Origin of the sequence: Pseudomonas sp. B34(2017), from assembly GCF_002112915.1 — a bacterium.
Lineage (GTDB): Bacteria > Pseudomonadota > Gammaproteobacteria > Pseudomonadales > Pseudomonadaceae > Aquipseudomonas > Aquipseudomonas pharyngis.
The window spans coordinates 172256-229926 of sequence record NZ_NEJA01000002.1 but is presented as its reverse complement, the minus strand read 5'-3'; the positions used below and the strand labels follow the sequence as shown (position 1 = coordinate 229926).

The 57671-nt window shown below is 58.8% G+C and carries 53 protein-coding genes and 3 pseudogenes (2 of these 56 running past the window's edge); 28 read left to right on the top strand and 28 right to left on the bottom strand.

The genetic code is table 11. The annotated features are described in order from the left end of the window. From CAF80_RS06620 to CAF80_RS06600, 5 genes are all read right to left on the bottom strand, one after another. A protein-coding gene (locus tag CAF80_RS06620) for a manganese catalase family protein (RefSeq protein WP_064596678.1) crosses the window boundary here: on the bottom strand, positions 1–94 show its 5' end (the start). It extends 791 nt beyond the left edge of the window; only the first 94 of its 885 coding nucleotides appear in the window; it begins with the start codon at positions 92–94; its stop codon lies off the left edge, out of view. Between the two features lie 154 nt (positions 95–248). Further along, a complete protein-coding gene (locus CAF80_RS06615) occupies positions 249–695 on the bottom strand; it encodes a DUF421 domain-containing protein (protein WP_039768514.1) in 447 nt (148 codons plus the stop codon). A gap of 7 nt (positions 696–702) precedes the next feature. Then, on the bottom strand, positions 703–1221 hold the full coding sequence (locus CAF80_RS06610) for a hypothetical protein (RefSeq protein WP_039768515.1): 519 nt from the start codon (positions 1219–1221) through the stop codon (positions 703–705). Continuing rightward, positions 1211–1726: a CinA family protein gene (locus CAF80_RS06605; protein ID WP_074690563.1), complete on the bottom strand. Its 516-nt coding sequence runs from the start codon at positions 1724–1726 to the stop codon at positions 1211–1213. The genes CAF80_RS06610 and CAF80_RS06605 overlap by 11 nt, the downstream gene beginning before the upstream one ends. Before the next feature lie 13 nt (positions 1727–1739). Beyond that, on the bottom strand, positions 1740–1988 hold the full coding sequence (locus CAF80_RS06600; protein ID WP_170844925.1) for a hypothetical protein: 249 nt from the start codon (positions 1986–1988) through the stop codon (positions 1740–1742). A 150-nt stretch (positions 1989–2138) separates the two neighbouring features. On the opposite strand from CAF80_RS06600, the gene CAF80_RS06595 reads away from it, so the two are divergent. Continuing rightward, positions 2139–2636: a short chain dehydrogenase gene (locus CAF80_RS06595; RefSeq protein ID WP_074690561.1), complete on the top strand. Its 498-nt coding sequence runs from the start codon at positions 2139–2141 to the stop codon at positions 2634–2636. Positions 2637–2688: 52 nt separating this feature from the next. Continuing rightward, positions 2689–3009: a hypothetical protein gene (locus CAF80_RS29040; RefSeq protein ID WP_074690560.1), complete on the top strand. Its 321-nt coding sequence runs from the start codon at positions 2689–2691 to the stop codon at positions 3007–3009. A gap of 152 nt (positions 3010–3161) precedes the next feature. Here CAF80_RS29040 and CAF80_RS06585 read toward each other — a convergent pair whose 3' ends face one another. The 3 genes from CAF80_RS06585 to CAF80_RS06575 all read right to left on the bottom strand — a co-directional run bounded on the left by CAF80_RS06585 (position 3162) and on the right by CAF80_RS06575 (position 5516). After that, the gene (locus tag CAF80_RS06585; protein WP_371855417.1) at positions 3162–4478 is read right to left on the bottom strand and encodes an APC family permease; all 1317 of its coding nucleotides are present in this window, start codon (positions 4476–4478) and stop codon (positions 3162–3164) included. Between the two features lie 232 nt (positions 4479–4710). Continuing rightward, positions 4711–5076, bottom strand: coding sequence for a histone-like nucleoid-structuring protein, MvaT/MvaU family (locus CAF80_RS06580; RefSeq protein ID WP_039768520.1), 366 nt, complete (start codon positions 5074–5076; stop codon positions 4711–4713). Positions 5077–5216: 140 nt separating this feature from the next. Further along, the gene (locus tag CAF80_RS06575) at positions 5217–5516 is read right to left on the bottom strand and encodes a hypothetical protein (RefSeq protein WP_074690559.1); all 300 of its coding nucleotides are present in this window, start codon (positions 5514–5516) and stop codon (positions 5217–5219) included. 348 nt (positions 5517–5864) lie between these two features. Here CAF80_RS06575 and CAF80_RS29035 point away from each other — a divergent pair. The 4 genes and pseudogenes from CAF80_RS29035 to CAF80_RS06560 all read left to right on the top strand — a co-directional run. Beyond that, positions 5865–6146: pseudogene (locus CAF80_RS29035) on the top strand (TolC family protein); the annotation flags it as partial. A 148-nt stretch (positions 6147–6294) separates the two neighbouring features. Continuing rightward, entirely contained in the window at positions 6295–6720 is a 426-nt protein-coding gene (locus tag CAF80_RS06570; RefSeq protein ID WP_254778423.1) for a redoxin domain-containing protein, read from the top strand. An 11-nt stretch (positions 6721–6731) separates the two neighbouring features. Beyond that, positions 6732–7259 (top strand): DsbA family protein, encoded by a 528-nt coding sequence (locus CAF80_RS06565; protein WP_074690557.1) that lies wholly within the window; start codon positions 6732–6734, stop codon positions 7257–7259. 158 nt (positions 7260–7417) lie between these two features. Further along, positions 7418–8518, top strand: coding sequence for a low temperature requirement protein A (locus CAF80_RS06560; protein WP_074690556.1), 1101 nt, complete (start codon positions 7418–7420; stop codon positions 8516–8518). 102 nt (positions 8519–8620) lie between these two features. Here CAF80_RS06560 and CAF80_RS28505 read toward each other — a convergent pair. Beyond that, a pseudogene (locus CAF80_RS28505) lies at positions 8621–8698 on the bottom strand (transcriptional regulator); the annotation flags it as partial. Positions 8699–8946: 248 nt separating this feature from the next. Here CAF80_RS28505 and CAF80_RS06555 point away from each other — a divergent pair. Further along, the gene (locus CAF80_RS06555; protein ID WP_074690555.1) at positions 8947–10410 is read left to right on the top strand and encodes an aldehyde dehydrogenase family protein; all 1464 of its coding nucleotides are present in this window, start codon (positions 8947–8949) and stop codon (positions 10408–10410) included. Positions 10411–10471: 61 nt separating this feature from the next. On the opposite strand, the gene CAF80_RS06550 is transcribed toward CAF80_RS06555, so the two are convergent. From CAF80_RS06550 to gabT, 3 genes are all read right to left on the bottom strand, one after another. Continuing rightward, positions 10472–10960, bottom strand: a complete 489-nt coding sequence (locus tag CAF80_RS06550; RefSeq protein ID WP_039768527.1) for an Lrp/AsnC family transcriptional regulator — start codon at positions 10958–10960, stop codon at positions 10472–10474. Positions 10961–11005: 45 nt separating this feature from the next. Beyond that, positions 11006–11662: a 2-haloalkanoic acid dehalogenase gene (locus CAF80_RS06545; protein WP_085667021.1), complete on the bottom strand. Its 657-nt coding sequence runs from the start codon at positions 11660–11662 to the stop codon at positions 11006–11008. Positions 11663–11758: 96 nt separating this feature from the next. Next, positions 11759–13051, bottom strand: a complete 1293-nt coding sequence (gabT, locus tag CAF80_RS06540; protein WP_074690554.1) for a 4-aminobutyrate--2-oxoglutarate transaminase — start codon at positions 13049–13051, stop codon at positions 11759–11761. A gap of 286 nt (positions 13052–13337) precedes the next feature. Between gabT and CAF80_RS06535 the strand changes: the two genes are divergently transcribed. Then, entirely contained in the window at positions 13338–14264 is a 927-nt protein-coding gene (locus CAF80_RS06535; protein ID WP_074690553.1) for a glyoxylate/hydroxypyruvate reductase A, read from the top strand. 54 nt (positions 14265–14318) lie between these two features. Here CAF80_RS06535 and CAF80_RS06530 read toward each other — a convergent pair whose 3' ends face one another. The 12 genes from CAF80_RS06530 to CAF80_RS06475 all read right to left on the bottom strand — a co-directional run bounded on the left by CAF80_RS06530 (position 14319) and on the right by CAF80_RS06475 (position 28402). Then, the gene (locus tag CAF80_RS06530) at positions 14319–15398 is read right to left on the bottom strand and encodes a tartrate dehydrogenase (RefSeq protein WP_074690552.1); all 1080 of its coding nucleotides are present in this window, start codon (positions 15396–15398) and stop codon (positions 14319–14321) included. 27 nt (positions 15399–15425) lie between these two features. Beyond that, complete coding sequence (locus CAF80_RS06525) at positions 15426–16883, bottom strand: NAD-dependent succinate-semialdehyde dehydrogenase (protein WP_039768536.1); 1458 nt, start codon at positions 16881–16883, stop codon at positions 15426–15428. A gap of 124 nt (positions 16884–17007) precedes the next feature. Then, complete coding sequence (argE, locus tag CAF80_RS06520) at positions 17008–18165, bottom strand: acetylornithine deacetylase (protein WP_074690551.1); 1158 nt, start codon at positions 18163–18165, stop codon at positions 17008–17010. Beyond that, complete coding sequence (locus tag CAF80_RS06515) at positions 18162–19316, bottom strand: FAD-binding oxidoreductase (protein WP_039768540.1); 1155 nt, start codon at positions 19314–19316, stop codon at positions 18162–18164. Before CAF80_RS06515 ends, argE begins: the two co-directional genes overlap by 4 nt. Continuing rightward, complete coding sequence (locus CAF80_RS06510; protein ID WP_074690550.1) at positions 19313–20689, bottom strand: NAD(P)/FAD-dependent oxidoreductase; 1377 nt, start codon at positions 20687–20689, stop codon at positions 19313–19315. Before CAF80_RS06510 ends, CAF80_RS06515 begins: the two co-directional genes overlap by 4 nt. Continuing rightward, complete coding sequence (locus tag CAF80_RS06505) at positions 20671–20979, bottom strand: (2Fe-2S)-binding protein (protein WP_039768543.1); 309 nt, start codon at positions 20977–20979, stop codon at positions 20671–20673. The genes CAF80_RS06510 and CAF80_RS06505 overlap by 19 nt, the downstream gene beginning before the upstream one ends. Then, positions 20976–22817, bottom strand: a complete 1842-nt coding sequence (locus CAF80_RS06500) for an ABC transporter ATP-binding protein (protein ID WP_074690549.1) — start codon at positions 22815–22817, stop codon at positions 20976–20978. The genes CAF80_RS06505 and CAF80_RS06500 overlap by 4 nt, the downstream gene beginning before the upstream one ends. 1 nt (position 22818) lies before the next feature. Next, the gene (locus CAF80_RS06495; RefSeq protein WP_039768547.1) at positions 22819–23694 is read right to left on the bottom strand and encodes an ABC transporter permease; all 876 of its coding nucleotides are present in this window, start codon (positions 23692–23694) and stop codon (positions 22819–22821) included. Further along, complete coding sequence (locus tag CAF80_RS06490; RefSeq protein WP_039768548.1) at positions 23691–24647, bottom strand: ABC transporter permease; 957 nt, start codon at positions 24645–24647, stop codon at positions 23691–23693. Before CAF80_RS06490 ends, CAF80_RS06495 begins: the two co-directional genes overlap by 4 nt. A gap of 47 nt (positions 24648–24694) precedes the next feature. Further along, positions 24695–26332 (bottom strand): ABC transporter substrate-binding protein, encoded by a 1638-nt coding sequence (locus CAF80_RS06485; RefSeq protein WP_039768550.1) that lies wholly within the window; start codon positions 26330–26332, stop codon positions 24695–24697. A gap of 94 nt (positions 26333–26426) precedes the next feature. Beyond that, the gene (locus CAF80_RS06480) at positions 26427–27701 is read right to left on the bottom strand and encodes an FAD-binding oxidoreductase (protein WP_074690548.1); all 1275 of its coding nucleotides are present in this window, start codon (positions 27699–27701) and stop codon (positions 26427–26429) included. Between the two features lie 32 nt (positions 27702–27733). Then, complete coding sequence (locus tag CAF80_RS06475; RefSeq protein WP_039768553.1) at positions 27734–28402, bottom strand: haloacid dehalogenase type II; 669 nt, start codon at positions 28400–28402, stop codon at positions 27734–27736. A gap of 592 nt (positions 28403–28994) precedes the next feature. Here CAF80_RS06475 and CAF80_RS06470 point away from each other — a divergent pair. Both CAF80_RS06470 and CAF80_RS06465 read left to right on the top strand, forming a co-directional pair. Then, on the top strand, positions 28995–29849 hold the full coding sequence (locus CAF80_RS06470; protein ID WP_074690547.1) for a GNAT family N-acetyltransferase: 855 nt from the start codon (positions 28995–28997) through the stop codon (positions 29847–29849). A gap of 61 nt (positions 29850–29910) precedes the next feature. Then, on the top strand, positions 29911–30618 hold the full coding sequence (locus CAF80_RS06465; protein ID WP_074690546.1) for a cupin domain-containing protein: 708 nt from the start codon (positions 29911–29913) through the stop codon (positions 30616–30618). Between the two features lie 2 nt (positions 30619–30620). Here CAF80_RS06465 and CAF80_RS06460 read toward each other — a convergent pair whose 3' ends face one another. From CAF80_RS06460 to CAF80_RS06450, 3 genes are read right to left on the bottom strand one after another with little or no spacing between them, the layout of a single operon-like run. Then, the gene (locus CAF80_RS06460; RefSeq protein WP_085667020.1) at positions 30621–32009 is read right to left on the bottom strand and encodes an LLM class flavin-dependent oxidoreductase; all 1389 of its coding nucleotides are present in this window, start codon (positions 32007–32009) and stop codon (positions 30621–30623) included. A 35-nt stretch (positions 32010–32044) separates the two neighbouring features. After that, a complete protein-coding gene (locus CAF80_RS06455; protein WP_074690544.1) occupies positions 32045–32890 on the bottom strand; it encodes an amino acid ABC transporter permease in 846 nt (281 codons plus the stop codon). Continuing rightward, positions 32887–33708, bottom strand: a complete 822-nt coding sequence (locus CAF80_RS06450) for an ABC transporter substrate-binding protein (RefSeq protein WP_039768560.1) — start codon at positions 33706–33708, stop codon at positions 32887–32889. The genes CAF80_RS06455 and CAF80_RS06450 overlap by 4 nt, the downstream gene beginning before the upstream one ends. A gap of 521 nt (positions 33709–34229) precedes the next feature. Here CAF80_RS06450 and CAF80_RS06445 point away from each other — a divergent pair. From CAF80_RS06445 to CAF80_RS06415, 7 genes and pseudogenes are all read left to right on the top strand, one after another. After that, entirely contained in the window at positions 34230–35675 is a 1446-nt protein-coding gene (locus CAF80_RS06445) for an ATPase domain-containing protein (RefSeq protein WP_166742306.1), read from the top strand. Positions 35676–35699: 24 nt separating this feature from the next. Continuing rightward, positions 35700–36062 (top strand): response regulator, encoded by a 363-nt coding sequence (locus tag CAF80_RS06440; RefSeq protein ID WP_074690543.1) that lies wholly within the window; start codon positions 35700–35702, stop codon positions 36060–36062. A 508-nt stretch (positions 36063–36570) separates the two neighbouring features. Next, positions 36571–37555 (top strand): annotated as a pseudogene (locus tag CAF80_RS06435) (LLM class oxidoreductase). 459 nt (positions 37556–38014) lie between these two features. Next, positions 38015–38557 (top strand): DUF3833 domain-containing protein, encoded by a 543-nt coding sequence (locus CAF80_RS06430; RefSeq protein ID WP_074690542.1) that lies wholly within the window; start codon positions 38015–38017, stop codon positions 38555–38557. 8 nt (positions 38558–38565) lie between these two features. Continuing rightward, entirely contained in the window at positions 38566–40104 is a 1539-nt protein-coding gene (locus CAF80_RS06425; protein ID WP_074690686.1) for a cryptochrome/photolyase family protein, read from the top strand. A 158-nt stretch (positions 40105–40262) separates the two neighbouring features. Then, on the top strand, positions 40263–43208 hold the full coding sequence (locus tag CAF80_RS06420; protein WP_085667019.1) for a PAS domain S-box protein: 2946 nt from the start codon (positions 40263–40265) through the stop codon (positions 43206–43208). 58 nt (positions 43209–43266) lie between these two features. Next, positions 43267–43722 carry a TspO/MBR family protein gene (locus tag CAF80_RS06415; RefSeq protein WP_085667252.1) on the top strand — a complete coding sequence of 152 codons (456 nt, stop codon included), beginning with the start codon at positions 43267–43269 and terminating at the stop codon, positions 43720–43722. Between the two features lie 27 nt (positions 43723–43749). On the opposite strand, the gene CAF80_RS06410 is transcribed toward CAF80_RS06415, so the two are convergent. Next, positions 43750–44727 carry an NAD-dependent epimerase gene (locus CAF80_RS06410; protein WP_085667018.1) on the bottom strand — a complete coding sequence of 326 codons (978 nt, stop codon included), beginning with the start codon at positions 44725–44727 and terminating at the stop codon, positions 43750–43752. 603 nt (positions 44728–45330) lie between these two features. On the opposite strand from CAF80_RS06410, the gene rfaH reads away from it, so the two are divergent. From rfaH to CAF80_RS06355, 11 genes are all read left to right on the top strand, one after another. Beyond that, entirely contained in the window at positions 45331–45867 is a 537-nt protein-coding gene (gene rfaH, locus CAF80_RS06405; RefSeq protein WP_039768569.1) for a transcription/translation regulatory transformer protein RfaH, read from the top strand. A gap of 37 nt (positions 45868–45904) precedes the next feature. Next, positions 45905–47065 carry an outer membrane beta-barrel protein gene (locus CAF80_RS06400; RefSeq protein ID WP_039768571.1) on the top strand — a complete coding sequence of 387 codons (1161 nt, stop codon included), beginning with the start codon at positions 45905–45907 and terminating at the stop codon, positions 47063–47065. 12 nt (positions 47066–47077) lie between these two features. Continuing rightward, entirely contained in the window at positions 47078–47611 is a 534-nt protein-coding gene (locus CAF80_RS06395) for a polysaccharide biosynthesis/export family protein (RefSeq protein WP_039768572.1), read from the top strand. 2 nt (positions 47612–47613) lie between these two features. Next, a complete protein-coding gene (locus tag CAF80_RS06390; RefSeq protein WP_085667017.1) occupies positions 47614–49926 on the top strand; it encodes a GNVR domain-containing protein in 2313 nt (770 codons plus the stop codon). 148 nt (positions 49927–50074) lie between these two features. Further along, positions 50075–51466 carry an undecaprenyl-phosphate glucose phosphotransferase gene (locus tag CAF80_RS06385; protein ID WP_074690539.1) on the top strand — a complete coding sequence of 464 codons (1392 nt, stop codon included), beginning with the start codon at positions 50075–50077 and terminating at the stop codon, positions 51464–51466. A 67-nt stretch (positions 51467–51533) separates the two neighbouring features. Next, the gene (locus tag CAF80_RS06380) at positions 51534–52874 is read left to right on the top strand and encodes a UDP-glucose/GDP-mannose dehydrogenase family protein (protein ID WP_085667016.1); all 1341 of its coding nucleotides are present in this window, start codon (positions 51534–51536) and stop codon (positions 52872–52874) included. A 13-nt stretch (positions 52875–52887) separates the two neighbouring features. Beyond that, on the top strand, positions 52888–53592 hold the full coding sequence (locus CAF80_RS06375; protein ID WP_039768580.1) for a WecB/TagA/CpsF family glycosyltransferase: 705 nt from the start codon (positions 52888–52890) through the stop codon (positions 53590–53592). 2 nt (positions 53593–53594) lie between these two features. Then, on the top strand, positions 53595–54674 hold the full coding sequence (locus CAF80_RS06370; RefSeq protein WP_085667251.1) for a glycosyltransferase: 1080 nt from the start codon (positions 53595–53597) through the stop codon (positions 54672–54674). Next, entirely contained in the window at positions 54671–55783 is a 1113-nt protein-coding gene (locus CAF80_RS06365) for a glycosyltransferase (RefSeq protein WP_085667015.1), read from the top strand. The genes CAF80_RS06370 and CAF80_RS06365 overlap by 4 nt, the downstream gene beginning before the upstream one ends. Continuing rightward, positions 55780–57093: an O-antigen ligase gene (locus CAF80_RS06360; RefSeq protein WP_074690535.1), complete on the top strand. Its 1314-nt coding sequence runs from the start codon at positions 55780–55782 to the stop codon at positions 57091–57093. The genes CAF80_RS06365 and CAF80_RS06360 overlap by 4 nt, the downstream gene beginning before the upstream one ends. A gap of 16 nt (positions 57094–57109) precedes the next feature. Continuing rightward, on the top strand, positions 57110–57671 hold the 5' portion of the coding sequence (locus CAF80_RS06355; protein ID WP_085667014.1) for a glycosyltransferase family A protein. It continues 392 nt past the right edge of the window; the window shows 562 of its 954 coding nt (coding positions 1–562); the start codon lies at positions 57110–57112; its stop codon lies off the right edge, out of view.

Genomic DNA, 57671 nt, shown 5'->3' with positions numbered 1-57671 from the left:
CTCCCCCGAATTGTTCCAGTAGTAGATTGGCCAACCCCGGATTGGGCTGGGCAACGCGCACGGTGTATTGAAGTCGTTTGTTATGTAGGAACATGACATTCTCCTCAGGTGAATCAGGGCTGCCGTTCACTCGGCAATAGACCGAATGCCAACCCACATTCATCTGAAGCAAATGCGCCGGAGTTAATTTCAAAAACCTTCTGCCCTGTCGACCAACGGGTGCTGCTTGGCTGTTCGAAACCCGCGACTCAGTCTTCCTGGGCAATAACGGAGATCTTGCCGTTGCGCTCAAGGATGGCGAACTTGATCTCTTCAAGCTTCTCAATGCCCTGGCTGGAACGTGCTGCCTCCATTACGTCCGCTTCCAGTAATCGCGCTCGACGGAGGCGTTCGTGGAGAAGTTTTCCGTTCTCGACGATGATGGTCGGCTCACCATCGATCAGTCGCGAGATCCACCCCGAGCGCTGCTTGAGCAGGGACAAGCCAACATCAATGGCGACGAGGGTAACGATGACAATCATCGAGTTGGTCAGTGAAAAATCATCGCCCAGCAGCGCTTGCTGAGTCGCCTCACCAATCATCAACAACAGAACGAAATCGAATGTGGTCAGCTCCGCCAAGGAGCGCCGCCCAGCGATTTTGAAAAGCACCATAAGCGCCAGATACATCGCACCCGCACGTAGTACCGAATCCATAAATCACCTAGGGAAAAACGAACTGTTCCAGCCTTACGCCGCTGGTGCCTGGAGAAGCGATTTGACTTCGGAAAAGGCCGAGGCCATCTCCACGCAGGGTGATGTACAGCGTCGCCAGACCGTTGAGATCGGTGTGCAGCCAGAACCTGATGCCCTGTGAAGAGCTTCTTGAGCGCAAAGGTTCAGGTTGCAGCGTTTCGATACTGAACCCTTCAAGCAACTGACCTGCCAACTCCAGTTCCACCGCCGAGTCGGGCTTCGCGGTTACAGTGATTTTCATGGGGTTGGTGGATCCATTGCGATGGAACATTTCATATTCCACCCTGATCTTGCCGTCGTCGCTGCGCACATCTCGGGAGCTGACCAAACCTCTGGAAAACACCCCGACCAGCCCCAGTACCACCACTAACACCAACACGTACCAGCCAACACGCTCGAAACGCCAGACTTTCAGCTGATAGGCCATGTCCTCGCGTATTGGATAATTCCGGCTGCGCAAGTGGGGATGGTCTCGCTCATCGCTCATCGGGCTCACCATTCTCACCTTGCAGAACTCGCTGATGGAAACGCGTTAAATACTGCAACGCATACTCGGTGGCGTATTTCTGCACTTCACAGCGTCCGCCGCAGAAGCGATGCTGGTGACTGAACACGTGACACTCATCAGCTATCTGATATGCCCAAGCAAAGCAGATCGTGCCAGCCGGGATACCGTCTACATCGTCCGGGCCGAGAATGCCCGTTGTAGCAACGGCAACGTTGGCGGTACTGTCGCGCAATGCGCCCATTGCCATTTCACGCGCGACTTCCACGCTGGTGAGGTTGAACGTTTCGATGGTCTGCGGTTTGACATGCAGGAGGCGTTGTTTCGCCTGAGGCGAATACACCACGTACCCGCACTCGATAAACTCGCCACTACCCTCGACCTCGGATAACAGCGTCACAATTTTACCGGCGGTACACGACTCCGCTGTGGTGAGCACCAAACCATTGGCGCGCAGGTAGTGAACAGTGTCGTCGGCAATAGACATGAGCTGAATGCCCTCAGTGATAATCCTCGCCGGCGACGGCACGCAGATAGGCTGCATCTGCCCCCCTTCGCAGGTCACGCCATTCGGTATCGGTCAACATACCCAACCGATGCATCTCATCAGACTGGCGCAATAGCTCCTCGTGATAGGCATCGGGACACTCCATGCGTAGCGCTCGATTCTCCAGCGCACGATGCCAGGCATCCAGGGCTTTCAATTTGGATTCCTGCTCAAGCGTCAGTTGATTCTTGAAAGCATTCATTTCACCCACCCCAAACATTTCCCGGTTGAGCAACAGTTTTCGAATTAGGTTCAAAAGGTCTGACGAAGAACAGCCTTTCGGTAATCTCGATGGAACGTTGCGCCAGGCCCCGTCCTCTATCGCAACACCAGCGAATCTGAGGATTTCATCATGATCGACCCAGCAACCGGTATGAAGGCAGGCGAGCGCTACACCATAGACAGTCTCGAACGCACGCGACATTTCCCGGGTTTCTTCCTCGACGGAAAATATTACCTTGGCCCGGAATTGATGACGGCCATAGGTTGGCTGGAAGGAAAGCAGTTTTATTACGATGAGCTTGATCCCACGGGTGAGCCGGTGTTTCCCGATCGACTCGCCGGCACTGTCGAAGACCTCACCCTGACTCTCGCGGACGGTGCGCGTTTGCCCTTGAACGAAATGCCGTACAGGGCAGATGCCGACCCCACTGCCAGTCCAAGCCTTCTTACTCCATCGTCATCACGACATCGACCTGCTCCGGCAAGCGATCAACTCGGAGTCGAGGGCGTCCGGATATCAGGTAAACATCCGTATCCAATACTCCTGGCGGCAGGCGCCGCGCTAGTACTGGGAATACTGCTTGGAGTCAAACAAGCCAATCGCCTTCCTGCCCGAAAACCGAGATAGCCGTCCTTGCTGATTTTTTGGAGAAGTGCTCTTTGAACGGTCGGAGACGGGAATGCATCCAGTGACACCAGACGGTCGCTACTTTGTTGTCAAAGGCCAGCTATGGCGATGTTCCAACCCATCATTGGATGAAGAGGTGCGCCAGTGTCTTGTCGATACGCTTATGGCCGCTCGACGAGAGGTCAAGAACGCAAAGGGTTCGCAAAACGCGTCGCAACTGAAGCGCGCTCGGGAAAAGGTACAAATGGCCAAAGTGGCCCTCGGGGAACGGGGGCCTGTCTGGTGGACTGATGGAAGCCCGGACTTCAACCGGCGGCTGGTCAGCAATTCCCCTTATGCCGAATGGTTCAGCTCGCTCCAAGAGCCTGATTAACTCTCGGCGTAAGGCCGGATTCTGATGATGTTCCAGTGTTGCTCACAACCGCCGATCCAAGGCATTGAATGCACCCATACAACCGCTCGCCTTGGCACTTGTATGACGTAGCCAAGTTAACGCTGCGGTAGACAGGGAAAGCGCTTACAAGCCTAGCCAGGCTTCACTGGCGCCGGCAGTGCCACTCTTGCACAGGCGAAAAGCAGCATGCCTGTCAGGATCAGCGCGCCTCCACGCATCCAGGTTTCCAGACTTTGCTGACTAAGCAGTACCAGGCACGAGACGATAGCCAGTAACGGAACCCACGTAGGTACTCGAAAGTGATCTTCCGCAACCTCGTCACGGCGCAGGATCAACACGGACAAATTGGTACTGAGAAATACGAACAGCAGGAGCAGGACGACCGTTTCAGCGAGTGTGGCTAGCGTCCCCGTCAGCGTGAGCCCGATTGCCACGAGGGTGGTAGCGATCACTGCTATCCACGGGGTGCGTCGTTGAGGCAGCACCTTGCTCAAGGCATTCGGCAAAAGTCCAAGGCAGGCCATGCCATAAGTAAGGCGGCTGGCCATTATCATGGTTAGAAGTGCACCGTTGGCTACCGCGACCAATGCAATAAAGGCAAAGACGCGAGGCGGGATGTTCAAACCTGACGCCCGAACCACCTCAAGAAGAGGAGCAGAGGTTGCAACCAGTTTTTCCATGGGCAGTACGGAAGATGCAGCTACACCGACCGCCATGTAGAGGACTCCGGCGGTCAGCAATGCGCCAAATAATGCGCGGGGGTAAACCTTTCGAACGTCTCGAATTTCTTCTGCAAGATTGGCGGATGTTTCGAATCCTACAAAAGAATAGAAGGCGATCAGTGCCGCACCCAAAACGGCTAACACCGGGCTGACTCCCGGCTTGAACTCCAGGCTGCGACCCAAATCTGCATCACCTGTACGCAAATACCAAGCGGCGGCAACAACGACCAAAAGAAGGCCTGACAGCTCAATGACTGTCATCACCAGGTTGGCTCCCAAGGATTCTTTGATTCCCCTGGCATTTAGTAGTGCGATCACGAGAAGGAACAGTAAGGCTGAAATGTGGGGTGGTACATGGATGAACGCCGCCAGGTAATCACCCGCAAACGCCAGCGATAAACCCGCAGCGCTCGTGACAGCTGCAGATAGCATGCAAAAACCCACGAGAAAAGAAATGAGCGGTGACCCGAACGCTTTCTCGGCGAAAACCGAAGCGGCGCCCGCGTGGGGATATTTTGTCACCAACTCGGCATAGGAACCTGCAGTAAGCATCGCGAAAAAAAGAGCGATCAGCAGCGGCATCCATATTGCGCCACCCACCTCCCCCGCAATTGTCCCGGCAAGAGCATAAACGCCCGCTCCGAGCACATCGCCGAGAATAAATAGAAAAAGCATCGGGCCGGTAACGGCCCGGCGCAGGGAGGTCTTGGAGGGCAAGGTCTTCACGATCTACTTCCTGACTTGAGGTTCGGAGGGCCGATTACCGGGCTGGAAGTCAGGCGGCTCCACTCTCAAGCAATGGAAATTCGCGTATCACTAAAGTTCACATATCTTGCCAGGGTGCAAGTAAAAGGCGCCTCACTTACACCCTGATTAGAGTTATGGAATTCCTCTCAAGTAGCTAAAAATCGAAAACAAAAAAGGGCCGTAATCAGGCCCTTTTGTGTTCAAACCAAAATCATTTGGTCAGCCAGGACTCCACAGTGTCGGAGCCGTGCTCTGCTTTCCAATCCTTCAGCGTTTTATGATTGCCGCCTTTGGTTTCAACAACTTCCCCAGTGTGCGGATTTTTATAGACCTTCAACTGGCGAGGCTTGCGACTGCCGGCTTTGGACCCGGCGGCTGGAGCGCGACGACCTGCTTGCGGATCAAGCAGGTTGATCACGTCCTTAAGGCTGTAGCCGTATTTTGCGAGCAAGTCGCGCAGCTTCGTTTCGAACTCGATTTCTTTCTTGAGGCCAGCATCACCCTTGAGGGTTTCGAGGGCCTGGAGCTGTTCGGCGAGGTGTTTTTCGAGCTGGCGGAATTCGGCAAGTTTAGACATGAAAAAATCTCGATGTGGGTAATAGCTGAAGGTTACACCATAAATCACGGCCCGCACTTACAAGGACTGGCGCTGGGTCTTTACCTGGACAGCCTCAACAGGCCTTGAATTGATTCCCTGTGAATGGCCAAAGCTCTTTCTTATCGATGAGTATCCGCATCCTCGGCCGGATAAAACTCACCTTCCTTCCCTATCCTTTTGAGCTGTTCGCGCACCATCAACTCAACGCTGGCAACTGCGGCTTGATCGTCAGGGTCGACCAGCTGCAGGCACAGGCGCTGGATATTCTGATCGTGGGTGCCCTCACTCATCATCTCGTGCGTAAAGACTTGTTCACCTCGCCATAGGCAAAGTTGAGTATGAGTTTCGCCGAGCCATATTTCGTTGATTGGTCTGAGGTCGGTGGTAGCCAGTTGATCGACAGTGATTGTCTTATCCATTGCGCTGTACCTTACCAATGAGTAGATACAGATAGACTTACGGGCCCAGGGGTCGTTCCAAGTGAAGGCAGTTCACTGGGATTTCCGATGATGACGAAACCATCCCGTTCGTCCGCTTCCAGCCCTTCCTGCACCTCAGCCAAACCAGCAAAGAACATCGACTTCATGATCAGAAATACCGGCAGTGGTAAATCACCCACTCATCAGCAATTGAGGCTATAGAATCACCAGAGTGATCGAGCAACGCTTTGATCTGCGAATTCGCCAGGGCGAATCGATCAGTAATGAGATGACCAGGCGTTTACGGCGAAGGTGTATGGCAACAGAGCGAGCGCGCGAGGGCTTGCCAAGGAAACCGAAAACGCGTTTAGCGACTACGACAAGCGACAACAGCGACTATAGTCATTGGTGAGCCAGAGCGAATCCTGTCGCTGCTCTCCCCACCTGGCCCTCAATTCAATACCGCGAAAGCACGGCGGGCGTCGTCGTGCTTCTGGACGCGGAGTATGAACGTCTTGCTGCCGAAAACACTCAGGCTCAGGCTGAGATCGTGGCAGCGTTGCCTCTTGTAAATCCCTTAATGGTGGATGGAGTTATCCCCGCCGGGCAAGTCGCATCCCCCCTGAGTAGACCCCAAACTCCTATCTATCAGGGCTCAAGCAATGAACACTTCAGAATTTGGTGATGCAGAGGAAACGAAAGACGACCTGGTTCAGGAGCCGCTGCCAGCCGGCACCGTAGCCCCGACTTCTTACTGTATGCGACTCCCGATCAGCAATTGTCGCTACGCGAGCTGAAGGGAAATCCCGTGATACTGACGTTTTATCCCGCCGATTGGAGTTCGGTTTGTGGCGATCAACTGACCTTGTACAACCAGTTGCTTCCCACATTCAGAGAATACGGTGCGACGCTCCTGGGGATCTCAGTCGACAGCGCCTGGTGTCATCAGGCCTTTGCCAAAGATCGGAATTTCCACTTCAGCCTGCTGGCCGATTTTGAGCCCAAAGGAGCTGTGGCGCGACGGTATGGAGCGTACGACTCCCATTTGGGAGTTTGTAAACGGGCACTGTTCGTGATTGACAAGGAGGGAGTGATCACCTGGAGCTACATCTCACCAATGGCAATCAACCCAGGGGCGGACGGCATTCTGGATGCGCTGGATGCGCTGGCGAATGCACCAGAAAGCACGCCAACCAAAAATTAACAGGTGATCACATGGCCTCTCTCAAAGTGCCGGTAAGTGCCAACGACCATCGCCAGGGAAGCGCGCATGCCAAAGTCACCTTGGTGGAATTTGGCGATTATGAATGTCCCTATTGCGGTTTAGCGTATTGGGTCGTCAAAAATCTCCAACAGCGTTTTCGCAACGATTTGCTCTTCGTGTTCCGTAACTTTCCCCTGACCACCGCCCACCCGCACGCCATGGGTGCAGCCGTCACCGCTGAATATGCAGGGAGTCGAGGACTCTTCTGGGAGGCTCACGACGAACTGTATGAAAATCAGGATCGATTGGGCATGCCACTGTTTCGGGCCATCGCTCTAAAACACGGTCTCTCCAGTGAAGAACTTTATGTTGCGCTGCAGGAAGGCACTTACCTGGCCAAAATAAAATCCGACTTTAATGGCGGCGTACGGAGCGGCGTTAACGGCACCCCCGCGTTTTACATTGACGGGCTTCGCTATGACGGGGTTCCAGAGTTCGCCGAAATGAGTCAGATGATTGAGCTTTCGTTGGTGAGTTGACGAAATGGCCGGATAGTCAATTCGCCTGATAGTTCCCCACCGTAATCGAGGCGGCATGTACGGCTGTTGAACGGCAGCATCTGCCCGATCCAATTGGCTCGCTGCCACGCACTCGCCATTTGGCCATATACAGACCGCCGATACGGAGCCAGCAGCGAATGAAATCCTTGAAGTATTATGAAAAGAATCGACACGCCACATGGTTAGAGTTGTTTTTTGACCTGATTTTTGTTGTTGCAATTGGCAAGGTAACGCACACTCTCGGACATCTTCATCACGGCCATTTTGAACAGGAGCAATTATGGACATTTTTACTGCTTTTTGTTCCATTATGGTGGATCTGGTCCAGCCACACGATTTACTCAAATAGGTTTGATACAGATAGCAATCTTCACCGCTTGGCAACATTATTTATAATGTTGTTGCTCATTGTGCTGTCTGCACGGATTGGGGAAGAATTGGAAGTCAACTATGCGCTTGTTATTGCCTGCTATTTTGGCATACGTGCCATTATCAGTATCATGTACATTTCGTCCATAAATAAATTCGATCATCATAGCGAATTCTCCTCCAGGCTTGGCGTTGCCCTGTTAGTTAGTGCAGCTGTTAGTCTTTCATCCATTCTTTTTGAACCACCCATGCGTTACCTTGTCGCTTACATTGGGATTTTTCTTGATATTCTGCTCCCTTTATTTTCTTGGGGTAAGCTAAAGCCATTGCCCGCACATACAGAACACTTGGTTGAACGAATAGGTTTACTCACCCTCATCTTATTGGGCGAGTCAGTAATTAGCCTTTCTGGAGGGTTATCTGACATTCAATGGGATCGTTATAATGTGATGGCGGCAGTCACCGGATTCATCATGATCTGCAGTATATGGTGGATATATTTCGATAGCTTTTACTTGTTGAGCAAAAATGAAAGCAGCATGAGTGGACACTCCTTAATCTACTCGCACCTTTTTCTATTTGTGGGGCTGGCACTTCTCGCAAACTTGATCAGGCATGCGATCTTGAATGACATTGCGATGCGCGATTTCCAGATTGCGTCAATCATCGGCATGGCCTTGTTTTTCTTAGGCAAGCAATATGGCTACTTCATAGCGGTACCTAAAATAAGGAAATACATAATACAAAATACCTTGATCGTGTTTTCTCTAGGTGGGTTGGTCATATTCCTACCGCGTATTGAGTACATATTGGTCGGCCTGACAGCCACCATGATCTGTTATGTTTTGTTGAATTTCAGATATCGTTAAATGTTTATTATTCGAGCATGGAGCTCGCAGGTGCATCAGTTCTGCTGACAGACATCGTCGGCATCACGTCGAGGCTGTCGGGATCGTCAATGACAGCCAGACGCCCTTGAGGGCTTCGAGGGCCTGGAGCTGTTCGGCGAGGTGTTTTTCGAGCTGGCGGAATTCGGCAAGTTTAGACATGAAAAAATATCGATGTGAGTAATACCTGACTATCAGCTTTGATGCTCGATCGCACAGAAGCAACGTCAGCCCCTGAGATACAGCAGATTATCCCTTGCCGACTTCAAGAACGGCATATTTCGACTGAGCCCTTTTGCTAGCTTATTCAAACCACAGGGCACCCGATATACCGGTGCCCCGGCGTTGCTCTGACCTCCCTCCGTCCCTGCGGTTAACAGCCCCCATCAGTCCTCTAAGGAGCTAGTTGGATGACAACACAATCTTCGAATATCCACGCCGTGGATTCGCATACGTCTGAACAGTTTTATATCAATGGTGGCTGGTGTTCGCCGGCAACGCCTGCCAGTTCGCCCGTGGTCAATCCAGCGACTGAAAGCGTAGTTGCAGAGGTTGCCAACGGGTCGGCCGCAGACGTTAATCGGGCCGTCGCTGCAGCGCGTGCTGCGTTTCCTCACTGGTCTGCGACTTCCGCCGAAACGCGCGCGGGTTTTCTTGGGAAGATTTACGACCTGATCCTTGAACGAAAAGAGTCGCTTGCGCAGGCCCTTTCTCTGGAAATGGGCGCTGCCATCGGTTTTGCCCGAGCGATGCAAGTGCCTTTGGCGGCCGAACACGTTCGGATTGCCCGTGATCTGCTGTCCACCTATCGCTTCCAGACGGTTGAAAGCGGCACCGCGATTGAACGCGAACCCATCGGTGTCTGCGGTCTCATCACCCCTTGGAACTGGCCGCTTTATCAAATCACCGCCAAGGTGGCTCCAGCGATTGCGGCCGGATGCACAGTGGTGCTGAAACCCAGCGAGCTGTCACCATTGAGCGCCCTTCTTTTCGCCCAGCTGGTGCATGACGCCGGCCTGCCACCGGGTGTCTTCAATCTGGTCAATGGCACGGGCCCCGAGGTCGGCGGCGCCATGGCTGCACACCCGGATATCGATATGATTTCGATCACCGGTTCAAACCGCGCAGGTGCGCTGGTCGCCCAGGCGGCCGCCCCTACAGTGAAACGCGTCACCCAGGAACTGGGCGGCAAGTCACCCAACGTGCTGTTGCCCGATGCCGACTTCGCCAACGTCGTGCCACTGGGCGTGATGACGGCGTTTCGCAACGTCGGGCAATCCTGCAGCGCCCCGACCAGAATGATCGTACCCAGAGACCGGCTGGCGGAAGTCGAGGCACTGGCCGCTGCAACCGCGAACGCGATCATTGTGGGGGATCCACAATCGGAAGAAACGGTACTCGGTCCGATAGCCAATGAGGCCCAGTTCAAGCGCGTGCAAGCCATGATCGAATCGGGCCTGAATGAAGGGGCCAAACTCGTCTGCGGCGGACCAGGCCGCGTGCCTGGTCATGAAACAGGCTTCTATGCCCGACCGACTGTCTTTTCCGAGGTCGACTCGAGCATGCGCATTGCCCAGGAGGAAATCTTCGGGCCAGTGCTGTGCATCATTGCCTATGAAACGCTCGATGAGGCTGTCGCGATCGCCAACGACACGGTGTACGGACTGAGCGCCCACGTTCAATCCCGCGACCTTGATCAGGCACGCGCCGTTGCCTCACGCATCCGCGCAGGACAAGTACTGCTCAACCACCCGGCCTGGAATCCCATGGCCCCGTTCGGTGGCTACAAACGATCCGGCAATGGTCGTGAATTTGGTGTCTACGGCTTTGAGGAATATCTGGAAACCAAAGCCATCGTGGGCTTTGGTGGCTGACACACAATGGGGGACAGTCAGCTGTCCCCCATTGGTTCGCACCTAATGGATGTAGGGAACTTCAGTGCCGCAACAACTTGCGCAACGGCACACCGTCCTTGAGCACCGGGGACTTGATAACGATGTAGCTGAAGTACTTGGAAATGCCGATGTTTTTATCCAGCAGGCTTTCAATCACTTCCTGATAGTGCTGAATACTGCGCGTCATGAAACGCACCAGATAATCGTAGCCACCACTGATCAAATGGCACTCGAGCACCTCATCCACCAGCCGAATGTTCGACTCGAACTTGGCGAAGTCTTCACGCTTGTGGTCACTCAGGGTGATTTCGGTGAAGACCGTTACCGATTCGGTGATCTTCGCCAGGTTCAGGTGGGCCTTGTAGCTGGAAATGTACCCGGCCGATTCCAGCCGTTTGACCCGTTGTAGACAGGGGCTGGCCGACAATCCCACGGCATCGGCCAGGCTGACATTGGTCATGCGCCCGTCCCTCTGCAACTCAACCAGGATACTGATGTCGATGCGGTCCAGTTTGACTAAACCTTCCATTGCGAACCTCTTGACTGCCATTTGTAGGACAATCTACTAGCAAAATCAGCGCCGTAAACACTGCTGATGCTGTGCGACCAGATCAGCCATGCTGTTGATGCAATAATCCGCAGCACATGGGGTCGGCTGTTTGCCCCGTTCGCGACCGATCAGACACACATCGGTAAGTGCCGGGCCGCGGGCAGCGGGTCGGGTCACCCGCAGAATGTGCTCCGGCTTCAGCTCGTTGGCATTCAACCAGTCCTCGTCCCGCAGCGGATCGCTGGCCAGCGAAATAAAGTCATCGGCCACAATCCCCAGATGCTCGCACAACACGGCGCGATCCTCGGCATCCCGGTCGCCCACCACCAACAGGCGATAAAACTTGCGCAAGTACAGCATCGCTCCCGGTGCGTCTTCGAACAATGACCAGTTGGCAGCAGAGCGCGCGAAACTCATGCCCTCCTCCCAACTGGCGTTCAAGCTCCAGCGCTCGGCCAATTGGCGATGGGAAAAACACAGCAATCCACTGAAGCCCAGTTCGGCAAAGCGCGGATAGAGCCCCTGCACCACTTCGCGAAATTCGCCCAGCACCTGTTCCTTGTCCGGGCGCCCGCCCCGGCTGTCGAGCAACGGCTGCAACGCTGTCCAGACACCCGAATCACGGTCAACTAGGACTTCGTCGCAATCGATGAGCAGTGCTCGATAATCAGTCAGCCCCATGGTGTACACAGCCTCCGATGATGCGTTTCATCAATCCGTGCGCCAAAAAGGTTCAGCGACGCTGGCCAGCGACCGCGCCGCTGAACCCGGCGGACATCAGTTCAATACCCGTGCCAATGCAGCCTGCAGAATCTGCAACGCTTCATCGATCTGCGCTTCGGTCGTCACCAGTGGCGCGAGGAAGCGCAGGACGTTGCGATAGACGCCACACTTGATCACCAGCAAGCCACCTTTGCGCGCTTCATCGATCACACGCTGGTTCAGATCGGCGTCCGGGGAGTGTGCTTCATCGTTCTTGACCAGCTCGATGGCCAGCATGAAACCGGTGCCGCGTACGTCACCGATCTGCGGGTGACGGCGCTGCAACTGCAGCAAACCTTCACGCAGGCGCTTGCCCAATGCATCGCCACGTTCGAGCAGTTTCTCCTCTTCATAAGCGTCGATCACTGCCAGGGCCGCCGCGCAGGACAGTGCATTGCCGCCGTAGGTGCCGCCGAGGCCTCCGGGCAGTGGCGAATCCATGATGTCAGCTTTGCCGACCACGCCCGACAACGGCAGCCCGCCGGCCAGACTCTTGGCGACGGTGACCAGGTCAGGCTGGATGCCGGCGTGCTGGAAACCGAACCACTTGCCGGTGCGGCCGAATCCGGTCTGGATTTCATCGAGGATCAGCACGATGCCATGCTTGTGGGTCAACTCGCGCAATGCCTGGAGGAATGGTGCCGGCGCCGCAAGGAAACCACCGTCGCCCTGCACGGGTTCAATGATGATCGCCGCAACCCGCTCCGGCGCAATCTGAGTGGCGAGCAACTCGTCCAGCGCCTTGAGCGCCATCTCACTGGTGACGCCGCGATAGGCATTGGGATATGGGGTGTGAAACACCTCCGGTGCGAATGGCCCGAAGTTCTGTTTGTAGGGCTGGCTCATGCCGGTCAGCGTGGTGCCGAGCAAGGTGCGTCCATGGAAACCGCCGCGGAAGGAGATCACCGCAGAGCGGTTGGTGTGAGCGCGGGCGATTTTCACCGCGTTCTCCACGGCTTCGGCACCGGAGGTGAAGAACGCCGTTTTGTAGTGTTCCTCGCCACCTATCATCTCGCACAAACGCTGGGCCAGATCAAGATACGGCTTGTAGGCCACCACCTGGAAGCAGGCGTGCGAGACCTTATGCAATTGGGCCTGCACCGCTGCAACCACTTTGGGATGGTTATGGCCGATGTTCAGCACCCCGATGCCGCCGACGAAGTCCAGATAACGCTGGCCGTCCACGTCCCACAATTCAGCCCCTTGGGCGCGATCAATCACCAGTGGATGAGCGGTGACCAGTCCGCGTGGCACGAACTGATCACGCTGACGGAGTAAATGAGGCGTTTGGTCGACTTGGCTGTTCATGGCATTTCCCTTCGTGAGTCCGGCAGCCCGGAGTGAATGCAGGAGGTGGTTACACAGGGTCTTAAGATTAAGACTTGTGCGGAACGAACTACGCCGAACTTGGCCCCTGAGAAATCCGGATCGACTGTTTTCACCCTGCCAAACGGCAGATTCCTTCAGGCCGCCGAATCTGCCGGCCGCGTGCGGATATGAGGTGGCGCGCAGTGTTCGCAACGCTGCTTTCGACAGATCCTGCTCTGGCGTTGGGCGATGATGGGAGCACCTTCAACCTCCTCAGGAATTGACCATGGCCCTGCTTTACAAAGCTGACCCCGTGCGCGGCGAACGGTGGAAAGCACTGTTCGCCGAACATGCCCCGGACATCGAATGGCGCGCCTGGCCGGACATCGGCGATCCCACAGACATCAAGTACCTGGCGGCGTGGCAGGCGCCGGAAGATCTGCAGACGGTGCTGCCGAATCTGCAGGTGTTGTTTGCGTTGTCGGCCGGCGTCGATCAACTGGATTTGAGCCGTATCCCGCCGAGTCTTCCGGTGGTGCGCCTGCTCGATCCCGGCATCACCCAAGGCATGTGCGAGTACGCCAGTTTTGCCGTGCTCGCTTTGCACCGGGACATGTTGCGCTATCGCCAGCAGCAGATCGCGCGGTGTTGGCAGGCGCACCTGCTGCAGCCGGCGCATCAGCGACGGGTGGGGGTGATGGGCCTCGGTACTCAGGCGCAGCAGATTCTCGCCACCTTGCAGCCCCTGGGCTTTGCCCTCAAGGGCTGGGCGCGCAGTGCGCATCGGATTGCCGGCGTCGAGTGCTTTGCCGGTCGCGAGCAACTGCCGGCGTTTCTGAGCCAGTGCGATATTGTGATGTGCGTATTGCCGCTGACCAAGCAGACCCGTGGCATTCTCAATCGTGAGTTTTTTCGCCAATTGCCGCGTGGCGCGGCACTGATCAACATGGGGCGCGGTGGGCATCTGGTGGAAGAAGACTTGCTCCAAGCGCTGGACAGCGGGCAACTCAGCGGCGCGGTGCTGGATGTGGTGCAGAACGAACCGGCGCCGGCGGATCATCCCTTCTGGGGCCATCCGCAGATTCTGCTGACGCCGCATATCGCGGCGATGACCCAGCCGGAAAGTGCATTTGCTGTCCTGCTGGAGAACATCCGCCGCTTCGAACGCGGCGAGTCCATGAGCGGTCAGATCGACCGCAACAAAGGTTACTGATTCATACCCTCTGCACGAGTGAGCAGGCTCACTCATGCAGAGGATGACGATGTTTCAGAGGAACTCGGCGATGGCCCTGCCGACATCCTGGGTCGAGCCCTTCCCGCCCAGATCCGGGGTGATCGGGCCCTCGGCGATCACCCGCTCGATCGCCTGCAGGATCCCGTCGTGTGCTGCACGATAACGCTCGTCACCGTTGCCCAGGAAATCGAGCATCAGCGCCCCGGACCAGATCATCGCAATCGGGTTGGCGATGTTCTGCCCATAGATGTCCGGCGCCGAACCATGCACCGGCTCGAACAGCGACGGAAAGCGTCGCTGCGGATCAAGGTTGGCCGACGGCGCAATGCCGATGGTTCCGGCACACGCCGGCCCCAGGTCGGAGAGGATGTCGCCGAACAGGTTGGACGCCACCACCACATCGAACCGATCCGGTTGCAGAACGAAGCGCGCGCACAAGATATCGATGTGCTGCTTGTCCCACGTCACTTCCGGGTACTGCGCAGCCATCAGCGCAGTGCGCTCGTCCCAATAAGGCATGCTGATCGAAATGCCGTTGGACTTGGTCGCTGCGGTCAGGCGCTTGCGTGGCCGGGTCTGGGCCAGGTCGAAGGCAAACTTGAGAATCCGGTCGACACCCCGGCGGGTGAAGACCGATTCCTGCAGCACGAACTCATGCTCCGTGCCTTCGAACATCTTGCCGCCGACCGATGAGTACTCGCCTTCGGTGTTCTCGCGAATCACCACGAAATCGATATCCCCCGGTTCGCGTCCGGCCAACGGGCATGGCACCCCGGGGAACAAGCGCACCGGGCGGATATTCACGTACTGGTCGAAGTCGCGACGGAATTTCAGCAGCGACCCCCACAGGGAAATATGGTCTGGCACTTTCTCCGGCCAGCCCACGGCGCCGAAGTAAATCGCGTCGAAGCCCTTGAGCTGTTCAAACCAGTCCTCGGGCATCATCTGCCCGTGTTCCAGGTAATAATCGCAATGCGCCCAGTCGAGCACTTCAATGCTCAAGTCCAGCTGCCATTTCTTCGCGGCCTGCTCCAGAACCCGCAGCCCCTCGGGCAGCACTTCCTTGCCAATCCCGTCGCCGGCAATCGCGGCGATCTTGAAGACCTTGCTCATCAGTTGTGGCTCCCCGTTGTTGTGAAGTTACAAGCCGCCGATGTGGAAGGCTTTGACTTCAAGGTATTCGTCAAGACCGTATTTGCTGCCTTCACGGCCCAGCCCCGATTGCTTGATGCCGCCGAACGGCGCGACTTCCATCGAGATGATTCCGGTGTTGAGGCCAACCATGCCGAATTCCAGCGCTTCGCCGAAACGCCATGAGCGACGCAAGTCTTGAGTGAAGTAATAGGCGCCGAGGCCAAACGGTGTGGCGTTGGCCAGGGCCAAGGCTTCGGCTTCGTCGGTGAACCGCATCAGCGGCGCGACGGGGCCGAAGGTTTCTTCATTGGCCAGGAGCATGCCGGCGTGGGCATCGCCAAGCACCGTCGGTTGCACAAATTGACTGTCGCCCTGCGGAACGCCACCGCAGAGCAACTGCGCGCCCTGACTCAAGGCATCATCGATGTGGCGGGCGACCTTGCTCACGGCGGCCTTGTTGATCAGCGGGCCGATGGTCACGTTGTCTTGCAGGCCATTGCCGACCTTGAGTTTGCCGACCTCCTCGACCAGACGCTGGGCAAAACGCGGGTAAATGCCGTCCTGCACTAGAATCCGGTTGGCGCAGACGCAGGTCTGCCCGGCGTTGCGAAACTTGCTCAGCATGATCCCGGTAATCGCCTGCTCAAGATCAGCGTCGTCAAACACAATGAACGGTGCGTTGCCGCCGAGTTCCAGGCTCAATCGCTTGATGTGTTCGGCACTCTGGCGCATCAGCAAACGGCCCACCGCAGTGGAACCGGTGAAGGAAATCTTGCGTACCGTCGGGTTGCCGGTCAGCTCTTCGCCAATCCCGGCGGGCATGCCGGTCAGCACATTGAACACCCCGGCCGGAATGCCGACGCGCTCAGCCAGCACCGCCAACGCGAGCGCCGACAGCGGCGTCAGATCCGACGGCTTGACGATGATCGGGCACCCTGCCGCCAGGGCCGGTGCACACTTGCGGGTAATCATCGCGTTGGGGAAATTCCAGGGCGTGATCGCCGCACAGACACCCACCGGTTGCTTGAGGGTCAACAGTCGGCGGTCACCGCTGGGGGCCGGCATGGTTTCGCCGTAAATCCGCCGCGCCTCTTCGGCAAACCATTTGACGAAACCCGCGCCGTAGCGGATTTCACCTTTGGCTTCATTCAGCGGCTTGCCTTGTTCGCAAGTCATGATCAGCGCCAGATCGTCGAGGTTGTCGATCATCGCCTGATACCAACGCTCCAACAGCGCCGCACGTTCGGCGGCCGGTCGTGCCCGCCAGGCGGGCCAGGCCTGTTCGGCGGCGGCAATGGCGCGCCGGGTTTCCACGCCTTGCATGGCGGGCACGCGGCCGATCAATTCGCCGCTGGCCGGGTCGACGACATCCAGGGTCGCGCGGTCATCGGCGCCGATCCACTGGCCGTTCACGTAAGCGAGTTCTGCGAGAAGACCGGGGTCTTTCAAACGATTCTTGAGCATGGTCGAGTCCTGATCCGAGACAGATTCCAGTCTAGGGAGACTCGACGGATAAGGATGCTGAAAGCGCGTAGCGGACAGTGTCGGCTGCTGAAATTGGCGGTGGAACAGCAGAACTGCTGTTTTTCTATCTTTTCAGCGAACCGAGCAGGCCATCCAGAAAGCGCTCCCCCGCCTCCATCTGGCTGATCTCGATAAACTCGTCCGGCTTGTGTGCCTGCTCGATCGATCCGGGCCCACAGACAACCACCGGCACATCCAGACGCTGCTTGAACAACCCGCCTTCCGTACCGAACGAAACCTTGGACGTCGCGGTATCCGGCGCCGCGAAATTTTTCAGGAACCGTACCGCTTCGACGCTCGGGTGGGTGTCCAGTCCGGGATAGACGTTGACCGTTTCAATCTCGATGGCTGCCACGCTCGAGAGCTTCTGCGCCTCGCGCACGATCACCTCGGCACGCTCCTGCATCTGCGCGAGAATCTGTTGCAGATCATCGGCCGGCAAATTGCGCACTTCAAAATCCACCGTGCACAGATTCGGCACGATATTCAGCGCCCGGCCACCGCCGATCTGGCCGACGTGCACGGTGGTGTAAGGCACGTCGTAATCGGCATCCCGGGCGCCCTGCTCCTGCAGTTGGCGCTGGGATTCACGCAACGCAGCAATGAAATCGCAGGCCACGTGGATCGCGTTGACCGAGCGCGGCGCCAGCGAAGAATGCGCCTCCAGCCCCCGACAATAGGTGCGGTACGAGCCCTTGCCCTTGTGCCCCAGCACAAACTGCATGTTGGTCGGTTCGCCGATCAGGCACAGGAACGGCCGCACCGGCGCCAGGTGCAGCACATCGAGCAAACGCCGCACGCCAACGCAGCCGATTTCCTCGTCGTGTGACAGCGCCAGCTGCAGCGGACGGCTGAGGGAATGTTCAGCAGCATCAAGCATCGCGTCGATGGCCAGCGCGATAAAGCCTTTCATGTCGCAACTGCCGCGCCCGTAAACCCGCCCGTTCTGCTGCGTCAGCTGGAACGGTGGAACCGTCCACGCCTGCCCCGCTGCTGGCACCACGTCGGTGTGTCCGGACAGCAGAATACCCGGTTGGTCTTTCGGACCGGTACTGGCAAACAGATTGGCCTTCTTGCCGCTTTCGTCCTTGACGATCAGCGACTCGATGCCCTTGCTCAGCAGCAACTCGCGAACGTACTCGATCAACGCCATGTTCGATTCCGACGACACGGTCTCGAACGCAATCAATCGTTTGAGAATCTCCAGTACACGGGGTTTCATGAGGCTTTGCTCCGTTGTTCGGCCAAGGGGGCGAACCGGCGTATGGAAAAGGGTTCGATCAACGTGGAAGTGCTGCCGGTGCTGATCAGCTCAGCCATGACGTCACCGACGCCCGGCCCCAACTGGAAGCCATGGCCACAGAAGCCGAACGCGTAATACAGGCCATCGACCGTACCGCTTGGCCCCATGATCGGCAGCGAGTCCGGCAGATAGCTTTCGATGCCGCTCCAGACCCGAATGATGTTCAGATTGCCGACACCCGGCAGCAGTCGGCGCATTTGCCGGATCTGGTTGAGGATGCTGCGCGGCTCGACATAAGCGCGACGATTGAGCATGTCCGGTTTGCTGCGATAGCCGCCGCCAATGATGATGTTGCCGCGCGGAATCTGCCGGAAATAAATGACTTCCTCAGGGATTTTGGTGAACACCCCAATCACCGTCGGCAAGGCGTACGGCACCGGTTCCGTCACCGCCATCTGCGGGCCATGGGTGTCCAGCGGAACCGGTTCGCCGAACTGCGCGGACAGTTTCTCGCCCCAGGCGCCGGCAGTGATCAGCAGTTGTGCGGCGCGATATTGCCGGCCATCGGTGGTGGTGACGCTGAACTCGCCTGCGGTTTTCTGCACCTGGGCCACTTCGGTCTGTTCTTCGATACGCGCACCGATCCGCCGCGCCGCCCGGGCAAATGCCGGCGCCGCCAGACGCGGGTTGGCGTGACCGTCGTGCGGTGCGTAGGAGCCCCCCTTCACGTCCGGTCCCAGAAACGGAAAGCGCCGATGCAGTTCAGCGCCGCGATAGACCTGCAGATCCAGTTGGGCCGCCTCCGGTGCAGCGGCATACGCCTCGAGCTCGGCAATTTCGTCTTCGCGGTAACACACACGCATGTGGCCGCTGGCGATGAATTCCAGATCGTCGTCAATCAGCTCCGGCAAGCGCTTCCACAGCGCAAAGGAACGGTTGGCCAACTCCAGTTGCCCCAGATAACGACCCTGACGCCGCACGTTGCCGAAGTTGACGCCGCTGGCGTATTGGCCAATCAGGTCGCGCTCGAGCAGGGTCACGGAGTGCCCGCGCTGACGCAGGAAAAACGCTGACGCCGCACCCATGATGCCGCCGCCGATAATCAATACATCACTTTTCTGCGGGTTCATGACGGCTCCTCGATGATGACCATCGGCAACGGTTTGACGGGGGCCTGACCGCGTTGGCGGCCGACCTGTTGCACACTTACACCGGCCGCGGCGGCAATTACTTCGGCGCCGGCCTGCGAGCAGTAGCGGCCCTGGCAGCGGCCCATGCCGACCCGGCTGAAGGCCTTGGCCCGATTGACTTCACACGCGCCCTTTTCACTGACCGTACGGCGCAGTTCGCCCGCGCTGATCATCTCGCAGCGACAGACGATCGCCGAGTCCGGCAACGCCCCGGCCTGTTCGGCGGGCCAGGGAAATGCCTGCGCCAGACCGAGGCGGAACTGATCCATCACCGCCAGTGCACGCCGTTGCTCTGCGCGCAAACCGGCATCCACCGGTTGTTGCTGATCCTCCAGCAGCGCCATCGCCACCAGACGTCCGGCATGTTCAGCCGCATCGGCGCCGCGAATCTTTGCGCCGTCGCCGGCGGCATACACACCGCTGGCCGAAGTGCGGCCCTCTTCATCAAGCGCCAGCCACCATTGGCCGGACGCTTCATCAAAACGCATGCGACACCCGGCCAGATCGGCCAACTGGGTTTCCGGACGCAAGTGATACCCCAGGGCCACGGCATCGCAATCGATGTCCAGGGTTTCGCCCTTGGCTGAGCGCACGCGCACGCCACTGACGCCGTGGGTGGCATCTCCCGAAATCTGCTCCGGCTTGATTCCCAGGTGCACCGGAATTTTTGCCTGATACAACTGCGCCAACAGTTTCATCCCGGTGAGCAACACCCCGGGCCGCGCGAGCATCTTCGGCAGCGCCACAATACGTTTGCTCATCGGCGATGTATCAAGCACCGCGGCGACGTTGGCGCCGGCCTTCACGTACTGGCTGGCCACCAGATACAACAGCGGGCCGCTGCCCATGAACACCACGCGATGGCCGATGGAAACCGCCTGCGACTTGAGCGCGATCTGCGCCCCGCCGAGGCTGTAGGTGCCCGCCAGCTGCCAGCCTTCAATGGGCATCAAACGGTCCGTGGCGCCGGTGCACAGGATCAACGCGTCGAAGTCCACCGTCGTATGGTGACCCTGACTGACGCAGCTCAACTGCCTGGGCACCAGATTCCACACCAGCGTGTCAGGGCGGTAATCGATGTGTGGGCGCAAGCGCTCGAAACTCTCGTGCAGGTCGCGCGCCTTGGCCGCTTCAGTGCCGTACAGCGCGCGGTAGTCGCGGGTGAAACCTTCGGGTTGGCGCCGATAGATCTGGCCGCCGTCGCGGCGATTTTCATCGATCAGGACCGGTTTGATGCCGGCCTTCACCAACGTCTCGGCGCAGCGAATCCCCGCAGGGCCGGCGCCGACGATAACTACCCGTGCAGTGGCCATGTCGCCTCCGGTTGTGTGGTGACGAGATCCAGCCCTTCACGGACTTCACTGGAGCACGCACGCAGACGTTCGCCGCTGCGCGTCCACACCCAGCAATCCTGGCAGGCGCCCATCAGGCAGAACCCGGCACGTCGACCGGCATCGAACTCCGACTGACGCAACGCATTGCCCTGAGTGAGCAATGCGACCATCAATGTATCGCCCTGCAACGCCTTGATGGGCACGCCATCCACGGTCAACCCGACGGTCACCCGGCCCTGCTCGGCCAGTCTCACAAAACGAGCGCTCATGCATAGGCTCCCTGATTGAAGGTGGTCACGTCGCGCTGGGTTTTCAGCAGTTCGACGCTGTCGTGGTGGCAAAGAATTTCACTGCCACCGTCGATGATTCGGCGGTTGGGTGCCGTACGGTTGCACAGGCCATCGACACGCACCGGGCAGCGATTGAGGAAGGTGCACAGCTCGGCCACATTGGCTTTGGGCCCGATGGGCGGCAGTTCGCCGCAAGTCGTCCCGCAGGTTTCCAGCCAGCCCTGGCGCAGCTCCGGCACCGAGTGAATCAACAGATCGGTGTAGGGATGGAACGGTGCCTGCGCAAACGACTGGCGGCTGCCGGCCTGAACCTTGTGGCCGCTGTACATCACCACCACGTCATCGCACAGCGCGCGCACGGTGGAGATGTCATGACTGATGAACAGGTAGGACACGCCGAGCTGCTCACGCAAGTCGCGGAGCAACTCAAGAATCGCTGCACCGACCACGGTGTCCAGCGCCGAGGTCACTTCATCGCAGAGGATCAGATCGGGTTTGGCCGCCAGTGCCCGCGCCAGGTTCACCCGCTGTTTCTGCCCGCCGGACAATTCACTCGGACGACGCTCGGCCAGAGCTCGCGGCAGGCGCACCAGATCCAGCAATTCGCCGATACGCTCGCGCAACGCCGCGCCTTTGAGGTTGAAATACATCTTCAGCGGCCGACTCAGAATCGTGCTGATGCTGTGCATCGGATTGAGCGCCGTGTCGGCGTTCTGGAACACCATCTGGATCCGCCGGAATTGCTCGTCGCTGCGTTCGGCCAGACAACCGCCCAGCGGTTGCCCGTCAAAGGTCAGCCCGCCCAATGCCGGCGTCAGCAAGCCGGCCACCACGCGGGCCAGCGTTGACTTGCCCGAACCCGACTCGCCGATCACGCCAATCGCCTGGCCCCGGCGCACGGTCAGATCAATGTCTTCCAGTACACGAATGGCCGGCATGCCCTGGGTGTTCTTGTTGCCGTAACCGGCGGTCAGTCCGCGAATGGTCAGCAGCGGAGTTTCTTCGGCAATACCGCCAGGTGGGCGGATCGTCGTGTCCGGTCGCGCGGCGGCCAGCAAACTGCGGGTGTATTCATGACGCGGGCCTTTGAGCAGCGCCGCCGTGGCGCTTTGTTCGAAGATCTGACCGCCATTGAGCACGACAATCTGATCGGCCATTTGCGCCACCACGGCCAGGTCATGGGACACATACACCGCTGTTGCGCCACGATCACGCACCACGCGTTTGAACGCTCGCAACACGTCGATCTGGGTCGTCACATCGAGCGCCGTGGTCGGTTCGTCGAGGATGACCAGCAACGGATCACTGATCAGCGCCATTGCCGCCATCACCCGCTGCAGTTGCCCGCCGGACACCTGATGCGGGTAACGCTGGCCGATGTGATCCGGGTCCGGCAGGGCCAGGTCGCGGAACAGTTCAATGGCCTTGGCCTCAAGGGCGGCGCGGGTGCCGAGGCCGTGAATCAAGGCGCCCTCCACCACTTGGTCGATCAGCTTCTTCGCCGGGTTGAAAGCCGCCGCAGCGCTCTGCGCGATATACGACACCCGATTACCGCGCAGGCCCTGCAATTGCTGCTCGCTGAGCGCGAGCATGTTGTGCTCGCCGACCTGCACCACGCCGCCGGACAACCGACAGCCCCGTCGGGCATACCCCAACAGAGCGAGGGCAATGGTGGTCTTGCCCGAGCCCGACTCGCCGATCAACGCCAGCACTTCACCTTGTTCCAGGGCAAAGCTCACGCCTTTTACGATTTCGGTTTCACCGTGCTCGCCGCAAGCGACCACGCGCAGGTCTTCAACTCGAATCAATTGGGTCATTTCAATGGCCTCCCGTGCGGCGACTGCGTCGCGACGACACTCTGTCGATAAACAGATTCACGCCGATGGTCAGGGTGCCGATGGCAAGCGCCGGGATGACGATGGCCGGCGCACCCTGATTGAGGCCGCCGATATTTTCCCGCACCAGCGAACCGAGGTCGGCATCCGGCGGTTGCACGCCCAGCCCGAGAAAACTCATGCCGCTGAGCAGCAGCACGATGAAACCAAACCGCAAGCCCAGGTCAGTCAGCACCGGGTTGAGCATGTTCGGCAGGATCTCCACGCACGCGATGTACAAGCGCCGCTCGCCACGGGTTCGGGCGACCTGCACATACTCCAGCGCTTCGATGTTCACCGCCATGCTGCGGGCGATACGGAACGCGCCCGGGGCGAAGCTCAACACTGCCGTGCTGATCAACAGCGTCACTGAAGAGCCGAACGCCGAGACCATGATCAACGCGAGCATCTTGCTCGGAATCGAGATAAAGGCGTCCATCAAGCGGCTGATCACTTCGTCCAGCCACTTCGGCGAGACCACCGACAGCAGCGCGCAACCGGTGCCCAGCGCACTGGCCAGCACCGCCGCAATCAACGCCAGGCCCACGGTGAAACGTGCGCCGACGAGCACCCGGCTGAGCATATCGCGGCCCAGATAATCAGTGCCGAACGGGTACACCGCGCTGATGTTGTCGAACACATTGCCTGAAACCACTTCGCCGACCGGATGCGGCGCCAGCCACGGGCCGAACAACGCGACCAGCAGCCAGATAACGCAGATGGCGGCGCCGATGAGCCCCAGCCACGCGGGCCCGTGAGACACCTTGCCGGCTGACAGATCGGGGGCCGCGGGCGTCGATTTCACAATGAGATTGTTCATTGGTTTCTCAGCCTCGGATTGGACAGAATCGCGCACAGGTCGGCAATCAGCACCAGACCCAGATAAGCCGTACAGAACAACATGGTGCAAGCCTGCACCAGTGCCATGTCACGGTTGGTCACGGCATCGACCATCAGGCTGGCGATGCCGGGATAGTTGAAGATGGTTTCGACAATCACCACCCCGCCGAGCAGATACGACAGGCTCAGCGCAATCGCATTGGCGATCGGCCCGATGGCATTGGGCAAGGCGTGGCGCAGTACGATGCGCATCGGACTGACGCCTTTGAGCCGGGCCATTTCCACGTAGGGACTGTCGAGCTGATCGATCACTGCTGCGCGTGTCATCCGCGCCATTTGCGCAACGATTACGCAGCACAGCGTCATCACCGGCAAGGCGTAGGTGCGCATGAATTGCCACGGTGAAGTGATGTCGCTGGCATAGGACAGCGCCGACAACCAGCCCAGGTTTACCGCAAAGATCAGCACCGCGAGGGTCGCCACCAGAAACTCTGGCACCGCGACCATGGCCAGGGTGGTGAAACTCAAGACACTGTCGATCCGCCCGCCACGACCCATCGCCGAGCCGATGCCGAGAACCAGCGCCACCGGCACCGACACCAGCGCCGTGGCGGCCGCCAGCATCAAGGTGTTGGGCACGCGCCCGGCCATCAGCTCGACGACCGGCATCGCGTTGGATACCGACACGCCCATATCGCCACTGAGCAGGCTCATCAACCAGTGCAGGTAACGCACCACACCGGGTTGATCGAGCCCCAGTTTCAGACGCAGCGCCGCCACCTGTTCCGGGGTGGCAAACTGGCCAAGGGATTGTTGCGCCGCGTCTCCAGGCAGTACCGCCGTGATCGCGAACACGACCATCGATACGATCAACAAAGTCACGATCGCGGCGCCCAGCCGTCGACCGATCAACCACAGTGTGCTGCTATTCATCGCCTACCCTCCTGCACCTGGCTTGCCGTTCATTTCGACGGCTCTGTTCAAGCGTCCAGCCAGACCTGCTCGGCGAACATGTAACCCATGAAGCCGCCGAGCGGGTTGCTGCCGTAGCCCTTGATCCGTTGATCGACGCCGTCGATGTTGCTGATGAACACCGGAATGCCGATGCCACAGTGGTCGTGCACCAGGGTCTGCATGTCCGCGTACATCTTGCCGCGCTTGGCATCGTCGGTTTCGCCGCGGGCGAGCATCAGCAACTGATCGAACTGTTCGTTCTTCCAGCCGGACTCGTTCCACGGCGCCTTCGACTGGAAGAACTGCGAGAACATCACGTCGGCGTTCGGACGTGGGTTGATGTTGCCGAAGCTGATCGGGTGCTTCATCCAGTGGTTGGACCAGTAGCCGTCGCTCGGCAGGCGCTTGACGTCGAGTTTGAGCCCCGCCTGCTTGGCCGACTGCTGCAACAGCACTGCGATATCGACGGAACCCGTTGCGGCAGGCGACGCAAACAGCTCCATGCTGATGTTTTCCATGCCCGCTTTTTTCAGCAGGAATTTGGCTTTTTCCGGGTCGTAGACTGTTTGCGGCAGGTCACTGTTGTAGTAGCGCGAGCCGGGCGCGATCGGATGATCGTTGCCGACCACGGCAAAGCCGCGAAACACCGCCGACTTGATCTGTTCGCGATCGAGCAGGTACTTCATCGCCTGGGTGAAATCAGCGTTCTGACCCGGCAGCTGATCCTGACGGATGATCAAATCAGTGTAGTTGCCCGACGGCGCATCAACGACCCGGTGTCTGGCGCTGGCCTTGATCCGGTCGGTGGATCGCGGGTTGACCTCGTTGATCATGTGCACATCGCCGGACAGCAGCGCGTTGACCCGCGACGGCTCGTCGCCGATGGCAATGAATTCGATTTCGTCGAGGTACGGCAGGCCTGGCTTCCAGTAGCCGGTGTTGCGTGCGGCAACCGAACGTACGCCCGGTTTGAACTCCTTGACCTTGAACGGTCCGGTGCCAATGCCCTGGTTGAAGTCAGTGGTGCCTTCGGGAACGATCAGCAGATGCGAGACGGCCAGAATCGACGGCAATTCGGCGTTCGGGGCCGTCAGGCGAATCTGTACTTCGTTGGCCCCTGTGGCCTTGATTTCGGCGAACTGCTCCATCAGCGGCATGACTTTGGAACCCGTCAGCGGATCCTTGTGTCGTGACAGCGAGAACACCACGTCGGCCGCGCTGAGGGTTTTGCCGTTGTGGAAAGTCACGTCCTTGCGCAGGGTGATTGTCCACAGGGTCGCGTCGGTGTTATCGATGCGCTCGGCCAGTTCCAGTTGCGGCACCAGGTGCGCGTCGAAACGGGTCAGGCCGTTGTAGAACATGTAGTGCCGCACATAGTCGGTGGACAGCGCGCCTTTGGCCGGGTCGAGGGTGTCGGCGGTGGAGCTGGACATGCCGGCGACACGTATGCGCCCACCCTGTTTGCCTTTGCCCGGCGTCGCCGTGTCGTCGGCCAACAGCTTGCCCGCGGCACCGAACAGGCTGCCGGCGCCGGCAGCCGCTACACCGGCGACGCCGAGCATTTGCAACGCGTGACGGCGTGACATGCCGCGATTGAGGCCTTCGAACACTCGCAGGCTTTCTTCGCCCGAGATCAGAGGTGAGTCGTTCTTGTGATCAGTCATTTCAGTGCTACCTGTCGAAATTAAGAAGGCTCAAGTGTTCCGGTTGGCCGGAACGTCCTGGAAACGCAAACGACGGTAAAGCCACAGCATCAGCTCAATGCAAATAGTCCTGAAAGCGGTAATAGGCGCCCACGAAAGGCAGGAACCACGGCTTGCCGAAATGCCCGGGGATCGCCGGCCAGTCGAGTTCACGCCACGGGTTGGCCTCGGCATTGCCCGCCATCACATCAGCCATCACCTGCCCCATGTGCACCGACATCTGCACGCCGTGGCCGCTGTAGCCCATCGAATGGAACACGCCGCCGTGCTGGCCGGCTCGCGGCAAACGGTCGGAGGTCATGTCTACCAGGCCGCCCCAGCAGTAATCGATCCTGACGCCGGCCAGTTGCGGAAACATCTGGATCATTGCCGCCTGCAGCACCTTGCCGCTCTTGGCATCGTTGACACTGTCGGACATGGCAAACCGCGCACGCCCGCCAAACAGCAGGCGGTTGTCCGGGGTCAGGCGGAAGTAGTTACCGATCATTCGACTGGTGACATAAGCGCGGCGCCCCGGCAGCAACTGGTCGATCAGCGCCCGCGGCAGAACCTCGGTGGCAATGACGAAGCTGCCCACCGGTACGATTCGCCGCCGATACCAGCCCAGACCACCGTGCTGACAGGCACCGGTCGCCAGCAGAACCTGCCCGGCGTGCAGCGATCCCTTGCTGGTGTTGACCTGATAACCACCAGCCCGGGCTTTCCAGTCGAGCACCGGGGTGCCCTCATGGACCAGCGCGCCGTGACGCACCGCCGCTTCTGCCAGACCGATGCCGAAACGCCCGACGTGCATCTGCACGCCATTGCGCTGCAACAGGCCGCCATGGAACTGCGCAGAGTTGACTTCGGTACGGGTCTGTTCGGCAGACAGCAATTCAACATCGGCATCGACTTCGTTGCGAATCAGCTCGCAGGTGCGGGCCAGCCCTTCGTAGTGCAGCGGTTTTGCCGCCAGTTTCAGCTTGCCGTTGCGCAGCAGGTCACAGGCGATCTGCTCCTGCTCGACCAGCGACACAACGCTTTGCACGGCACTTTCGTAAGCCTGGTAATAGGCTTTGGCCCGGTCGGCACCGAGGCTGGCGCTGAGGCTGGCGTAATCCTGCGCCACCCCCGTGTTGCACTGCCCGCCATTGCGTCCCGAGGCCTCGCCGATCACGCGCCCGGCTTCCAGCACCACCACACTGGCACCCTTGAGCGCCAGGGCCCGGGCCGCCGCCAGCCCGGTGAAACCGCCACCGACGATGGCCACATCGACTTGCCCGGGCAAACCGCCGAGCTGTGCGCCGGTGAAGGCCGGTGCGCTGTCGAGCCAGTAGGATTCACTGCCCATGTTCAATCCCGCCTTTGCCAATGAGGATGTCGTTACAGGCCGACCAGTGCGGCCAGACCGCCAATGTCCGGGATCTGGTGGTAGCTGTAGAACGCATTGCCCGGTACTTCGTGGCCACGGGCGACGAAGGCCTTGTTCTTGATCTTCATGTCGTGGGCCGGCATCAGGTCGTAACGGAAGCTGGAGGACACATGCAAGATGTCTTCCGGGCCGCAGTTGAGGTTGTCGAGCATGTACTCGAACGCCGCCAGACGTGGTTTGTAGGCTTGTGCCTGTTCGGCCGTGAAGACTTTGTGAAAAGGTGCGCCGAGTTTTTCGACGTTGGACATGATCTGGCTGTTGCTGGCGTTGGAGAAAATCACCAGGGGAATCTTGTCGGCGATTTTCGACAGGCCGGCCGGTACGTCCGGGTGCGGGCCCCAGGTCGGAACGGCGTCGTAATACAGCTGGCCTTCTTCGCGGTATTCGATTCCCCAACGCTTGCAGGTACGCGCCAGAGCGGTCTTGAGAATCTCGTCATACGGCATCCAGTCGCCCATGACCTGATCGAGGCGATAGGCCGAGAAATCCTTGACGAACTGATCCATCTGCTCAGCGGGAACGCGATCGGCGAAGAGTTCGCGGGTCATCGTGCCCATGTGGAAATTGGTCAGCGTTCCGTAGCAGTCGAAGGTAATGAATTTGGGGCGAAGAAAGCTCATTGAGTGCGTTCCTGAAGTTCGTTGAGGTCAATGGCGCTACAAGCATTTGCCTGGTTTGCGCAGTAGCGATGCAACGCTGCAGCACACCGTCATTACAACACCGTGAAATCAGCAGATGGCGTTAAAAGCGACCTCCGTTCGATACAAATCACCGTTTTGGTCACGCCGCTCAGCAGACTTTGCGGTGCGCTCCAGCCTTGGGCAAAGCCCCGGTTCATGCGCACTTATGGACCTTTATCTGGCGTTTTTGATTTCCGACAGCGACTTTGCCCGCAGAAACTGCGCCCCATCGCAGGCTTGGCATCAGTTGCTGCGGCGCAGGTCTGTCCGGTACTGATTGAAGCAATTGAAAGCGCATCCAGCGCCGTGAGCGACGAGGCTGCGCGCAAGCCTTTTATAGGGTAAATAAGCCCAAGCATTTGCTGCCGGCAGAAGGCCCCGATTAAGTAGTAAGTGTGGTCTTCGGGACCTCACTTTGCGGAATCTGCCGAATATTCCCTGCCCCCTTGTCAGGCTTTCATCCAGATGGGATACAGGCGTCACCTCGCCGCAAAACCCGGCGCCAGCGCACACTCTTGATCGGAGAATCGCCATGTCCACCCCACTCCCTTCCTACGTCTATCGGCCGATGACTGCCGACGACCTGCCCAAGGCCCATGCCCTGTCCGTGCAATTGAAGTGGCCCCATCGACTTGACGACTGGGCCATGCTGCAACGGGTCAGCAAGGGCTTTGTCGTACTCGATGGCGAGCGTTTGATCGGCACCGCGTTCGCCTGCCCGCAAGGTGATTTCACGACCATTGGCCTGGTCATTGTCAGTGACGATTACCAGGGCCAGGGCATCGGGCGAAAGCTCATGGAACACGCACTGCAGGCTTGCCAGTCAAGCACGGCGATATTGAATGCAACCGTGGCCGGCGCACCGCTGTATGCCAGCCAGGGTTTTGTCGAGTTTGGCCGGATTCAGCAGCATCAGGGCCAGGCGCAAGCCCCTCTGCCCGGCCCATTGGCAGACGGTGAAGAATGCCGCCCACTGCGAGAAGCGGATCATGCGCGGGTGCTGGAACTGGCCAATGCCGGCAGCGGGCTGGATCGGCAAGCGGTGCTCAACGATTTGTTCTCTGTCGTAGAACATTCGGTGGGCATTGTGCGCGACGGTCAGTTGCGCGCCTTCGCCCTGCTGCGCCCGTTCGGTCGCGGTCGTTGCATCGGCCCGCTGATCGCCGAAAACCTTGGACAGGCCCAACATCTGATCGCGACATTGCTGGCCGGGATACCGGACGCCTTTGTGCGCATTGATATTCCAGCGGATTGTGGCCTTTCCGACTGGCTGGAAGCAGCCGGCCTGAAGAAGGTCGACACCGTGGCACAAATGTCCCGCGGTGCAGCACCGCAAGCAAACAATGGCGTTCGGCAGTTTGCCCTGGTCACTCAAGCCATCGGCTGACTATCGCGCTGGCGCTTGCCGCCCCTCAATAAATCCTCTCAATATCTGGAGCGTCACCCGTATGTCCGAACCTTGCATCATGCTGTTGGCTCGTGCCGATGGCAGTCGCGTCGACACCGCTTTCAAACAGCAACCCTTGAACGCTGCAGACCCTTTCTCGACCGGACGTCAGGTCGCCTGGTCAGGGAGCGACGGTATATCTGCAGGCATCGTCGAAGCAGGCGCAAGCCTTGATATCGAGGACTTCCCGCACACCGAAGTGATCGTGGTTCACGCGGGGCATGTGACGTTGAAAACCCGCGAGCGGACGCTGGAACTGGCCGTCGGCGCCAGCGCAGTCATCGGCCGTGGCACAGCCCTGCAGATCGAGGCGCAGACCGGCACCCGGTGGGCGTTTTGCGCCATGGCCAGCGCAGCCGCGACACCCGGCCTGACCTTGCTCGACCCGCTCGCGCACCTGTCCCCCTCCGCCGCGCCGGAGCAGCAGATCCTGATCGGTCCGACACCGCAATGCCGGTCACATAATGCCTTCGAAGATGCCATAACCGATCTGCGTGTCGGCGTGTGGGACTCGACGCCCTACGAACGTCACGGTCGCCCGCACAAGCTCAATGAGCTGATGTATCTGATCGAAGGCAGCGTAACGTTGCAGACACCTGAGGGGTCGAGCATGACCGTCAATACCGGCGACAGCGTATTTGTTGCGCGCGGGGCACCGTGCGCCTGGAAAAGCACGCGCTATGTACGCAAGGTGTATGCGGTTAAATAGCGTCAGCCATGAAGCGCCTTGTCGAAGCGGAACGAAGCCCCATAGGCCGAGTCAGGCAGGTGATTGGAGTGATCTGCCCGTAACCGCGAGCGGAAAGTGCCGCTTTGCGGTTGAGTACGGTACAGCCCACGCTTTTGCAGTTCGGGAATCACCAGTTCGACAAAGTCCTCAAGGCTGCCTGGGCTGAGCAATGGGTTGAGCATATAGCCGCTGGTGCCGGAAATTCGCGCGTGTTCTTCGATGCGCTCGGCGACTTGCTGCGGTGTACCGACGAGAATCAGGTCGCTGCCACGGGTAACACTGGCGAAGCGCTTTTTCACATCACCCGCCGTCAGCGGCTTGCCACTGCCATCGGGGCGCATGACGTATGAGGTCAGGCCTTCGGTGTGCGTCGAGAGTGCATCGCTGTCGGCGTAGCGGCTGATGTCGATGCCGGTGTCGCCGGCGTAACTGACCAGTTGTGCCTGCAAGTGATAGTTGCTTTGCAGCTCGTCGTATTTGCGCTGGGCTTCGATTTCGGTTTTGGCCGTGACGATGCGCAACACCGTCAACGATTTCACGTCTTCACGTTGACGCCCACGCGCCTGAGCCTGGGCCCAGATGTCTTCCAGGCCCTGCCGGATTTCCTGCGGGTTGGATTTGGCGATGAAGATCAGTTCCGCATGCTTGGCGGCGAACTCTCGACCGCGTCCCGACCAGCCCGCCTGAATCAGCAACGGGGTGCGCTGCGGGGACGGAGCGGTCAGGTGCGGCCCGGCCACGCGATAGTGCGCACCCTCGTGATTGATCGGTCGCACCCGCTCGCCTCTGGCATACAGCTGGCGGGCCTTGTCGGCAACCACGGCATCGTCTGCCCAACTGCCTTCCCAGAGTTTGTACACCACATCGAGAAACTCCTCGGCGCGTTCATAGCGATCGTCATGCTTGATCATTTGCTCCAGCCCGAAATTGCGGGCGGCGCTGGACAGGTAAGAGGTGACGATGTTCCAGCCCACTCGCCCATTGGTGAGGTGATCAAGCGTGCTGAAGCGCCGGGCGTGGGTAAACGGGTGTTCATAACTGGTGGTCACCGTGACACCAAACGCCAGGTTTTCCGTCACGGCCGCCAACGCTGGAATGATCATCAACGGATCGTTGGCCGGTGCTTCCACCGCCCACTTCATGGCTGCATCGGCATTGCCGCCGAACACATCGTAGAAACCCAGCACATCACCAAAGAACAACATATCGAGGTGCGCCTGATCGGCAATCCGCGCCAGGTTTGACCAGTAGCCCAGCGAGTTGATCGCCAGGCGTTCGTCAGCCGGGTGCGTCCAGAGGCTCGGCGCACCGCCGCAGCCGACGCTGGCTTGTTCATAGAGTGCAAAAAGCAGAGGTTTAGGATCGGACATCGTGGTTCCTGCAAGAAATCATTCAACGGAATGGCTCAGCGCTGATGCTTGAAGCCTCTGCCGTAATGGCGTTCGAGGCGATGCTGGATCAGTTCGAGACCGATGGATAACAGCCAATAGATGGCGGCTGCGGTGGTCAGCATTTCAATGTAACGGTAGGACGAACGCCCGTACGACTGCGCCAGAAACATCACTTCCCAAACCCCCATGACCGAAATCAGGGAAGAGTCCTTGAGCATCGAAATGAACTGGCTGGTGGTCGGCGGAATGATCGTGCGCATGGCTTGCGGCAGGATGATATGGATGAACGTCGCGGCCGGCCTCAGGCCCAGTGCGGCGGCGGCTTCGCGCTGACCCGGGGCAACCGCGAGGATGCCGGCACGAAAAATCTCACTGAGATAAGCCCCGTAGTTGAGCGACAGCGCGATGATCCCGGCGCTGATTGCGCCTGGCACCACACCCAACTGCGGCAGCCCCAGATAGATCAACAGGATCTGGATCAACAGTGGCGTGCCGCGAAAAAACGAGGCGTAGAAGCTGGCGATACCAAACGCCACGGCGCTGCTCGACAGCCTGGCCAACGCGGTGACAAAGCCCAGCAATAACGAAAACCAGATCGAGCAGAAACACAGGAATATCGTCAGCGCCGCGCCTTGCAAGAACCCGTTCGGCCCCAGATGCAGGCCGACCAGGTTTGGCCACTTTTCCGCAATGATCGAAAACTTCAGATCGAAGCGCATGAAAAACCACACGCCCAGACCCGACAGCGCCGCCCACGTCAGATACAGGCGCGTGCGAAAACCGAACAGCTGACGTGTCAGTGGCGGCTGCTTTTGCGGGCTGACAGCCGCTTTGGCCGGATGCGGATTGATGGCTGTCATTGGCTGATATCAGAACCGATCCACTTGCGGGATATTTTGCTCAGCGTGCCGTCAGTCTTGAGTTGTGCGATGACCTCGGTGACTTTCGCATTCCATTGCGGATCACCCTTCTCGACCGCCACGACGTTCGGTTCGGCATACAGTGGATCTCCGGCGATCTTGAAGCGCGGATCCTGAGCGATGCGTTCGCGCGCGGTGATCAGGTTGGTGACCATGGCATCCAGGCGCACGCCGGTACCCAGTGCGAGATCCTGGAAGGCAACGGTTTCATTGTCGTAAGGGGCGATCTGGACATTGTCGAACGGATAGCTCAACGGTTTGTCCTCGGCGCCTTCAATGACCAGGTCCTTGTTCAGATAAGCCTCATAAGTCGAGGCACTGATCACACCGACTTTTTTGCCGGACAAATCTTTGCCAGTGACGATGTCCTTGTCCTTCGCATTGACCACGATCACCGCCGGTGACTGGTAATACTCCACGGGGAAGTCGAACACTTCGGCCCGCGCCTTGCTCGGTGTCATCGAGCACACGCAGATGTCGTATCGACCGTTCCAGTGCCCCGCGGCAATCACGTCCCAGGAAGGCGTTTCAAGTTTCAACTTGACCCCAAGGCGCTCGGCCACAGCTTTAGCGACATCCACATCGAAGCCGTCGAGCTGGTTCTGGTCATTGAGAAAAGAGAACGGCGGGTAACTCTCCATCAGGACACCGGTGAGCTCACCTTTTTGCGTCACGCGATCGAGGGTGGGCCCGGCGAAGGCTGCCGCGCAACTGACGGCGAGCGCCAGGCCAAGTGTCAAATGTGTGGGGATCTTCAAGTGCGAATGCTCCAATCAGGAAATACCTGTTTAGATTAAAACGCACTATAAAATTAATATGAACTTCGTTTTGGGAATAAAAAGCTACGCTTAGGCTATATGAGATCCAGCCGCCAGCATCAGGCAAAGCCTTCATCTCCAAGGCTCATCGCTGCTGGTTTCTCACGGAGCGTACTCCGGGCAATGAACATCAGGGAAACCGGATCCTGAAGAATGGCCTGTTGGTTCCCTCCAGCCTTCTGGTCATATCGACCCTTTGTACTGTTTTCTTCAATCTGCGGGGGTTGTTTCAGGAGCGTAGTTCATCCGCTGACAATGCTGGAGCCGCCCAGGGTGGAAAAGAGTGTGCAACCAGGTTGAGTAAGTTGCGTTGCTGCTCCAACGCATGTTCAGCGGCGAATGAATAGCTTTACCGGCACTGCTGCCTGAAACGTCAGTGAAGTGCAGATAGCTCCGGCACACAAATGGCGTTAGCATCCCGTACATTCGGTTTAACAGCATGATTTCAAGATCAGGGTCGCATAGTGGAAAAGTTAAATCGCCTTCAGAGTGGAATCGAAGGCCTGGATGCTCTGCTCAAGGGCGGATTGGTCTCAGGCGCTTCCTACATTATTCAGGGGCGTCCAGGGTCGGGCAAAACGATCCTCGCCAACCAACTTGGATTCCATCATGCGCGCAACGGCGGCCGTGTTCTGGTAGCGACACTGCTTGCCGAATCCCATGACCGGCTTTTTCAGTTTCTGTCCACCTTGAGCTTTTACGACGCTTCCAAAGTTGGCGCTGAAATCCAGTTCGTCAGCGCATTCGATACGCTGGAAAATGAAGGTCTGGATGAAGTCGTAAAACTGCTGAGGCGTGAGATCAGCCGCCAGAAGGCCACAGTCATGGTTGTCGACGGCTTGCTGAACGCACGCTCTAAAGCCGACTCGCCCATCGACACCAAGAAGTTCATCTCTGAATTGCAAGGGCACGCTGCATTTGCTGGATGCACCGTGTTGTTTCTCACCAGTTCCCGACTGGATGACGGCAGCCCCGAGCACACCATGGTGGATGGCGTGATCGAAATGGGAGAGGAGCTTTATGGCACCCGCTCGGTGCGTCGTATTCAACTGCGTAAAACCCGGGGCAGCGCGGCACTGACCGGGCTTCACGAGTGCGAAATCACCGAGAACGGTCTGGTGGTTTATCCGCGCCTGGAAAGCCTCTACAGCCACCCCTCTTCGCCCGACAGCGCCAACATGACGCGCATCCCCAGCGGTATACATTCTCTGGACACGATACTGGGTGGCGGGCTGCACAGTTCCAGCGTGACGCTGGTCATGGGCCCGTCAGGAATAGGCAAGACAACCCTAGGTCTTAAATTCCTGGGTGAGTCGACGGTGAAGGCACCGGGCCTGCATTTTGGCTTTTATGAAAGCCCGGAGCGGTTACGCCTGAAGGGCCAGTCACTAGGAATCGACATCAAAGGCATGGAAGAAAGCGGTGCGTTGAGCATCGCGTGGCAACCGACCACCGAAGGTCTCCTGGACGGCCTGGGCTCAAGGTTGCTGAGCATCGTCGAAGAAAAGGGCATCAAGCGTTTATTCATCGACAGCCTTAGCGGCATGACGCGCGTCTCGACGAATCCAGCCCGAATTACTGACTTTTACAGTGCCCTCATGAACGAATTACGTTCCAGGGGCGTGACCGTGTTTGCCTCTTGGGAGATGCGAGATCTGTTCGGCTCCGAGATCAGTTCACCAAACTCTGACCTGTCCAGCATCGTCGACAATCTGATGCTGATGCGGTTCTTCGAGAATGACTCTGAACTAAGCAGAACCATTTCCATTCTTAAAGTCAGAGATAGCTCTTATGACCCTTCGCGATTTGAAGTGGTCATCCGTGACCAGGACGTTGATCTGAAAAAGGCTTCAAGAAATGAACCGCCAGTTCCTAATCCTGCAGCCCTGCCAGGTTCATTTTCCTAGGTCTTCTATTCAGGTTGCATTCTCATGACCACCATCCTGGTTGTCGACGACGAATATTTGATCGCTGACATTCTCGGCTTTGCGCTGGAGGACGAAGGCTTCATGGTCGTAAAGGCCAGCAATGGCAAAAAAGGGCTTGAGGTACTTGAGCGAGAGCGCCCTGACCTGATCATTACCGACTTCATGATGCCGGTAATGGACGGACTCGAATTCGCCACGGCCGTCCGCGCCCTGCCCTCAGCGCATCTCTTGCCCATCATTCTGATCAGCGGCGCACAAGCCCACCTCGGCATGGAGAGATCGGACTTGTTCAATGCTGTCCTGGAAAAGCCTTTCAATATCGATTCAATCCTTGCTACCGCCAAGCGACTGCTGGCTGCAAAATGAAACGGATTGAATCCATCTCCAAGACTGAACCTGCCCGCTCGGCCCTGCATGCCTGATGGCATGCAGCTTTCACCCTTTGCTGGAACCGCTCGAGATTCATCGATGATTCGCCCAATGACCGAAGTCATGTCGAGTGGGACTCGATGGATCGTAATCCTGCCACCTGCTTGTGATCGGTTGAAGTCGCAAAGGTCTCCCACGATGTGCGAGGCACAATGGCGCAACACGGCAATACCGCCTACGCTGATGAGGTAACCTCTGGGCCCGTTTCCGAGTTGACGGTATCGAGCCGGGAGAGGATTCCTTTTACCGTCCGCTTATCACCCATCCGGACCTGCCCGCGCATATCGCCAGCAACTGGCTCCTCAATCCGGTCCACCCGACCGGCAGTACGGCGCAATGGGCAAAGCTGCACTCAGTCCCCCCACCTGTCGTTCCCAAGCGACCGATGCCGCAGCACCTCTGGCAACGGGGCGCTGTTCACGTTCTGCCACTGAGGAAAATCAGTATGTATCGGCCGAGCACGATTCCTTATCAGCAGCATCGAGGGTTCAGCCGAACCTTCACGCCGGGGCATTTGAGCCTTGGATTGTTCTTTCCCATGGAGGCCTTCGACGGCGACACGCCGAGCATGCTCAACCAGGTCGCATTGGCGAAAACGGGCCGAGGCATTGGGCTTCAGCGCGCTCTGGTTTCGTGACGTGCCGCTTCGCGATCCCGGATTCGGCGATGTCGGCCAAGTCTTCGACCCCTGGGTCTACCTGGGTTATATGGCCGCCCATACATCGGAAATTGCGCTTGGCACCGCCTCCATCGCCATCCCTTTGCACCATCCCCTGCACACGGCCAAGGCGTCAGCCAGCGTCGATCAGTTGAGCGCAGGTCGCTTGATTCTTGGGGTGGCGTCCGGCGACCGCCCGGTGGAGTTCTCGGCTTTTGGCGTCGATCCCGAAAGGCGCGGGGATATCTTTCGCGAGCACTACGCGGTGATTCGCCGAGCCCACAGCACCAGTTTCGAACCCATCCACTGGAGCGCCGGGGAAATGCGCGGCGCGGATCTGATTCCGAAACCGACCACCCAATTCATTCCAATGCTCGTGACCGGCAATAGCCGTCAGTCACTGGATTGGATCGCGCGCGAAAGCAACGGATGGATCAACTATCCACGCATACCGAACATGCAGAGACTGGTCGTGGAAGATTGGCGGCTGGAGGTCACGAAGCAATGTGGTTCCGTCTATAAGCCCTTCACTCAGTCGCTTTACATCGACCTTGATGAAAACCCGTCTACGCCACCCACTCGCATTCATTTGGGGTTCAAACTCGGACGTTACCATTTGCGTTTTTTGCTGGAGTCGCTTGAGGAAATCGGCGTCGATCACGTCATCCTGAATCTCAAATACGGAAAGCGCCCGGCAGCGGACGTTATTGAGGAGCTGGGTACTCACATCATTGCGCAATACGGTGCACAGCCAAGTCCGACAGCGCATTGATCTGTCGGCCACTCCTATCCCCGCAGGATGCTCACTGAGCATCCTGCGCCTCACGGTCCGGCGTTCACTGCGCTGGATATTGCCCAGTACCAGCGCTCGCCCGGCAGACCGACCAACCGCTGTTTCCAGGGCAAAACGTTCGGCATCGCGTTAAGGCGCAGCAAGCGCCCTGCGTGGGGGAAGAAGTATTGTCAGATGGTTTTTTTCAGCCTATCTTGATTTATACCTGTACAGACTATCCAACTACGTACAACTATTTAGCGATGGCTTGCCCTCACGTACAGCGCTGCCGCGAGGAAAAAAAAGCCGGCCATCGCCGTAAGACTCTCGTTGACGTCGTCAAAACTCGAGCGTCAAGACCAGCCGGATAAAACGATAAACCTGTACATATCCAGCCCACCGTACAAGCAAATGGTTCGAACATGGCCTTCGACACCTTTGCAATCAGGGAGCAAGGCAATGACACGATTCCTGCTGCTACTGACACTGATATTCAGCATCGCAAGCTGCACCAGCGTGGACGTCGCCCGTTATGCCGACCAACAACCAGTCCTGGATCTGCATCGGTTTTTCAACCAGCCCGTCAAGGCCTGGGGAATGTTTCAGAAGCGCAGCGGCGAAGTGACCAAGCGTTTCGAAGTCAATATCGTCAGCCGTCGCGAAGGCAACAACCTGATTCTCGACGAGCGCTTTCTGTACAGCGATGGCACCCGCCAGCACCGCGTATGGACATTGACGCCCGAGGGCCAGGGACGCTGGAGCGGTCGCGCCGGCGATGTAGTCGGCGTTGCCCAAGGCCAGGTGGCGGGCAACACATTTCACTGGCGCTATCGGCTGAACGTACCGGTCGACGATTCGACCTATGAAATGAGCATGGACGACTGGATGTACCTGATGGACGAGGACACGTTGATCAACCGCACCAGCATGTCCAAGTTCGGCGTGGAGGTCGGCCAGGTGACCTTGTTCTTCCGTCGTCAGAGCACCGAAGCAAGCCAATGAACCGCAAAATGAACACTACCCGCCGCTTGTGCCTGGTCCTGGGCGACCAGTTGTCCTTCGACCTGGCGTCCTTACAGGCACTCGATGCGGAGCGCGATACGGTGCTGCTGGTCGAGGTCATGGAAGAAGCCAGCCATGTGCCCCACCATCCACAGAAGATTGCTCTGATCTTCAGCGCCATGCGCCATTTCGCTCAGGCGTTGGAAGACCAAGGCATACGTGTTGAATACGTGACCCTGGATGACCCGGAAAACAGCGGTTCGGTGCCGGATGAGCTGCATCGTTGGAAAAAGCTGTTGCAGGCCGACGAAGTGCACGTGACTGAGTGTGGCGACTGGCGGCTGGAGCATTCGATCAAGGAATGCGGTTTGCCCGTCCAGTGGCACGCCGACACGCGTTTTCTGTGCAGTCGCGAAGAGTTCGCCGCCTGGGCCGAGGGCAAGAAACAGCTGCGCATGGAGTTTTTCTACCGTGAGATGCGGCGCAAGAGCCGCTTGCTGCTCAATGGCGACGGTTCACCAGTGGGCGGCGCATGGAACTTCGATGCCGAGAATCGCAAGGCCCTGCCCAAAGGCGTCAAAGCGCCCTACCCGGTACGCTTCAATAACGACGCCATCACCCTCGATGTGCTGGCACTGGTCAAGGCGCGCTTCAGCCAGCACTACGGTGCGCTTGATGACTTCAACTATCCCGTCACCCATGCCGATGCGCAGGCACTCTGGGCTTACTTTCTCGATTATGGCCTGGCGGGGTTTGGCGATTACCAGGACGCCATGGCCAGTGACGAGCCGTTCCTGTTTCATGCGCGCATCAGCGCAGCGCTCAACATTGGCCTACTGGATTTGCGGCAAATTTGCAGTGATGTGGAGTCGGCGTACTGGGCCGGCAGCGTTGCGCTCAATGCCGCCGAAGGCTTCATTCGGCAACTGATTGGCTGGCGGGAATATGTGCGGGGCGTGTACTGGCTGAAGATGCCGGATTACGCGCTAGGCAACTCTTTTGGCAACAGCCGGCCGCTCCCCGAGTTCTACTGGACGGGTGACACGCAGATGAACTGCATGCGCCACGCCATCGGGCAAAGCCTGCAGCATGCCTATGCGCATCACATTCAGCGGCTGATGGTCACCGGCAACTTCGCCCTGCTCGCCGGCATCGCGCCGAGCCAGATCTGCGAGTGGTATCTGGCGATCTACATGGACGCCTTTGATTGGGTCGAGCTGCCCAACACGCTGGGCATGGTCATGCACGCCGATGGCGGTTATCTCGGTTCCAAACCCTATTGCGCCAGCGGCCAGTACATCAATCGCATGTCGGATTACTGCCGCGGCTGCGCGTACAAGGTCAGCGAAAGCACGGCAGACAATGCCTGCCCGTTCAACGCGCTGTATTGGCATTTCCTGATGCGCCACGGTGAGCTGCTGCGCGGCAATCAGCGCATGAGCATGATGTACAAGAACCTCGACCGCATGCCGCAAACCAGGCAACAGGCACTCTGGCAACGCGGCCAGGCACTGTTGGCGCGCCTGGATAACGGCGATTCGATTTGAAATCAGCGTTCACCCGAAGCGACCTTGCTCCATCAGTGAAACTTAACGACGACGCAACCTGTCAACGGATGAGCAACCACAGAGCCACACCGCTTCGCGCTGATGGTTGCACCTGACGGGCTTACCCACCCCATGAAAAACCTGACCAAGAAGGTGAGATGGACACCCTCAAACACCTTAGTCGCGAAGCGCTCGAATGCGAGGTCAAGCGATTACGCGCCGCGCTGCAGAGCAATGAAGTCGACATTGAGCGCGACATCACGGCGCGACTGCACGCCAGTCAAGCCGCGCTCGCCCGCAGTGAAGCGCGGCAGCGGGCGGTATTCGAAAGTGCCGTGGATTTTGCCATGGTCGTCACCGACCTTGCCGGGTACATCACCGAGTGGAACTGCGGCGCGACCAATGTGCTCGGCTGGTCCGCCGAAGAGGTTCGCGGCCAGAGCGCATCCTGCTTTTTCACCCCTGAAGACCGCGCCGCCGGCCGCGTCGAACAGGAAATGCAGCGCGCCCTTGTCGAAGGCCGTGCCTACGATGAGCGCTGGCATTTGCGCAAGAACGGCGAGCGATTCTGGGCCTCTGGCGAGCTGATGCCGCTTTACGATGCAGACCAGACTCACTTGGGTTTCGTGAAAATACTCCGCGACCGTACTCAGGAGCATCTGTACGGGCGCGCCATCATCGAAACAAAAGAACGCTATCGACTGGCCGTCATGGCGACCAGCGATGCGGTGTGGGACTGGGACCTGCAAACCAACCAGATCATCTGGAACCAGGCGTTGCAACAGGCGTACGGGTTCCCGCTGGAGAATGTTGATCCCAGTGGCGACTGGCGATTCGCGCGGATCCATCCGCAGGATCAGGCGCGGGTGCAGGCATCGATCCGCGCCGCCATCGAAGGCGACGGCACGACATGGAGCGCGGAGTATCGGTTCTGCTGTCAGGACGGCTCCTACGCCGAGGTGCTCGATCGCGGCCACTTGATTCGCAATCCCGCCGGCCAGGCCGAACGCATGATCGGCGCGATGCTTGACCTGACGCGCTCGCGCAGTGCCGAAACGGCGTTGCGCCGGAGTGAAGAGCGTTTCAGTACCATTCTGGAAACCATCGAGTCGGCGTTTGCCATCGTCAAAGTCAAATTCGACGCCAACGACGAGCCTGTCGACTACTACTTCGTCGAGGCCAACCCGGCCTTCGAGCGCCAGTGCGGGGTCAACCTGCGCGGTAAATGGGTCACCGAGTTCGCGCCCAATCTTGAACGCTTCTGGTTCGAAACCTACGGCCACGTGGCCAAGACCGGGGAACCGGCGAACTTCGAAAATTACGCCAATACCTTTGAACGCTGGTTCGATGTGCGCGCGGTGCGGGTCGGCGATCCGGCCGACCGACAGATCGCGATCCTGTTCAACGACGTCACCGAGCGGCGCGCCGCCGAGGAACGCTTGCGCGCCAGCGAGGCAATCGCCCGGGAAAACGTCGAACGTGTGCAACTGGCCCTTGCCGCCGGCGCCATCATCGGCACCTGGCACTGGGACCTGCTGACCGACCGTTTTGCCATCGACGAAGGCTTCGCCCAGGTGTTCAACCTCGACCCGGCACTGGGGCGCGAAGGCCTCAGCCTCGAACAAGTGATCACCAGCGTGCACCCCGACGACCGCGATAGCCTGACCACGGCAATCGACGAAGCCATTGGCCGTGGAGGCGCTTATTCCCATCAGTACCGTGTACGGCGCGAGGACGGCAGATTCCAGTGGATCGAAGCCAACGGACGCGTTGAGTGTGCAGATGACGGCGTTCCCCTGCGGTTTCCCGGCGTGCTGATCGACGTCGAGGAGCGGCGCACCGTCGAGGCGGAGCGCGACCGGGCTCTTGCCGCGTTGCGTTCGCTCAACGACACCCTCGAGCAACGGGTTTCATCGCGCACCGCCGAGTTGATGCAGGCAGAGGAAAAACTGCGTCAGTCGCAGAAGATGGAAGCGGTCGGCCAGCTGACGGGAGGCCTCGCTCACGATTTCAACAACTTGTTGGCCGGCATTTCCGGCGCACTGGAGTTGATGGGCGCGCGGATCAGTCAGGGCCGCTTGAGCGAAGTCGACAAATACATGGTGACTGCACAGGGCGCGGTCAAGCGAGCCGCCGCCCTTACCCACCGCCTGCTGGCGTTCTCCAGACGCCAGACCCTCGATCCACGACCGACCGACGTCAACACGCTGATGACCGGCATGACCGAGCTGATCCAGCGCACCGTGGGCCCGAGCATTCTCCTGGAAACCATTGGCTCGCCCGTGCTTTGGCCGACACTTGTGGATGCCAGTCAACTGGAGAACGCGCTGCTCAATCTGTGTATCAACGCGCGCGATGCAATGCCCGATGGCGGACGCATCACCATCGAGACGGCCAATCGCATCGTCGACACCGAGATCGCCGGCGCGCTGGACATGCCCGAGGGCGAGTATGTGTGCCTGTGCGTCACCGATACCGGCACCGGCATGTCGGCCGATGTCATCGCCAAGGCCTTCGACCCGTTCTTTACCACCAAGCCGCTGGGCCAGGGCACGGGGCTGGGCTTGTCGATGATTTACGGGTTCGCCAAACAGTCCGGCGGCCAGGTGCGCGTGCACTCGCAGGTCGACCGGGGCACCACGATGTGCATCTACCTGCCTCGTCACCGTGGCGATCCCGTGCAGAGCCACGATGACAAGCACATCGCACCGGCGGTGGTGCCCAAGGCCAGCGAGACCATTCTGGTGGTGGACGACGAACCCACGGTGCGCGCGCTGCTGACCGATGTGCTTGGCGATCTCGGCTACAACTTGCTTGAGGCAGGCGACAGCGTTGCCGGGCTGAAAGTATTGCAATCAAACGTGCATATCGACCTGCTGATCACCGATGTCGGCCTGCCAGGTGGCATGAACGGCCGGCAACTGGCCGACGCCGGCCGGGAGATCCGCCCGAACCTGACGACCCTCTTCATTACCGGTTACGCGGAGAACGCAGTCATCGGCGCCGCCCAACTGGGCCCGGGCATGCAGGTGCTGACCAAGCCGTTCGCGGTCGACACGCTGGTGGCGCGGGTCAGTGAACTGATGTGCTCAAGATCCGAATGAACGACCGCTGCGGCGGAACAAACCAGGCAAACGGGCTGCGGCCAAGGAGTATGAAATGGTGACTTTCCTGATTTTTCTGATCGCGTGCGGTGCGGCGGCAACCACCGGCATGGTTTTCCAGCCCGGCGAATGGTACGCGCAGCTCAACAAACCGAAGTTCACGCCACCCAACTGGGTGTTTCCGGTGGCCTGGACGACGATTTATCTGCTGCTGGCCTGGGTTGGCTATCGCTTGACCATGATTCCCGGCAGCGAACAGGTGCTGGCATTGTGGGCGGCGCAGATTGCGCTGAACACACTGTGGACGCCTGTGTTCTTCGGCGCGCAGCGGATCGTTGCCGCGATGATTATTCTCGTACTGTTGTGGCTGGTCGTCGCCGTGATGGTGGTCCTGGCCCTGCGCCTGGATGTGATCACCGGGTTGATCCTGTTTCCTTATCTGGCCTGGCTGTGTGTTGCTGCGGCGCTTAATTTTTCGATCATGCGCAACAACCGGGTGGGTCTCGGCTCATGACCGTACTCCAGGCGCATGAAGCACCGCTCAAATTCGATAGTACTGGCGATACCAACTCACAAACTGCGCCACACCCTCTGCAACTTCCACTCGCGGAGAAAACCCGATCCATTGTTCCAATGCCGAAACATCAGCCCAGGTCTTGATGACATCGCCTGCCTGCATCGGCAACAGATTGCGCTGGGCTTTTATGCCCAGTGCCTGTTCGAGGCAGTCGACGAAATCCAGTAACGCGACCGATTTGCCGCGCCCCAGGTTGAAAATCCGGTTGACGCCACTCGCCTCCTTCTCCGGCGCTGGCGGTTTCAGACACAGGCGGACGATGCTTTCGACAACGTCATCGACGTAAGTAAAGTCCCGCGCCATCTGACCCTGGTTGTAGATGTCGATCGGTCGTCCCTGAAGAATGGCTTCGGTAAATTTGAACAGCGCCATATCCGGCCTGCCCCAGGGCCCGTAAACCGTGAAAAAGCGCAGGCCGCTGGCCTTCAAGCCGTAGAGATGGCAATAGCTGTCGGCGAGAAGCTCATTGGCGCGCTTGGTGGCGGCATACAGCGAGACAGGGTGCTCGACCGCATCATCGACGCTGTATGGCAACTGGCTGTTGGCCCCGTATACCGAGCTGCTCGACGCGTAGATCAGATGCGCGGGCGGATAATGTCGGCAGGCTTCCAGCACATTCAGAAACCCCACCAGGTTCGATTGCGCATAGGCATCCGGGTTGTCGAGCGAATAGCGCACACCCGCCTGAGCGGCCAGATGCACCACCTCGGTGAAATCGTGCGCTTTGAATAACGCCATCAAGGCAGGCTTGTCGACAATATCCAGTGTTTCAAAACTGAAACTCTGCAGACTGCTCAACTGTTCAAGCCGCGCCTGTTTGAGATCCACACTGTAGTAATCGTTGAGGTTGTCGATACCGACAACTTCCTGGCCTTGCTGCGCCAATCGTTTGACCGCGTGATAGCCGATAAAGCCCGCAGCGCCTGTAACAAGAACGGTCATAATCCCTGCTCCACACAAGCCGACAGGCGATAAGTTATAGCGCTGGATGACTTATTCAGTCCAGGTTTTATAACAGCACCCAATAGTGGGGAAAGCTTTCGATCTAAATAATAGTCGCGACCATAACAGACAGAAAAAGTTTCTACCGTTCAGCCAAAAGAATAAGTCATTAAAAAACAGTCAGTTATCCATCGGCAAAAGCATTACTGGATGGATGGCGTGTTTTTTGACTGCTAACGTTTGACAGACCAGAAAGACTGGCCGATAACTACCAAGGTTGATTTTTTGCAGGGCGCGAGCAGTTACTTACTCGCGCCTTGTCGCTTCAGGGACAACTACTTAGTTACCTAACCTTAAGCCTGCATGAACAGACCGTGCGGTAGCTTTGCCCTCTAAAAAGTTGAACCGATGACTCCTCCAGAGGTGCCGCATAACAGAGCGAAACTTCACTGCTCGATGCACACCAATGAAACACTTTGTGATTCATGTTTGAAACACTTCAATAACCCATAATAAAAAAGCACTTTCGCTGACTGCCCTTACTTAGCCCTCAATAGAGCTTCTGCCTGCCATAAACTTTCGATCATTACAGAGTTTACCAGCATGCCAGTCATCAGCTCGGACCACCCCAATTGGTACCTTTTGCAATGCAAGCCACGTCAGGATGAGCGTGCTCATCTCAATCTGCTTCAACAGAATTACGTGGTCTTTCATCCCCAACTCGTCAGCGAGCGCATTATTCGCGGAAAACGCCAGCGAGTGCACGAATCCCTCTTTCCTGGATATTTGTTCATCCAGCTCAGTCGTGACGACAACTGGGCACCCTTGCGTTCCACCCGAGGGGTCAGTCGCTTTGTCGAATTCAATCATGGTCCCGCGACCGTGCCTGAGCACGTCATCGAGCATCTGCGTACGCGTTGCATCGAATCAATGACGTCGGGGCCGGATGAAGCGCTGAAACCCGGAGAGAATCTACAGATTGTCAGCGGCCCGCTCGCGCCACTGGAGGGCGTGTTCCTCGGATTGCACGGAACCGACCGCGTGATGATCCTCCTGCAGTTTCTCAACCGTGAGCAGCCGGTCTGCCTGCCACTCAGCGTGATTGAACGACAACAAGCCGGTTTTCACCCCTACAACTAACGACTTGCCTTATATGCCCTTGCTCAGGAGCTATAACATGGCTTTGAAGTCACGATGCCCTGTCGCGCTGATGATGGCCTGTCTCTATCCCGAAATGGCCTGGAGCATCAATCCGCAAGCCATTGATGTGTATGGATTCGACTTCACGCCATCGTTCCTGTTTTCAGAAAGTTATGACGACAACTTTCGCGAACTGGAAAACAGCAAACAGTCCTCCATGGTCACCAAGCTGGCGCCTTCTTTCGAGCTCAAGGCCGAGGATCGCAACAGTGCCACGCGACTGATCTGGCAACCCACTCGTTACATTTATCACGACGAGTCGGATGCCTCGAACACGGCACAACGCGTGCGTGCCGACAGCATCATGGAGTTCACTGACCGGCATCGTCTGAAGCTCGACGCCGAGTACCGGAAATGGGAGCGCACGGAATCGACGGCGGTCGAAGGCATCAACGACAAGCTCAACAACAAACGGGTGGGCGGTCTCTACACCTTCGGGGCGAAAAGCGCTGACAACCAAATCGATCTCGGGGCCAGTTACGCACAACTGCGCTACGACAACGCCGATGGCATCAACGACGACAAGGAACGCAATACCACTGCCCTGACGAGCACCTGGTATCACCGCATCGGCAGCAACACCCGGGGTCTGGTGGAATATAACCACACCGACTTTGATTACCAGCAGGCCAACAGCCCGCGCAGCAGTAAATCCGACGCCGTCATGGCAGGTGCCGTATGGGATTTCACGGCACGCACGACGGGTAAAGTCCGCGTCGGTTACGAGAAAAAGAACTTCGACAACAGCGAATCCAAAGACCTCGACAACCCGACCTGGCAAGTCGATCTGCAATGGAAACCGCGGACCTATTCGACATTCACCTTCGTCGCTCGCCAGGCCCTCGCCGAGGGTGACGACGGCGCGGATGCCGTGAAGTCGACCTTCACCCAGGTCGGCTGGCGTCACGGCTGGACTGAACGGATTACTACCGTGGCCCAGGCCGGTTACGGGCGTTATGTCTACGAAGGCCAAAGCCGTACCGACAATCTTCAGGACTACAACCTGGCCGTGGTGTACGCCATGCGCCGTTGGCTGGATATTGAACTGGGTTATCGATATCGCGACAACGATTCCGATGCCGACAACGAAAGCTTCACCCGCAACGTGTTCCAGATCAGCTTCAACGTCAGCCTTTAAGAGGGTCTCGACATGAACACTCGCACACTTGTCCTTTTGTTCGCGTTGTTTCTCTTGCCTCACGTCCATGCGGCAGATCCTGCCACGCAATACAAACTCGCTGCCGGCGACGTGTTGCGAATCATCGTTTTCGGTGAACCGGAGTTGAGCATCAAAAAGATCCGACTCAGCGATGCCGGCACCTTCTCCTATCCGTTTCTGGGAGAGATTTCCGCCAAGGGACTGACCCCCAGCCAGGTCGAGAAAATCATCGTCGACGGGCTCAAGCAGGGTTATCTGATCGACCCGAAAGTCAGTCTCAGCCAGATTGAATACCGCTCGTTCTACATCAATGGCGAAGTGAAAAAGCCCGGCAGCTATCCGTTCGTGCCCGGACTGACACTGGAAAAAGCCATTGCACTGGGCGGTGGCTTGACCGAGCGGGCCTCGATGAAGCGAGTGACCATCTTGCGCAGCGAGAGTGGCGAAAGCGTCACCGATAACATTTCACGCAGCACCACGATCGCCCCCGGCGACACCATTTCCATTGCACAAGGCTTTTTCTGATCATGGACAACAGCCCAAGCAACTACGTCGAACGTCCTCTTCAAGCGCATCTGCATCCGCAGCACGCCGAAGACAAGGACACCCTGGATCTGCTCAATCTGTGGAGGATCATCTGGCGCGCCAAGTGGCGCATCGGCTGGCTGGTGCTGCTCAGTTGCGTATTGGCGGCCGTGGTGGTCTCCAATATCACGCCGCAATACATTGGCAGCACCACCCTGCTGTTCAACGACAAAACACCTCCGCTGATGTCGTTCCAGCAAGTCAAGGACTCAGGCGGCAACGCCACAGATTACTTGCAGACTCAGCAGGCGCTCCTGCAATCGCGAGACCTCGCCGAACGCGCGGTGAAAAAACTCGGGCTGACGACTCACCCGGTCACCGATCCGCGCCAGCAGCCAAAGTCCTGGTTTGCGCCGCGCCAATGGCTGGCCGATCTGGACCTTGATCAATGGATCCCGGGGTTAGGTCGATATCTACCGCAAAAGAAAGAGCCACTCACTGAAGCAGACGTCTTCAATCAGGTCACGCAGAACCTCATGCTGCACACCAGCGTCAAGTTCGTTGGCAAAAGCCAGTTGCTCGAAATCGAAGTCGAGTTGCCAGACCCTGTTCTCGCAGCCGCGGCGGCCAACGCACTGGCTCAGGGCTTTACCGACAGCCAGCTCGATACCAGCGAGAAATCGTCGCAAACCACCACGGCCTGGATGAACACGCGTCTGATCAAGCTGCGCGACAACCTGCGGGCGGCCGAGAAAAAGCTGCAGGGTTACCGCGAAGAACAAGGTCTGGTGGATGTTGGCGGCGTTGCCACCATCAGCGCCAACGAACTGGAAATGACCGGCAACCGCATGGTCGACGCCCGACGCAACCGCGCTGAAGCCGAGAGCGAGTACCGGCAGGCGAAGGCCCTGGGCAACGGCGATCTGAGCCGACTGTCCAGCGTGCCGGCGGTCTTGAGCAACCCCCTGGTGCAGAAATTCCAGGCCGATCGCGCGGTGGCCCAGGCCAAGGTTGATGAACTGGCCGGGCGCTATGGTCCGAAGCACCCCAGCCTGATCTCCGCACAAACCGAGTTGCGCACCGCCACCACCAGTCTGCAATTGCAGGTGCAGCAAGTGGTGGCCGGTATCGAGCGGCAATACCAGCTCGCCACGGCGAGTGAAGCGTCGCTGCGTCAGTCCTTCAACAGCAACAAGGCGCAAATCCAGGACATCGCGCGCAAAGAGTTCCAGTTGCGCGAATTCCAGCGCGAGGTCGACAGCACGCGCGCGCTATATGAAACCTTCGTCACACGCCTGAAAGAAACCACGGCCACCGCCGACATGGACTCGACGAAAGTGCGCATCGTCGACCCGGCCATCGTTCCCGTCGACGCGAGCAAACCGCGCAAGACATTGATTGTCGCGATCGTCGGGCTGATTGCGGCGGTGATCGGCGTCGGTTTGGCACTGCTCTTCGAGAGTCTGAGCAATACCTTCAAAACCGATGAATCGATCGAGAGCGTGTTGAATGTTCCACTGCTCAGCGTCGTGCCGCTGGTGATAAAGAAAAGTCGTCGGCAACTGGCGCGCCTGTTCGAGGACAACGACAACCCGCGTTTTTCCGAGACCATTCGCAACCTGCGCACCTGGTTGATGTTGCAAAGCAGCGAAAAACCGTCACAAGTGGTGCTCGTGACCTCCACGGTTGCCGGCGAGGGCAAAAGCACCATCGCCACCAACCTCGCCAGTTCGCTGACACCGCTGGAACGCGTGCTGCTGATCGATGCCGACATGCGTCAGCCAACCCTGTCGCTGAACTTCGATTTTCCGCCGGACAGCCCCGGACTGGCGAATGTCATTGCCGGCACGGCCAGGCTTGAAGACTGCATTGTTTCAGTGGGCAATCTGGACATGCTGCCGGCCGGGAAGGTCTTGCCGCCGTCGCTGGATATGTTCATTGCGCCGCGCCTGCCGTCCCCTGGCGATCCGCTCAACCCGGTTCAGCCACCTCCACAGGATTTGCTCAGCTCGCCGCGCATGGCGCGCATGCTCGAAGCGCTCAGATCACGTTATCGCCACATCATCATCGATTCTCCCCCAGCGGAGATGATCAGTGACGCGCTGCTGCTGGCAAAACATTCGGACGCGGTGATCTATGTCGTCAAGGCTGACAGCACCTCGATCAGCCAGGTTCAGCGAGGGATTGCCATGTTGCAGCAAAGCCATGTGCCGGTCTTTGGCACGGTGCTCAACCAGGTCGACCTGCGCAAGGCGCGCAAGTACGGCTACCACCACTCCCGGGCGTTCTATAACTACGATTTCGCGCCCAGGTAACCATCGGGCGCATACGCCCGCCGCTACGCCCTCTTCTGCCAACGCACCACTCGCTTCACCTCCGCCGAGCTACGGAAAAGCCATCGGGAGGCACGCCGTGCCTGCTCGATTCGCGCTGATGCATGAATGCTGTCTCGAGGTTAAGCCCATGACATCGCTCTATACCGCTCACATGACACACCGCCGAGGCCTGACGTTCTGGGGCCAGTGGCTTTGCGCGCTGTCGCTGGTGACGGCGCTGTTGATATTGCTCGTGCATTGGCGCGTCGGCAGTCTGACCAGCGAATACCGGATCCTGATCATTCTGACGGTGCTCGGCTCAGTGCCGATCTACAGCGTGATGCAGGTCTACCACAAGCGCCATGGCCTGCTGGTCGGGCTCGGCAGATTGCTGGCCGGGTGGTTGACCCTGCTGGCCGTACTGGCGGCGATTGCATTCTTCACCCAGACCAGCGCCATTTATTCACGCCAGGTGATCATGGTCTGGGCGGTGCTGGGTTTCGTGGTTCAGGCCTTGAGCTTTCTGCCCCTGCATTACCTGGCCCGCCTGTATTCACGCAAGGTCTGCAACGGACGCCGTTCGGTGATCATCGGTACCTGCCCGACGGCCCATGAACTGGCGAAAAAACTGTCCCGACCGAACCGCGCGCTGGTGCTGGGCTTCATTGCCGCCGAGGACAGCTGCGGCCCTGCACCCAGCATTCTGCCGTTGCTCGGCCACGTTTCCGCCATCCGCGAGATCATCACGGGCCTGGAAGTGCGTCGTGTCTATATCGTGCTGCCAATGGCCCATGCCGCCACCATCGAAGCCCTCTACATCGACCTGCTGGACATGAACGTCGACGTGGTGTGGATCCCGGATTTCGGCAGCATGGTGTTGCTCAACCATTCGATCTCGGAAATCGAGCGAATGCCGGCCATCTACCTCAACGAGAGCCTGATCAGCTCGCACCCTGCCAGCCTGTTTTGCAAGGATCTGTTTGAACGCAGCCTTGCCGCCCTGGCGATTATTCTGCTCAGCCCGGTGCTGCTGGTGGTGGCCATCGCCGTCAAGCTGACCTCCGCCGGCCCGGTGCTGTTCAAGCAGAACCGTCACGGTTGCAACGGCGAAGTGATCAAGGTCTGGAAGTTTCGCTCGATGCACGTCCACGACGACCAGCAGGTTCGGCAGGCCACCCGCAACGATGATCGCCTGACGCCGATCGGCGGTTTTCTGCGCCGCAGTTCCATCGACGAATTGCCACAACTGTTCAACGTGCTGTCCGGCCGCATGGCCCTGGTCGGCCCGCGTCCGCATGCCGTCACCCACAACCTTTATTACACCGGCAAGGTGCGCGCCTACATGGCCCGGCATCGCCTCAAGCCGGGGATCACCGGGCTGGCCCAGATCACCGGCCATCGTGGCGAAACCGAGACCGTGGAAAAGATGCAGCTGCGCGTCGCCCAGGACCTCAACTACATCAACCAGTGGTCGCTGTGGCTCGACATCAAAATCCTCATCAAGACCCCCTTCACCCTGTTCTCGAAAAACATCTACTAAGCCCGCCCCAACGCTGCCGTCCCCTGCCCGACCGTTGATAACCGTCACCACGATCTGAGGTTCGACCATGAATGTGAGCGTATTCGGTATTGGTTACGTAGGCCTTGTCCAGGGTGCTGCATTGGCCGAGGTTGGGCACAACGTGCTCTGCGTCGACGTCGACGCCGGCAGGGTCGAGGCATTGAAAGAGGGCACGCTGCCGCTCTACGAACCGGGCCTGAAAAGCCTGGTGCGCGACAACTACCAAAGCGGCCGGCTGCGGTTCGGCACAGACCTGGTGGACGCCGTTCACCATGGCGATGTGCTGTTGATCGCCGTCGGCACACCGCCCGACGAAGACGGTTCGGCGGATCTCCAATACGTGCTGAGCGTGGCGCAGACCATCGCGCTGAACATGGATCGGCACCAGATCATCGTCGACAAATCCACCGTGCCCGTCGGTACGGGCGATCGGGTGCGAGCCTGTATCGAGCAAGTATTGGCCGACAACGGTCGCGGCGATCTGACGTTCGACGTGGTTTCAAACCCGGAATTTCTCAAGGAAGGCTGCGCGGTCGAGGACTGCATGCGCCCGGACCGGATCATCATCGGCACCGACAGCCCGCGTGCCGAAGAGGTCATGCGCGAACTGTATGAACCGTTCAATCGCAGCCGCGAAAAAATCATCGTCATGGATGTTCGCAGCGCCGAGCTGACCAAGTACGCCGCCAACTGCATGCTGGCGACCAAAATCAGCTTCATGAACGAAATGGCCTGCCTCGCCGAAAGGCTCGGCGCCGACATTGAAAAAGTGCGCCACGGCATCGGCGCCGACCCGCGCATCGGTTACCAGTTTATCTACCCAGGTCTGGGCTACGGCGGCTCGTGCTTTCCCAAAGACGTGAAAGCGCTGATACAGGCGGCCGACGCTGTCGACATTGACGCCCGGGTGCTCAAGGCCGTGGAGGCGCGCAACCAGGAACAGAAAGCCAGCCTCTATCGCAAGGTATTCGATCACTTCGACGGCCACCTTCGCGGCAAGACGTTTGCCCTGTGGGGGCTGAGTTTCAAACCCAACACCGACGACATGCGCGAAGCCCCCAGCCGGGTACTGATGGAGGCTTTGTGGCAAGCGGGCGCCAGCGTGCAGGCGTTTGATCCCAAAGCCATGGAAGAGGCCCAGCGCCTATACGGCTCGCGCGACGACCTGACGCTGACAGGCACCAAGGAAGCGGCGCTGAAAAATGCCGACGCCCTGATCATCGTCACCGAGTGGCAATCGTTTCGGGCACCGGACTTCGACCAGCTCAGCCGGTTGCTCAAACAGCCGTTGATTTTCGACGGGCGCAATCTGTTCGATCCGCAGCGTTTGAGCAAACGTGGGTTCACCTACGTCTCCGTGGGTCGGCAGACCCCTTCAGTTCTCTGAGAGGAGCCGCGCCATGTTCAAACTGGAGATAGTCGGCCACTACTCGGCGAAATTGCTGGAGGCCAACCAGGCCTATTCCTTCATCAACTTTGCCTCGATCGGCAGTTTTTTCGAGCAGAACCCGAGCAGCGTTGCCTATTTTTGCGACGGCATGCTGATGTCGACCTTCATGTCTCGCATCACCGGCAGACCGATTGGCCGGGTCAGCTTCGACTTCACCTCGATAGCCGACGTCGTGCTGCGCAGCGCCGAGCAACAGGGCAAACGGGTTTATTTCGTCGGCGCCCGACAAGCCGAACTCGACCTGTTCATCAGCAAGATCAAGAGCCTTTATCCGCAGCTGTCCATCGCCGGCTATCACAACGGCTATTTCGACGCTGCCCAGGCCGAAGACATTCGGTACGACATCTGTCGCAGCGCAGCGGACATTCTGATCGTCGGCCTGGGCGCCGGACGGCAAGAGCAGTTCGAGCAGGATGCCCTGCGCGCAGGCTTTCGCGGGGTCGCCTTCAGCTGTGGCGGGTTCATCCGCCAGGAAGCTTTGGCCACGCGGCAGTACTACCCGGCGCTGATCAATCGCCTGCACTTGCGCGCGTTCTATCGCATGTACCGCGAGCCCCACACGATCAAACGCTACCTCATCGATTACCCGAGCAACTTCCTGCACCTGCTGAACATGATCGTTCGACACAAAGTCGCCATCAGCGTTGGGGAATGACCATGCACATCCTGTTTACCCTCAAGGATTTCAAGCCCGGCGGTGGCGTCGAGCGCGTTCAGCAGCGGCTGTCCGAGCAGTTTCTCAAGGACGGTCGGCGGGTGAGTTTTTTCGTCATGAACGCAGACATGCCCGACACCCGGGACATTCAATGCTACAGCGGTGGCGGCAACGGCCTCGTCGGCCTGTTCAAGTCCATCGTTTTGCTGCGCCGGCTCATACGGCACGAAGGTGTCACCCATCTCATTTCCGCCAAGGAGCAGGCCAACCTCTGCACGTGGTTCGCCACCCTGGGCAGTGCCTGCAAAGTCATCTACAGCCGCCATGCGACCCTCGATTGCAGCGAACAGAAAACCGGCCCCTCAAGCCTGCGCTTTCTCTACGCCTTGTACCTGTGTGGCAGCGGCAAGGTGGTGACGGTGTCCTCGGCGTTGCGCCAGACTCTTGCCGATGCCGTGCCCTGGGGGCGGCAGCGCATCCGTTATTGCCCCAACGCGGTCGTCACCGATCAACTGTTTCAAGCCGCCCGGGCGCCCCGGCCCGCCGACTTGCCCCGCAACTACTGGCTGAGCCTGGGGCGTCTGGTCGAACCCAAGGGGTTTCATCTGCTGCTCGATGCCTACGCCTTGGCGCTGCGCAGCGCGGCGCTGCCGGATCTGGTGATCGTCGGTGATGGCCCGTTGCGCGAAGCTTTAGTCACCCAGGCCAGGCAATTGGGTATCGCACAACGGGTGCATTTCAGCGGGTTCATGAGCAATCCCTATCCCGTGCTCAGGCACGCCCGACTGTTCATTCTGAGTTCCCTGCAGGAAGGCATGCCGACCGTGCTGATCGAGGCGTTGGCGCTGGGCACGCCGGTGCTGGCCTGCGATTGCGAGACCGGGCCCAGAGAACTGCTGGACCACGGCCGACTCGGTCAACTGGTGATCGTCAACGACGTACAGGCACTGGCCGAGGGAATGCTGCGCAACCTGACCTCAGGTCATGCCATCGCCCCCGGCGAAGAGACGCTCACTGCCACCCTGCGCCCGTACACCAGTCAGTACGCGGCGCAGGCGTACTACCAGGTCTGGAATCAATGAAAAAGTTACTGATCATCCTCCATGACCTCAGCGCCGGCGGTGCTGAAAAAATGATGGCGCGCCTGGCGAAAGCACTGGTGGATGCAGGCAACGACGTGACGTTGCTGATGCTCACCGGCGGTGGCCTTCACGCAGCGCATCTCGATCCGCGTGTGAAAAAAGTCGAATTGCACAGCCCGCGCAGCGTCCGTGCGGTGCCGGCACTCACGCGATTTCTGCGTGACAATCGCTTTGACGCCCAGCTGGCAGCCCTCACCCACGTCAACGTGGTGGCGATCATCGCGGCGGCACTGTCCGGCACGCTGGCCCGGCTGCACGTCAGCGAGCGCAATGCCTTTTCCCATGACCGGTACGTGAACCCCGCTTTCATGGTGCGCATGGCGTATCGGGTGGCGCCGCTGCTGTATCGGCTGATTCCCAATCCGGTGATCTGTGTTTCGCGCGGCGTCGCCCAGGATCTGGTCGATACCACCCTCGCCCGACGCCGGGACGTGACCATTGCCGACAACCCGGTGCTCGACAACGACTTTCGCGAGAAGACACCGGGACCGCCCCGCCACCGCTGGCTGCTGGAAAAGTCCGGCACCGTGATAGTCGCCGTGGGGCGTCTGGCGCCACAAAAAGGTTTCGACACGCTGATCACAGCGTTCGCCGCACTGCCGGATCAGCATGCCCGCCTGATCATTTTTGGCGAAGGCGTCCTCAGGGCCGAACTGCTTGAACAGGCGAAACAGCTGGGGGTGGCGGAACGCTTCGATCTGCCGGGCTATGCCAACGATCCCCTGGCAGAAGTGGCCGCAGCCGATTGCTTCGTGCTGTCGTCGCGTTTCGAGGGCAGCCCCAACGCGCTGGTCGAGGCGTTATCCACGGGTACGCCGGTGGTGGCGACCCGCTGCCCCCATGGCCCTCAGGAGATTCTCGGCGGCGGCGTGGTTGCCCCGCTGGTCGCAGTGGAAGATCCGATCGCCCTGGCACAGGCCATCGCCGAGCAATTGTCCATACCGCGCGATCTGCAGCGTCAATCACGCCTTGATGCGGCCGCACGATTCATGAGTGCCAGTGCAGTGCAGACCTACCTCAAAGCACTGGTTGGAGACCCGTCATCATGAGCCCCCTGACGATCCGCTATTCGACACTGCGCGACGCCTTCACGCTGTTCGGCATCCTGTTCTACATCCAGGTGATTACCTTTGTCCTGGGTCTGGGCAGTGCCGCGAGCTTCGGCGATATCAACAAGGACCTCGAAGGCAATGTCGCCAATCAGGTCTGCGGCCTCATCACGCTGCTGGTGCCGTTGTTCTTTTTCATCCGCAACAAGGTGTTCCTCAGCAAGACCTTTTATCGCAGCAATTTCTTTCTGCTGGTGTTCCTGCTCTGTGTCATCGCATCGATCGGCTGGTCCCACGACCCGATGCTCAGTCTCAAGCGGTTTATCGCCCTGCTCGGCGTGGTGTTTTTTGCAGGCTTCATTGCCTATAACTACTCCCTTGAAAAAATCGCCTTCATGCTCGGCTGCGCCATCGGCATCGCGGCGTTGATCGGGTTGTTGCTCGCCGTGGTCATGCCTGAAGTGGCGTTTCTCTCCGGGGGCATTCGCGACGGCGCGTTCAAAGGCGTTTTCGCCGAAAAGAATGCCGGCGCCCGACTCAATGCGATCGCCATCATGCTGTTGCTGCCGATGATCCGGCAGCGCAATCGCTGGGCGCTCTTCTGTTCGTTCTTTTCGCTGGTCGCGATCCTGCTTGCCCAGTCAGCCACCGGCGTGGCGCTGATCATTTCCGGCACGATCAGCTACTGGTACTTCCTCACAATGATCCGCCTGGGCATCAATCGCTCACAGCTGCTGTTCCTCGGATGCACCCTGCTCTACCTGCTGGTCTGTCTGTTTCTGTACAGCAACTTTGCGGTGCTGCTGGAAATGGCCGGTCGCGACCCGTCACTGACCGATCGGACGTTGATCTGGGAGCTGCTCGCGCCCTTTATCGACAGCCAGTTTCTCAAGGGCTACGGCTTCGGCGCCTTCTGGTCCAGCCCTGATGCCGATGCGTTCATCACCCGCTGGGGTTATATCGGCAACGCCCACAGCGGCTACATGGAGACCCTGCTCAACGGCGGCCTCATCCAGTTGACGGCGCTGGCATTGATGTTGGGTGAGGCACTGTTCAAGCAATACCGCGCGGTGACGGCGAATCAGGCAGCCCGGTTTCGTGCCAGTGCGCTGGTCATCATCGGCCTGTTCGCCGTCACCAATTATGTGGCGTACGTGATTCCCAACTACCGCTCCGCCGAGTTTCTGGTGTTCTGCACCCTGGCCCTGACCTTCCGGCACCACCACGCGACCTACCCCGAATCCTCACCGGCAGCGCTGCGTCAGCGCTCGTCGGGCCGCGCACTACCGCGCGATTCCGCCCGCGCGTAACCCAAGGAGAATCACCGTGCCCAACCAATCCTCCCCTTCAGCAGATTCGGTGTGCGTCATCATCCCGATGTACAACGGCGCCGACAGCATCGAGCAGACACTGACCTCCCTGGCCCGGCAAACCCGACTGCCCGATCACGTCATCGTCATCGACGACGGGTCCACCGATGACGGACCACAACGGGTTCGAGACTTCGCCGCGCCGTTTCGCCTGACCCTGTTGCAGCAAACCAACGAAGGCCAGGCCAGCGCCCGCAATCATGGGATGCGCCACTCTGAAGAGACGTTTGTGGCAATGCTCGACGCCGATGATCAATGGCATCCGCGAAAGCTGGAGTTACAACTGGCACTGTATGACGAGCTCACGCAACAGGGCCGGCCGGTGGGGCTGATCGACTGCTACGCGCAAGTCAATTACAGCGACGGCAGGCGCCAGCGGGACGACCGGTTGAAGAACGGCAGGCATTTCTACGATTTCATCCACGCCAACGTCGTCAATGGTGTCTCCACCGCGCTGGTCAAACGTGACGTGATCATGCAACTCGGCGGCTTCGACGCCAGCCTGCGTTATTCCGAAG

Excerpts from the sequence above, each read along its gene's own strand:
- CAF80_RS06615 (WP_039768514.1), bottom strand. The coding sequence starts at position 695 with ATGGATTCGGTACTACGTGCGGGTGCGATGTATCTGGCGCTTATGGTG.
- CAF80_RS06610 (WP_039768515.1), bottom strand. The coding sequence starts at position 1,221 with ATGAGCGATGAGCGAGACCATCCCCACTTGCGCAGCCGGAATTATCCA.
- CAF80_RS06605 (WP_074690563.1), bottom strand. The coding sequence starts at position 1,726 with ATGTCTATTGCCGACGACACTGTTCACTACCTGCGCGCCAATGGTTTG.
- CAF80_RS06600 (WP_170844925.1), bottom strand. The coding sequence starts at position 1,988 with ATGAATGCTTTCAAGAATCAACTGACGCTTGAGCAGGAATCCAAATTG.
- CAF80_RS06595 (WP_074690561.1), top strand. The coding sequence starts at position 2,139 with ATGATCGACCCAGCAACCGGTATGAAGGCAGGCGAGCGCTACACCATA.
- CAF80_RS29040 (WP_074690560.1), top strand. The coding sequence starts at position 2,689 with ATGCATCCAGTGACACCAGACGGTCGCTACTTTGTTGTCAAAGGCCAG.
- CAF80_RS06580 (WP_039768520.1), bottom strand. The coding sequence starts at position 5,076 with ATGTCTAAACTTGCCGAATTCCGCCAGCTCGAAAAACACCTCGCCGAA.
- CAF80_RS06575 (WP_074690559.1), bottom strand. The coding sequence starts at position 5,516 with ATGGATAAGACAATCACTGTCGATCAACTGGCTACCACCGACCTCAGA.
- CAF80_RS06565 (WP_074690557.1), top strand. The coding sequence starts at position 6,732 with ATGGCCTCTCTCAAAGTGCCGGTAAGTGCCAACGACCATCGCCAGGGA.
- CAF80_RS06560 (WP_074690556.1), top strand. The coding sequence starts at position 7,418 with ATGAAATCCTTGAAGTATTATGAAAAGAATCGACACGCCACATGGTTA.
- CAF80_RS06555 (WP_074690555.1), top strand. The coding sequence starts at position 8,947 with ATGACAACACAATCTTCGAATATCCACGCCGTGGATTCGCATACGTCT.
- CAF80_RS06550 (WP_039768527.1), bottom strand. The coding sequence starts at position 10,960 with ATGGAAGGTTTAGTCAAACTGGACCGCATCGACATCAGTATCCTGGTT.
- CAF80_RS06545 (WP_085667021.1), bottom strand. The coding sequence starts at position 11,662 with ATGGGGCTGACTGATTATCGAGCACTGCTCATCGATTGCGACGAAGTC.
- gabT (WP_074690554.1), bottom strand. The coding sequence starts at position 13,051 with ATGAACAGCCAAGTCGACCAAACGCCTCATTTACTCCGTCAGCGTGAT.
- CAF80_RS06535 (WP_074690553.1), top strand. The coding sequence starts at position 13,338 with ATGGCCCTGCTTTACAAAGCTGACCCCGTGCGCGGCGAACGGTGGAAA.
- CAF80_RS06530 (WP_074690552.1), bottom strand. The coding sequence starts at position 15,398 with ATGAGCAAGGTCTTCAAGATCGCCGCGATTGCCGGCGACGGGATTGGC.
- CAF80_RS06525 (WP_039768536.1), bottom strand. The coding sequence starts at position 16,883 with ATGCTCAAGAATCGTTTGAAAGACCCCGGTCTTCTCGCAGAACTCGCT.
- argE (WP_074690551.1), bottom strand. The coding sequence starts at position 18,165 with ATGAAACCCCGTGTACTGGAGATTCTCAAACGATTGATTGCGTTCGAG.
- CAF80_RS06515 (WP_039768540.1), bottom strand. The coding sequence starts at position 19,316 with ATGAACCCGCAGAAAAGTGATGTATTGATTATCGGCGGCGGCATCATG.
- CAF80_RS06510 (WP_074690550.1), bottom strand. The coding sequence starts at position 20,689 with ATGGCCACTGCACGGGTAGTTATCGTCGGCGCCGGCCCTGCGGGGATT.
- CAF80_RS06505 (WP_039768543.1), bottom strand. The coding sequence starts at position 20,979 with ATGAGCGCTCGTTTTGTGAGACTGGCCGAGCAGGGCCGGGTGACCGTC.
- CAF80_RS06500 (WP_074690549.1), bottom strand. The coding sequence starts at position 22,817 with ATGACCCAATTGATTCGAGTTGAAGACCTGCGCGTGGTCGCTTGCGGC.
- CAF80_RS06495 (WP_039768547.1), bottom strand. The coding sequence starts at position 23,694 with ATGAACAATCTCATTGTGAAATCGACGCCCGCGGCCCCCGATCTGTCA.
- CAF80_RS06490 (WP_039768548.1), bottom strand. The coding sequence starts at position 24,647 with ATGAATAGCAGCACACTGTGGTTGATCGGTCGACGGCTGGGCGCCGCG.
- CAF80_RS06485 (WP_039768550.1), bottom strand. The coding sequence starts at position 26,332 with ATGACTGATCACAAGAACGACTCACCTCTGATCTCGGGCGAAGAAAGC.
- CAF80_RS06480 (WP_074690548.1), bottom strand. The coding sequence starts at position 27,701 with ATGGGCAGTGAATCCTACTGGCTCGACAGCGCACCGGCCTTCACCGGC.
- CAF80_RS06475 (WP_039768553.1), bottom strand. The coding sequence starts at position 28,402 with ATGAGCTTTCTTCGCCCCAAATTCATTACCTTCGACTGCTACGGAACG.
- CAF80_RS06470 (WP_074690547.1), top strand. The coding sequence starts at position 28,995 with ATGTCCACCCCACTCCCTTCCTACGTCTATCGGCCGATGACTGCCGAC.
- CAF80_RS06465 (WP_074690546.1), top strand. The coding sequence starts at position 29,911 with ATGTCCGAACCTTGCATCATGCTGTTGGCTCGTGCCGATGGCAGTCGC.
- CAF80_RS06460 (WP_085667020.1), bottom strand. The coding sequence starts at position 32,009 with ATGTCCGATCCTAAACCTCTGCTTTTTGCACTCTATGAACAAGCCAGC.
- CAF80_RS06455 (WP_074690544.1), bottom strand. The coding sequence starts at position 32,890 with ATGACAGCCATCAATCCGCATCCGGCCAAAGCGGCTGTCAGCCCGCAA.
- CAF80_RS06440 (WP_074690543.1), top strand. The coding sequence starts at position 35,700 with ATGACCACCATCCTGGTTGTCGACGACGAATATTTGATCGCTGACATT.
- CAF80_RS06430 (WP_074690542.1), top strand. The coding sequence starts at position 38,015 with ATGACACGATTCCTGCTGCTACTGACACTGATATTCAGCATCGCAAGC.
- CAF80_RS06425 (WP_074690686.1), top strand. The coding sequence starts at position 38,566 with ATGAACACTACCCGCCGCTTGTGCCTGGTCCTGGGCGACCAGTTGTCC.
- CAF80_RS06420 (WP_085667019.1), top strand. The coding sequence starts at position 40,263 with ATGGACACCCTCAAACACCTTAGTCGCGAAGCGCTCGAATGCGAGGTC.
- CAF80_RS06410 (WP_085667018.1), bottom strand. The coding sequence starts at position 44,727 with ATGACCGTTCTTGTTACAGGCGCTGCGGGCTTTATCGGCTATCACGCG.
- rfaH (WP_039768569.1), top strand. The coding sequence starts at position 45,331 with ATGCCAGTCATCAGCTCGGACCACCCCAATTGGTACCTTTTGCAATGC.
- CAF80_RS06400 (WP_039768571.1), top strand. The coding sequence starts at position 45,905 with ATGGCTTTGAAGTCACGATGCCCTGTCGCGCTGATGATGGCCTGTCTC.
- CAF80_RS06395 (WP_039768572.1), top strand. The coding sequence starts at position 47,078 with ATGAACACTCGCACACTTGTCCTTTTGTTCGCGTTGTTTCTCTTGCCT.
- CAF80_RS06390 (WP_085667017.1), top strand. The coding sequence starts at position 47,614 with ATGGACAACAGCCCAAGCAACTACGTCGAACGTCCTCTTCAAGCGCAT.
- CAF80_RS06385 (WP_074690539.1), top strand. The coding sequence starts at position 50,075 with ATGACATCGCTCTATACCGCTCACATGACACACCGCCGAGGCCTGACG.
- CAF80_RS06380 (WP_085667016.1), top strand. The coding sequence starts at position 51,534 with ATGAATGTGAGCGTATTCGGTATTGGTTACGTAGGCCTTGTCCAGGGT.
- CAF80_RS06375 (WP_039768580.1), top strand. The coding sequence starts at position 52,888 with ATGTTCAAACTGGAGATAGTCGGCCACTACTCGGCGAAATTGCTGGAG.
- CAF80_RS06370 (WP_085667251.1), top strand. The coding sequence starts at position 53,595 with ATGCACATCCTGTTTACCCTCAAGGATTTCAAGCCCGGCGGTGGCGTC.
- CAF80_RS06365 (WP_085667015.1), top strand. The coding sequence starts at position 54,671 with ATGAAAAAGTTACTGATCATCCTCCATGACCTCAGCGCCGGCGGTGCT.
- CAF80_RS06360 (WP_074690535.1), top strand. The coding sequence starts at position 55,780 with ATGAGCCCCCTGACGATCCGCTATTCGACACTGCGCGACGCCTTCACG.